Genomic DNA, 54015 nt, shown 5'->3' with positions numbered 1-54015 from the left:
TCCTCCAGACTTATAGTTGATGCTCGCAATGTAGCTGCCGCGCGTTACAGCTTCATCAATGGGCATCTACTAACAAGAACCTTTATTCTTCCGGGCAGGTTGCATTTTTTTTGTAGAATTTTTTCATATATCAGTTTTTTTTGAGGATTAATAATGAAGATGAAATAGAAAAATATTGAGTCATAGTTTAATCGAAAATAAATATTTTTGCAGTAAATGTATTTGAATTAAATTAATTGGGTTTTATTTATCGCTAGCTGCAATGAAAGTTGAGTTGATATACCGTACTAGTCCTATCCTTTTCCGGCAACAACTTTGCTGACCATTGCCATTCCCCATGAAAAAAGCGTCCGTTCAAGCAGCTTGAGCTGCCTGTACGGACGCTTTTTGGGATGAAAGCTTACTTGGCCGATGCCGTCAGCTCCTCGAGCTGGCTGATGACGCTCTCGAACACGCTCATCGCCTGCTCGATCGGCTCCGGCGAGCTCATGTCGACGCCGGCCTTCTTGAGGATGTTGATCGAGAAGTCGCTGCCGCCGCTCTTCAGGAAGCCGAGATAGCGGTCCACCGCCGGCTGTCCTTCCTCCAGAATCTGCTTGGCGAAGCTGGTGGCGGCGGAGAAGCCGGTCGCATATTTGTACACGTAGAAGCTGTTGTAGAAGTGGGGGATGCGCGCCCATTCCATCTCGATGTCCTGATCCACGACCATGCCTTTGCCGTAATAGAGGACGTTGAGGTCGTAGTAGATCTTGGACAGCTCCTGCGGCGTCAGCGATTCGCCCGCCTCGGCCTTCTCATGGATGATCTTCTCGAACTCCGCGAACATCGTCTGGCGGAATACCGTCGTACGGAACTGGTCCGCATAATAGGTCAGAAGGTACATCTTCTCCTTCGGATCCGTGGATTTGTTCAGCAGGTGGTCCATCAGCAGCGCTTCGTTCAGCGTGGACGCCACTTCGGCGAGGAAGATGGTGTACTGCGCGTCGCGGTACTTCTGGTTGCCGTCGGAATAGTACGAGTGGAGGGCGTGGCCCATCTCATGCGTCAGCGTGAACATGCTGTTGAGGTTGTCCTTGTGGTTCAGCAGCACGTACGGATGCGTGCCGTAGGCTCCCCAGCTGTAGGCGCCGCTGCGCTTGCCTTCGTTCTCGTAGACGTCGATCCAGCTGTTGGCGTAGCCTTCCTGAAGCGCCTTGCCATAGTCGGCGCCGAGCGGCTTCAGGCTTTCCGCCATCATTTTTTTGGCTTCGTCGAAGGAAATCTTCATATCGAACTCATCGACCAGCGGTGCGAATAGATCGTACATATGGAGCTCGTCGACGCCGAGCAGCTTCTTGCGAAGCTCCATGTAGCGGTACATGAGCGGAAGCGACTTGTGCACCGTGTCGATCAGGTTCGTATAGACCGACTTGGGGATGTTGTCTCCGTAGAGCGACATCTCCAGTACGGAAGGATATTTGCGCGCCTTGGCATAAAAGACGTTTTTGGTCACATTCGAGCTGAGCGTCGAGGCCAGCGTATTTTTGAGCTTGCCGTATGTAGCGTACATCGTCTTGAACGCGTCCTCGCGGACCTGGCGGTTGCGGCTCTCGAGAAACTCGATGTAGCGGCCGTGGGAGAGCTCGACTTCCTCGCCCTTCTCGTTCTTGACTTTGGGGAATTTCAGATCCGCGTTGTTCAGCATGCTGAAGATCGTCTGCGGCGAAGAGCTGATGTTGCCGACCTGGGCCAGCAGCGACTCTTCGTTTTTGGAGAGGACATGTGCCTTCTGGCGTTTCATCTCCTCCAGCGTATGGCGGTAAGGAGCGAGCTGCGGATCGGCGATGAAAGCATCGAGCTTGTCGTCCGGAAGGGCAAGCACCTCGGGCGTAATGAAGCTGAGAGCTTCGCCGGCTTCGACGCTCAGGCGCTGCGATTTTTCGGACAGGGCCTGGAATTCAGGCTCGGCCGTATCCTCGTGATGCTTCATGTTGGCGTACACGTACAGACGCTCCACATGGTAGCCCAGATCGTCCTCGAGCTCGAAGCAAGCTTTGAGCTTGGCGGCGTCGCTGAGGGTGCCTTGATAGGAAGCGACGGATTTCAGCTTGGTCTTGGCTTCCTGGTATTCCTTGTCCCAAGCTTTCTGGTCGGCGAAAATGTCTTCCAGCTTCCAGCGGGACTCTGGCGCGGTCTCGGAACGTTTCGGTACTTGGCTCATAGTCGGCCTCCTTGTCGGGGTCTTGGATAGGGCCTGAGCGGGGGGCGGGAACGCCCCGCCGGCTCCGGATCGGGACAGGACCGCTTCGCTCTGTTCGGCGGAAATCCGCTGGGGACTTCCGGGCAGCAGGCTGAGGGACAGGAGCAGCGGAATCCATTTCATGGCATGACCTCCAACCAGGCATAGTCTGCCTAGTATGGCATGTCTTTCCCTTCGTTATGACCCCAGGTTGAACAAGGTCATGACGACGACGAGGAAAGCGAATGCCACGAGCACGATGGCGGTCAAGGCGAGCGGTTTGCGCAGCCGCTCGGGAATCTGGTTCCGGCTCATGAGGATGACGGCCCCCAGGACGAAAGCGGAAATAATGAAAATGGCAGCGGAAGTCGTATCCATCGCTAAGGGTTGCCTCCAATGCGGATTGCTGACGGCTGCCTGCATGGGCGAGAAAGCCGGCGCGGCCTTGCATAGGGGCAGGACAACAGACAACGCGCAACCGCTCGGTTATCCCATTCGGTGCGGAGCGCCGTTTTCCTGCCGGAGGTTCGGAACGGTCAGACTTCGCGGAGCGCTTCCAGGATGGCGATGCGCTCTTCCTCGCGTCCGACGAAATCGTCTGCACGGAACCTGTTCTCCGCCCAGTGCATCATTTCGGGACGGGATACGAACGTGAAGCATTCTTCGCCCCACTGATCCGATATTTCCCTGGCGATGAGCGTTTTTCCGTGGACCTCCACATTGAGCATGTTGTATTTGTCGCGTTTATAGATCTGATGCTTCTTAATCACGTGGCTTATGTCCTCCCGTTATTTGTTATCCCTTCATCATAGCGTTAAAAAAGTCTAGAAATCAACCGCGGAATCGGTCAGAATCTACCCGTCTCCAGAATATGGAGATTCTTCCTGCGCCGAGAGAGCGCCGGAGAAGAAGAGCGGAGGAGACCAAGAGAATGGGAACGGGAATGAAGCCTTACGGGCAGCAGGGAGTCGCCGTCACATGCCGGAGCCTCGAAGAGTACATGGCTATGTTCGGGCTGTCCGAGGAGGATCTGGCTGTCGGGGAGATCGCGGATGTCGCGGGAGGAGCATCGTCGTTCGCGGCGGATGCAGCAGCGCCCGGCTACCGGGCCGCTGCATTCGATCCTACGATTGATGGAAGCGGTTGCGGGTGCAGGCGGAATCGCGGACCTGATGCCTTCCCGACTGCCGTTCATCCCAGGCTCCGACCGGTATTTGCAGATTGCGATTTCGGCACGGTAAAAAATGGATTTAACCGTTCCGGCTCGTTGCATTCGGCATGGCTGGTGTGTATAATGAGCTTATTCGTCGCTCTCCAAGGCGGCGTCATTTTAGGAGGTTGTTCATTTGAAAGGAACAGTTAAGTGGTTCAACGCAGAAAAAGGCTACGGTTTCATCCAAGTCGAGAACGGTGAAGACGTATTCGTTCACTTCTCTGCTATCCAAACCGACGGCTTCAAGTCCCTGGACGAAGGTCAAGCTGTAGAATTCGACATCACGGACGGCAACCGCGGTCCTCAAGCTGCTAACGTCGTTAAACTGTAGGTTTATAGGATCCGCTTAGGCGGGTTTGCTTCTAATAGAGCAGAACAAGGCCCCCTCAAGGGGGCCTTGTTTTTTTGCGCCTTTTTTTAGTACCGGGAAAAGCATGGATGGCGAGGATGCTTGCCGATGCCGCCAAGGCCAGGCCGGAGAAGTCCCTTAGGGTGCTCCGTGATGAGGCTTCCCGGGCTGCCGCTCCGGGCGCCGACAACGCTTTGGGGGCGGTCATGTCGGACATGTGCCGAGCTTCACTCCTGTGGATGCCAATATCCGGCCGCAAGGACTCTTGAAAGGATAGCGCGGACGGTCGCACGGTGACATTGTTTTCGGCTCCGGTACTGGATTTTAGGGTTTCGGGATGGTAAAGTTATTTTGGAGGTTTACCATGGGGAATCGTTATTTCCGTACGGACAGCCGGCTCGGAATCCAGCTTCCGTCGCTGGACAAGCGTTGGGAGGACTACGAGGCCGGCGAACAGCTGTTCATCATCGAGCAGTGGGAGCTGATCCGCGGCCGCATACCGGATCTGGTCATGGCTTTCGAGGACAGGATCCGGGACAAGCAGCGGCTGCTCGAGGAAGAGGATGACTTCAGCCATTCCTGCTTCCTGAACAGCGAGATCGCCGAGCTTGCAAGCCGGATCAACGATCTGCATATCTGGTACCGCGTCAATCAGGAGATTGAACTGCGGCGCCATTCCTAAGCATATTCGGGAGGCGCCATATATGAGCGAACGAACATTGACAGCCGGCAAAGCGCCGGCAGAGCCATTGCGTCTGATGTACCGGGTGTACAAATACGCGCTTCCGGACGTCTCCGCGGAGCTTGAGAGCCTCAGGCAGCGCGCCGAGCGCATACCCGATCCCGAGCTCCGGACGCAGGCTCTGAGCAGCATGAAGGAAAAAAGGTTCCATTGCCAGGGAGGCTCCGTGTACGCAATCGCGGATCCGGCTTCCCGCAAGGTCCTCATACCGCTGATCGTCGCGCTGCAGACGATCAGCGACTATCTGGACAACTTATGCGACCGCAGCACATCGCTGGATGCGGATGATTTCCGGCTGCTGCACCGCTCGATGCTGGATGCCGTCGATCCGAAGGCGGAGCTGACGGATTATTATGCGCTGCGGGCGGAGCGTGACGACGGCGGTTATCTGCATCATCTGGTGCGCACCTGCCAGCGCCAGGCGGCCATGCTGCCCGGCTATGCCGCCGCTCAGCCGGAAGTATCCCGGCTGGTCGGCCTCTACGGCGATCTGCAGGTGTACAAGCATATCGCCAAGGATCTGCGGGAGGAGAAGCTGCTGGCGTGGTGGGAGCTGCATCAACGGGAGTACCCCGAGCTTCGGTGGAACGAATTCGCCGCGGCGACGGGCTCGACCCTCGGCATGTTCACGCTGTTCGCCGCCGCTCTTGATCCGGCTCTGACGCCGGATAGAGCGGTAGAAGTCAGGAGGGCTTATTTCCCCCACGTATGCGGGCTTCATATTCTTCTGGATTACTTGATCGACCAGGAGGAGGATCGCGAGGGCGGAGATCTCAACTTCTGCAACTACTACAGCGGCACGGGCGAGGCTGCCCAGCGGATCGGAGAGATCGTCCAGCGGGCCCGCGAGGATATCCGCAGGCTGCCGGAGCCCGGCTTCCACCGGATGATCGTTGAAGGGCTTTTGGCTCTTTATTTGTCCGACCCCAAGGTCAGCGGCCAACAGGATGTCCGCAGCGTATCCCGGAAGCTGATGAGGCGCAGCCCGCTGACCCGCTTGTTCTTCTTCATGAACAGCGTAGTCATCCGCCGCATACGCGCCTAAAACGAAGCTGTAAGCCATTTTTTTAAATAAATGCGTCATTGGAGGATTTACACATGTCAGCTGTTAAATCGATTGCTGTTCTGACCAGCGGCGGGGATTCCCAGGGAATGAACGCTGCCGTGCGCGCCGTGGTGCGCAGCGCCCTGTATTACGGACTGGATGTATACGGCGTCCAGAGAGGCTACCAAGGCTTGATCAACGATGACATCCGTCCTATGGACCTGCGAAGCGTCGGCGATATCATCCAGCGCGGAGGCACGGTGCTGCAGACGGCCCGCTGCAAGGAATTCCTGACGCCGGAAGGCCAGCAAAAGGGGGCTGACGTCCTGCGCGAGCGCGGCATCGACGGCCTCATCGTCATCGGAGGGGACGGCTCTTACCAAGGTGCGAACAAGCTGAGCAAGCTCGGCATCAAAACGATGGCATTGCCGGGCACGATCGACAACGATATCGCGTATACGGATTTCACCATCGGGTTCGACACGGCAGTCAGCATCGTCGTGGACGCCATCAACAAGCTGCGCGACACGATGACCTCGCATGAGCGCTCGTCCATTGTCGAAGTCATGGGCCGCCATTGCGGCGATATCGCACTCTATGCCGGTCTGGCGAGCGGAGCGGAGACGATCATCGTTCCCGAGGTCGAGTACGATCTGGACGAAGTGTCCCGCCGGATGCAGGACAATTTCAAGCACGGCAAGCGCCACAGCATCATCGTGGTCGCCGAAGGCGCGGGCAAGGGCGAGAATGTCGCCCAGCACATCACGGACTGCTGCGGCATTGAGCCGCGCACGACCGTGCTGGGCCATATCCAGCGCGGCGGGGCGCCAACCCACAACGACCGCATCCTTGCGAGCCAGCTTGGCGATTTTGCCGTACGCCAGCTTATGGAAGGCCATTCGGCCAAGTCCTGCGGCATCATCAAAGGCGAGCTGACCGCAACCGATATCGATCTTGTCGTCAACACGAAGAAGCCGTTCAATATGGAGCTGTACAACCTGGCTCTTCGCTTGTCCCAATAAGAAGCGTACCGTTCCAGAGCCAGAGCCAAGCCCTGTCCAGCGGCCCCAAGCCGCAGCGGCAGGGCTTTCTGGCAGGCCGGGCGCTGAGCTCGCTCCTAACGATGACATCTCTCAAGGAGGTATCACCTATGTTCCTGTATAAGATCGAGATTCAGCTTGAGCAAGGGCAGGCGCATCTGATCGTGCTTGCCGCGACAGACGAAAAGGCGTTTTCCTATGTGGAGAGCCATGTGCAGCGGCATTTCCTGAAAGTTCCCGAGATGACCTCCATCGCGATCGTGGAGAAGAAAAGGACGGAGCCGGGCAACGGCTATGTGATCGAAGGATAGCAGCGCGGGAATGCGAAATGAAAAAGGTCAGCAGCCTCGTTGAGGCTGCTGACCTTTTTGCTGGTGGAGGCGAAGCGATTGCCGCTCCTTTGGATGGATGGGAATAAGTGCGGTTATTTGAAGTTGGCGCTTTCCGTATAGCTGTTGCCTGCATTCCAGAGCAGATATTCCTCGACGCCCGTATCGTGAAGCGCCTTGATCTGGGCTTCCACCTCGGTTTTGCCGTACTTGATGTAATGGCCTTTGCCGAGCCAGCTGGCGGTGAAGTCCTGAATCCATGGCCGGATGACGGGCTTGTAGCTGCCGATCGGATCCAGCTTCTTGTGCGTGTCGACCATGGAGCCCTTGATGACCTGGTAGGGACTCGTGTCAGGGTTGGAGGCGCCGAACCAGCCGGCGGAATAATGGCTTGGATAGACCATCGGGCTGATCACGTCGACATACTTGGAAATCTTAACGAAATCCTGGCCGATGCCTTCCGCTGCCGGGACAGAGGCGGCGTATCCGAAGATGTCGACCGATACCCTGACGTTGAGAGGGGCCAGCTGCTCTCTGGCGTACTTGACGAATCCGGCGACCGCATCGACGCGGCTGATGTCGGTCTTCTCATACTTGAGAGTATCGGCTTTCTTCTCGAAGCCTTCCGGGAAGCGGACGTAATCGAACTGGATCTCCTTGAAGCCGAGCTTGGCGGCTTCCTTGGCCACCGCGATATTGTAGTCCCATACTTCCTTGGAGTAGGGGTTGACGAAGGCATCGCCTTTGCCGTTCTTCCAAAGCGTGCCATCCGGACGGACGTAGCTCAGCTCATGATGTTTCTCGGCGAGCACGGTGTCCTTGAACACGACGATCCGGGCGATCGGATAGACGTCATGCTCCTTCAGCTGGGACATCAGGGAAGGTATGTCCTTGATGTATTTCTTGGCGGTGCCGAGCTTGAGCAGCTCGGCGTTGTCCGTCGGGTACGTCAAGTAGCCGTTGTCGTCCTTGATGTCGATGACCATGCTGTTGAGATCCGTTTTGTCCAGAAGGCTCAGCAGCTTCGGGAGCCTGGCACCGCCCGCGCTGTGAGCGGTCACGTAGATGCCTTTGACGGCAGGAGCGTCCGGCTGCGGATCCTTTTTGACGTATTCGGCTCCGCCGGCATCCGGCGCCTGGACTTCCTTGGCCGGAACAGCCATGACTTCCTTGCCTGCGGCGGCGTTGAGGTAGGTGGCCATCATCCCATGGGATGCGTCTGCCTGCTGGCCGGTTCCTCCGGAGAGGAGCTGCATGAGGAGCAGCAGCGTCGAGTAAACCATTTCCATTCTATTCTCTCCCTATGTACTCTTCTCTTGAGATTATAAAACAGAATGGGCATGGCTGACACAAGAAATTTCATGCAAGTTGTTGAATTTGGGCGAATGGTGTCTATGTGCAACCGGAATGTGCAATCGGGTTGCATTTGTAAATGCGCGCAACCAAAAAGCCCGCCTCGAGGAGAGGCGGGCAGCCAGACGCATTCGGAACGGTACGTTCCTATCCTCGGGGCTTTCGCCTTGGGAGACGAAGCCAGCAGGCAGGGCCGGGCATTTAATGCAAAAGCGTTTGTTTCTGGTATTCACAAATGCTTTGCTGAACAATTTCCATTGCATCGGCGGGTTCCAGAACCGAAAATCCGTCCCGCAGGACGATTTTGAGGCCCAGCTCATGCTCCGTAAGGAAGGAATGAAGCTCAGGCGCCAATTTTTCCACAATCCTCGAAAGTTTGACCGTTTCCATATCCACCTTGCATCACCCTTTCTCATCGATGTGTTCAGGGCAGAACGCTGGGCATGAAACATGAACTACGGGATAGGGTCAGTATACCATTTCAGGGCTGCCATTCAAAGGTAAGCGGATAGAAATCCGCTGCTGCCCAATTGAGCACCCGTTCAATTCACATTGCGCCTGAAATCGCCGAGAATGCCGACCGTCTCCACGATATTGACGAAAGCCTTGGGATCAAGCTTGCGAACCATCCGCTTCAGCTCGTCCAGCTCGTAGCGGGTCGTGACGGTCATCAGCATGTCGTTTTCTTCGGAGGTGAATGCTCCCCTCGTGCGGATGACGGTGACTCCCCGAGGCCGTGCAAGCATCTGCTGGAGCATGTCCTCCGTGCGCTTGGTAATGATGAACACGGTCACTTTGAGATGGCGGATATAAATGATATCCACGATTTTCCCGGCGGTAAAAATCGATATAAGCGAATATAAAGCAATATCAGCGTTGCGGGTGAATGCGACAAGAATGACGATTACAAGGCTGTTGAGAAGAAAGATCATCATGCCGACGGGAAGGTCGCGGGTGCGGCTCAAGATGGATGCGATGACGTCGAATCCTCCGGAAGAACCTCCAGCCCGCAGGCAAAGCCCGGTTCCGAAGCCGAGGACGATGCCGCCGAATACCGATCCGAGCAGAATATCCCGGGCCAGGGTTTCGACAGGAATCAGCTGCATGAAGAGGGAAGCCGCCGCGACCGAGTAGGCGCTCCAGCCGACGAATCGCCTCCCGAGCGTGAACCATCCCCAGAGCAGCACCGGAATGTTGAGCACCAGATACAGCCAGCCGATATTGCTGCTCGTCAGGTAGCCGATCATCATGGAGATCCCGGAAATGCCGCCGCTCAGCAGCTGATGGGGAATAAGAAGCAAGTTGAACGCTGCGGCGATCATCAGCGAACCGGCCGTGACGGAAAGCCAGGACAAAGCGGCGCGCATTGGTTTCATGAGGACCTCCGGTCAGATTGCATTGAATAGCCTGGGGCGAGAAGCGGAAGGCTATTTGTCATGTCCACCCTAGTATGGCTTTGCATGCGGCTGGTATTCATGTATGTATTTGTGCTATACTAAACAGGATATTTTTGAAGCGAGCTTTACAAAGAGAAGGAGTTTGAATAAGATTTGAAAACATTTGCTGAATTTGGCCTCGACCCTAAGGTGTTGCAGGCAATTACAGAGCTTGGGTTCGAGGAATCCACGCCTATTCAAGACAAGTCCATTCCGATCGCGATGGGCGGCAGTGATATGATTGGCCAAGCACAGACCGGTACAGGCAAGACAGCGGCGTTCGGCATTCCGCTGATCAACAAGATTCCATCCAGCGAAGAGCGCATCGTGGCCCTGATCATGACGCCGACCCGCGAGCTGGCCATCCAGGTAGCCGAAGAAATCGGCAAGCTTTCCCGCTTCAAGGGAACCCGTTCTCTTCCTATCTACGGCGGTCAGGAAATCGGACGCCAGATCCGCGCTCTGAAGAAGCGCCCGCAAATCATTATCGGTACTCCAGGACGTCTTCTTGACCATATCAACCGCAAGACGATCAAGCTGGACGATGTCCAGACCGTCGTCCTCGACGAAGCGGATGAAATGCTGGACATGGGCTTCATGGAAGACATCACGTCGATTTTGAGCCTCGTGCCGGAAGAACGCCAGACGATGCTCTTCTCCGCGACGATGCCTCCGAACATCCAGCGTCTTGCCCAGCAATTCCTCAAAAATCCGGAGCATGTATCCGTCATTCCGAAGCAAGTCAGCGCGCCGCTGATCGCCCAGGCCTACATCGAAGTTCATGAGCGCCAGAAATTCGACGCCTTGAGCCGCCTGCTCGATATGGAAAGCCCTGAGCTCGCCATCATCTTCGGACGCACGAAGCGCCGGGTCGACGAACTGAGCGAAGCTCTGCAGAAGCGCGGCTATTCCGCGGACGGACTGCATGGCGACCTGTCCCAGAACCAGCGCGACAACGTCATGCGCAAGTTCCGCGACGGCAGCATCGACGTCCTCGTGGCGACGGACGTTGCGGCACGGGGTCTCGACGTATCGGGCGTAACGCATGTCATCAACTTCGACCTCCCGCAGGATCCGGAGAGCTACGTCCACCGGATCGGCCGTACAGGCCGTGCAGGCAAGGAAGGAACGGCATGGAGCTTCGTGACGCCGCGCGAGACGGATCACCTTCACTTCATCGAGAAGGTTACCCGCCAGCGCATCTCGAAGAAGCCGGTGCCTAGCCTGGCAGAGGCAATCGAAGGCAAGCAGCGCATTACAGCCGAGCGTATCCTTGAAATCGCGCAAAGCGAGAGCTTCCAGGAATACAAAGGCATCGCGATCCAGCTTCTGGAGCAATACGATTCCGTCAACCTGCTCGCCTCGGCGATCAAGCTGATCACAGGCGAGAAGAAGGATGTCAACGTCGAGCTTACACCTGAAGATCCGATCCGCGCTAAAAAGCGTCGTCCGGACGTTCGCTCCAGCGGCCGCCGGTTCTCCGGCAGCGGTTATGGCGGCGGCGGCGGCAACCGCAGCGGCAGCGGAAGCACCGGCGGCAGCGGTCCTCGCGGACGCAGCTACGGCAGCGGCGGCGGCAGCAGCTACGGCGGCAACCGCAGCAGCAGCAGCCGTGACGGCTATAAGCCAAGAACGGAAGGCAACCGCGGTTATGAAGGCCGCAGCTACGAAAATCGCAGCAGCGGCAGCGAAACGCGCCGTCCGACTGAAGGTTGATTTTCAAACCAAAAGCCGGGAAATCCGAATGCGGATTTCCCGGCTTTTTTCAATTCGACATCCATAAGCGAACGCCCGCCGCCAACAATGGCTGCGGACGTTCGTTTTTATTTCATCTACTGAATTTCAATGCCCCATGTTTGCCCTGATTCCATTCCTTGATGGATGCCGGCAGCGGTCCTTGCTTGACGGCAAGGATTCCCGTAGTCCGCAGCGGCAGCCAGCCCGCGAATTAGTACCAGAATGCGCGAGCGATGATGACAAGCAGAATGAACAGGACCAGAATCGCGCCAATGCCGTAACCGCCGAAGCCGTAACCGCCGCAACCGCCGTAACCGCCTGCGACTCCTCCGTAAGCTGCGCCCATGTGAAGTACCTCCTGTAAAGTTTGATAGGGTGAAGATGATACACATTATTCCGGTACGGCTGCCGTGGGAAGGACGTTAGCCCTCCAGTCAAAAAGTTGGGCTTATGGGCTCGGCTGAGTTATAATGGAAAAGCAGATGTTCAAGCATGCTTCTAGGGGGTCCGCTTATGGAAATGAGAGGAATTATGGGAGGGTTCTACCGCATCTCGGAATGGATCATGAGACTTGCGGTGACGAATATTCTCTGGATCGTATGTTCGCTGCCTTTCGCGTTTTTTGTATTCACGGCATTCTTATCGACCGGCTTGGAAGAAAACGCGATGAGCATGTTTTACTGGTGGTTGGTCATGGGACTGGCCGCAGCACCTTTCACGCTTTTCCCGGCTACATCCGCCATGTTCGGAGTCGCCCGCAAATGGGTGATGGGGGATCTTGACGTCCCGCTCTTCAGGACCTACTTCCGCCATTACAAAGAAAATTATCTTCAAAGCATGATCGGCGGAATCGTGTATGCGCTTTTATTCGGCATCATGATCGTGGACTTCAAGTATTTCCAAGGCAATTCGAGCCTTCAGCTGGTGTCCTATGTATTTCTGGGGCTGATCCTGCTGCTCGGGATCTCGCTCTTCAACTTCTTCTCCATGGTCGTCCACTACCATATGAAAACGTTCCAGCTGCTCAAGAACGCGGTGCTCATCACGATCGGAAGGCCGCTCCGCTCGTTCTCGACGGCAATTGTAAGCGGATTTATCATCTATATCAGCTTTTCGACGAAGCTGACATGGCTGATTCCATTCTTCATGGGCAGCATCATCGCTTATTTCGCATTCTGGAACTTTTACCTGACGTACCAGAAAATCCAGGCTCAGACGGAAGCGAGGAACAAAGAAGCCGAAGAAGATGCCTTGGAAGCAGAGCTGAGCGAGGATACCAAGAAATAACGGTCTTTTTAAGCCTCGGCGATTTTACTTTTGTTTCGACAAAGCTTATAATAGCTATACATCCTGCGGTGCTCGTTATGGCTTAACGTGTTTTGAACCAATGGCTGTTTCACGGGAGTTCAACATCGGCGGGCGGCTGACATGCCTTCATTTTATGGAGGACCTCAAAACCCTGCCTGAGGACACCCACCTGCGAGAGCGGGTTCAGAAACAAGCAAGCCAGACGGCACTGCGGGACTATAATTTTAGAGTTCTTCCATGACTCTGACTGCTGTCAGGGCCTTTTTTTTGCAGGGGTATACATATAGATGCCGGAGGGGGAGACCATCACTTGCTGAAACGTACGTTTATCGGACTGCTCCGCAGCTTCGAACAAACAGGCGACAAGGCCAAGGATCCGCAGCTTAAATCCCATTATTACAAGCTATCGAAGGACAAAGCCTGGGAAGAAGTATTGTCCACGCTCAAGAAGATGCAAGGCTACAAAGTTCTTCATGACGTGCAATCGGTCGGGGAGATCGTGCTTGAAAAGAGAACGGTTACAGGCAGGACAATGGATATCACGGTGTCGGTCATCGGGGTCGGACCGGTAACATCGGCGGTGGATATTTATTCAGCTTCCCGCGGATCGCTTGGGGATCTGGGAGCCAATTATCGCATTATCCTGGACATTTACCGTACGCTCGACAAGAAGCTGTCTGCCTTCAAGACGACTCAGGCTTGAACATAAAAAAAGCGAGCGAAGGAGTTCCTCCTTGCTCGCTTTTCTCTATCGTGGAAGCGGCCTATTGCAAGGCGCGAACCGCTTCAACCGCTGCTTCATAGTTCGGATGCTCGGTCATTTCGCCAAGAACCTCAACGTATTGGATCGTGTTGTCGGCGTCCAGCACGAAGATCGAGCGCATGTCGAGAGCGAATTCCTTGATCAAGACGCCGTAAGCTTGACCGAACTCGTTGCCTTTGTAGTCGGACAGCAGGGTGACTTGATCGATGCCTGCCGCTCCGCACCAGCGGGCTTGGGCGAAGGGGAGATCGGCGCTGACGGTCAGCACGGCCACGTTGCTGCCGAGCTTGGCTGCTTCTTCGTTGAAGCGGCGGGTCTGGGCGTCGCATACGCCCGTATCGATAGAAGGAACGACGCTGATAAGCTTGATCTTGCCGGCATAATCAGCCAGGGATACGTTCTCGACGAGAGATTTGTTCAGGGAAAAGTCCGGCGCTTTATCGCCCTTTTTGAGCTCAGGACCAACGAGGGTGATCGGATTTCCTTTGAAAGCCGCTTGACGTTCTTGTGCCATGGGGAATTCCTCCTTCAACAATTCTTGGGATAGGAAATGCTAGACCATTATAATCGTTCGCTAACCGTGTTGTCCAATCGGCTAAGGAGGAGACGCCCTAATGATATTCCTGCGCTACGAAAGCTTCCGGGTCTACTTGAAGTCCTATCCGGTCACATCGTTGCTGATCGCGCTCAATATCCTCATGTACATCGCCCAGATGGCAAGCGGAGGGATGAACACCGGAACGCTGACCAGCCGTTTTTTATTCTATCAAAGCGCGCTGGACCCTTACGGTCTTGAAGAGCCTTGGCGCTACGTGACGTCGATGTTCGTTCACGGGGGATTGCAGCATCTGTTGTTCAACATGTTCGCCTTGCTCGTGTTCGCCCCTCCGCTGGAGAGGCTGCTCGGTTCCGCCAGGTACCTGGTCCTGTATCTGCTCAGCGGCGTTGCAGGCAACCTGATCGGCGCGGTCATCGTAACGGGCACTCAGTTGTCGCTGGGTGCTTCCGGGGCGATCTACGGCGTGTATGGGGCTTATCTGTTCATTGCCCTGCTGCGCAAGGGCATGATGGACAAAAGCTCCGAGCAGACGGTATACATCATTCTGCTGTTCGGGGTCGTCTATTCTGTCATCAATGTCGGCGTTGATCTGTGGGCGCATGTAGGCGGGGCAATCGGCGGCTTCCTCCTGTACGGACTGATGGACAAGAGGGAAAGATACCGCAAGGACCGCTATCGGCGGTAGCGGGGGGAGCATTCGATTCGATACGGAAGCTCATGAATGGGCATATGAAAAAAAGGCGTCCCATAAAATCTGGGAACGCCTTTTCTCATGTCCATGTTGCTACTCGCGGTTCGAGGAGGTGAAGATCATGATGTACTTCACGAGCTCCAGCAAGGAAATCAGCGCTGCAGCCACATACGTGAGGGCGGCGGCGTTGAGGACCTTGGCGACGCCGCGCTCTTCTTCGTTGCTGATGAATCCTTCGGATACCATCAGCTCGCGAGCGCGGTTGCTGGCATTGAACTCGACGGGCAGCGTGATCAGCTGGAACGCGACCGCTACCGAGAAGAATACGATGCCGGCGCCGATAAGGCCCGTGGCGGAGAACAGGAAGCCTGCGATCAACAGGAACGGCGCAATGCCGGAAGCGAAGTTCACGACCGGGAAGATCCGGTGGCGCAGAACCAGCATCGGGTAGCTAACCTTATGCTGGATGGCATGACCGACTTCGTGGCAGGCGACGGAGATGGCCGATATGGAGCTTTCGTAGTAAACCGGCTCCGACAGTCTGACGACGCGATGAATCGGGTCGTAGTGGTCGCTGAGGCGTCCTGGGACCGGTTCGATCGGCACATCGTGGAGGCCGTTGGCATCCAGCATGCGCCTGGCAGCCTCGTAGCCTGTCATGCCGCTCATGGCAGGAACTTCAGCCCAGCGGTTGAACGTGCCCTTGACCCGGAACTGAGCCCAGATCGAGAGGCCGAAGGCGATCAGAATCAAGAAGTCCATCGGATGAAAAAACATAGTATCCCTCCATGCTGCATGGTTTGCGTTGGCTTACATGAAATTGCCTTTGTTCAGAATCAGCATCAGCGCCTCGATGCAGGCGGCCGTCTGCGGAATCAGCCGGTTGAAAGCCTGATTGGCCTGCTTGGGCTTGAGATTCTGGATGACGGGCTCAAGCTCTTTCACTTCACGCTCAAGCTGGCTTAGATGAAGCTGCAGATCACTCAGCTTCTGCGTGACTTGAGACACGGACGAGACTTTGTTCCAGCTGTCCAGCGCCTGCTTGATTTCATCCAACGTATATTTGTCTTTCTTCATTTGTTCTATACGCTTCAGCCGTTCAAAGGTTTCAATGCTGTAGAGCCGGTAATTTCCCTCGGAACGCGTCTCGGGGCTGATCAGGCCCAGCTTCGTATAATAATCGATTGTTCGCGCGCTGACGTTGGCCTGGCGGGACAATTCTCCGATTTTTAGCAGGTTCTCGTTCATTCTCCTCCACCATCCTTATAAACCCTAACGCTCTCTATTAAAAACTATGATAATCGCTAACGAACGATGCCGTCAAACAAACGGACTCCAAACAGCCCATATTTTAATGGAAGCGATTGCAGGAAACCTGACATGACCGTCCGGCAATCCAATCGCGGGCCCTGGAGACGACGCGAGAGGACTCGGACATGCCTCTTGAAATACGAAGGAACCAAGACGGATGGCTTGGTGAGGAGGCCAAACCGGTTAAAAAACATAACATTCGTTACGATTAGATAGGGGAATGTCGGATATCCTTTGCGTTTTTATTCAATTGTATATTGTCAAACCAGGTACTTCTGACTATAATGACATTAAGTCTTTCAAAACGTGTCAGATAAATTAACATTGGGGAGTGGTCGTTGTGGTCAAAAAAAGCTTGATATCTCTCGTTGCCCTGCTTGTGCTGTTCCCGGCAATGGCATTCGCGGAAGATCCTTCCGCCGGAACGCTCAACATGGGACTTAACGCCCTCTGGGTCATGCTGGCCGCCATTCTAGTCCTGCTCATGCAAGGCGGATTCATCCTTCTGGAAACCGGATCGACCCGCATGAAGAATGCCGGGCATGTCGCCGGCAAGACGATCTTTACCGTAGGCCTTTGTTCCCTGATCTACTGGGCCGTAGGGTACGGCATCGCATTCGGCGGCGAAGGCAACTCGTTCATAGGATGGGGAGACTTCTTCTTGAACCCGGCCAAGGCCTCGGTTGACAACGGCCTTCCGACAACAATCTTCTTCTTGTTCCAGCTTGCATTCGCGGCTGTATCGCTGTCCATCGCATGGGGCGGCTTCGCGGAACGCGCCAAGCTCTCCGTATACTTGATCTTCACGGTACTGTTCACAGCCCTCATCTATCCCGTTATCTCCCACTGGATCTGGGGCGGCGGCTTCCTTGCCAAGGACGGAGCGCAGGACTTCGCCGGCTCGACCGTCGTCCATTTGACGGGCGCATTGGCCGCATTCGCAGGCACCGTGCTGCTGAAGCCTCGTATCGGCAAATTCAACAAAGACGGCTCGGCCAACGAAATTCTCGGCCATAACCAAGTGTTCACGGCTTTGTCCGTATTGATCCTCTGGGTCGGCTGGTTCGGCTTCAACGCCGGCAGCACGGTTGCTATCGGCGACGGATTCTTCGGATACGTTGCATTCAACACCCAGCTCGGAGCGGCTGGCGGCGCTGTCGCAGCCCTGCTCATCTCCTGGGCGGTAATGGGCAAGGCCGACATCGGGACGACGCTGAACGGAGCTCTCGCAGGCCTCGTCGCCATTACAGCATCCTGTGCCTTCGTCGATCCTTGGGCGGCTGTCGTGATCGGCCTCGTAGCCGGCGTGCTCGTCTTCTTCAGCGCCCGTTTCTTCGAGAAAATCAAAGTCGACGATCCGATCTTCGCGATGTCCGTTCACGGCGCAGCCGGCATCTGGGGCACGCTCGCCAACGGCATTTTCGCCACGCAGGAACTGGCAGACAAAGTCGCGGTAGGCCGCGGAGGCCTCATCGACACCGGTTCCTGGCATCAGCTGTGGGTTCAGCTTGAATCGGTCGTCATCTGCGGCGCTTACGTTCTCGTCGTCAGCTTCGTGCTCCTCGGCATCATGAAGTTCGTCATGGGACTTCGGGTTACGGAAGAGCAGGAGATCGCCGGACTTGACCTCAGCGAGCACGGCAACTATGGCTATCCGGAGCAGCTGAAGAAAGCAAGCCAGAATATCCAAGCTTGATCCCGATCGGCTTCATGATATGCTGATAGCAAGAGGGGAGAGAGCCGAATGACGGATTTGGGATGGCAGCAGCTGCTGCAAAGTATAAGCAATGCGGACAATGCCGCAGGCTTGCGCCGAATCCGCGAATCTGTCCATGATATCATGATCAGCCGGCTGCCTCAGCAACAAACGGAACCATTCTACGGCGAGCTCAATGATGTGCATGATGCCATGGTCAGGCGCTGCATCTGGCTCGCGCAAAAGGAACTGGCACGGCTCGGGAAAGGCAATCCCCCCGTGCCTTTTGCGTATCTATTGTTCGGCAGCGGGGGCAGGATGGAACAGACCCTGTTCAGCGATCAGGATAGCGGGATGATCTACGCGGATCCGCAAAACGAGGCGGATGCCGTTCATTGCAGGGAGTATTTCGAGCTTCTGGGAAAAGAGACGGTCCAATTGCTATTGGAGGCAGGATACCCTCTGTGCGAGGGCAATGTGCTGAGCAGCAATCCGGACTGGTGCAGCTCCTCCTCGGTATGGAAGGCGCGGCTGGGGGAATGGTTCAGGGAGCCGGCGTGGGAAGCGGTCCGGTACCTGCTGATCGTCGCGGACAGCCGCTGCGTGCACGGCAGCGCCGAGCTCCATGCCGACATGATGAACCACTTCTACGGCGATATCCTCGATTCGACGCTGATCGTGAGAAGGATGCTGGAGAATACGATGAAGCACAAGGTGCTGCTCAACGTATTCGGCCAGCTGCTCAAGGAGCAGTACGGAGCGGATGCGGGCAGTCTGGATATCAAGTACGGGGCTTACATTCCGATGGTGAACGCCGTAAGGATGCTGGCCATTGAAGCCAATCTTCGCGAGACTTCCACCCTCGGGCGGATTCGGCTTCTGGAGCAGGGAGGTGTCATCACCGCCGAAGACGCCAGGGAGTGGATGCAGACCTTCCGCTTGTTCCTGAGGCTTCGCATGATGACGACGGAAAAGCTCGAGGGAGGACAGTTCTCCACGAACGGGAAGCTGTCTGCCCGGAAGCTGAGCAAAGAAATGGCTGAGGAACTGAAAAGCGGCCTCAAGCTCGGGAAAAAGCTGCAGCGGCGTGTGTACAGGCACACGATGGGCAGGCTTTGACAAGAGCGGAGGGAGGTTGGAATGAAGGAAACCAAAGGCGTGAACCGGATGTGGCAGCTGTACAAGATGGGCGGCGTTACGCCGGCGATCGCCTCCATGCTCGGAGCGCAGAATGCGCAGCAGATGGCTTTCATGCGTTCGATGAACAAGGATCTGCGCAAGCAGGCAATGCTCGATACTCCGTTCGACGAGATGGAGACCATCGTTTTCGATCTGGAGACGACTGGCTTCTACCCTTATAACGGAGACGAAATCATCAGCTTCGGGGCGTTGCTGCTCAAGGGCGGGGCTGTGCAGGAGGATAAGTTCTTCTATAGCCTGGTCAATCCGAAAAGAAAGGTTCCTCTCCACATTACCGAGCTGACCGGCATCACGAGCGGAATGGTCGAGGAAGCTCCGGATCTCCTCGATGTCCTGCACAGCTTCATGGAATTCTGCGGCAGACGCCTGCTCATCGCCCATGGCAGCGGACATGACAAGCAGTTCCTCAATGCGGCTCTCTGGCGGACCTCGAAGGTGAACCTGTCGCATCGGGTGCTCGATACGATGATGGTCGCCAAGTGGCTGAACCCCGGCAGGGAAGCCTACGGGCTCGACGAGCTGCTGGAAGAGGAAGGCATCGCGGTCACCCAGCGGCATCACGCGCTCGAGGATTGCAGGATGCAGGCACAGCTATGGCTCAAATACTTGGACAGAATCCGCTCCCGCAATATCAAGACGCTCGGGGATCTATACGCGTACCTCAGCCAGCACTAGCTTGCGAAGTCCTGCATGGGACGGCCTGAACGCTGCGATGTCCGGCCGGTCTGCATCCATCAGCGAAACGATCCACATGACGAGCCCTCCGGCGATGCCGGAGGGCTCGTCCGCGTCGGAATAAGTCCAGATGGGGCTGGACCTGTCCAGATCGGACGGGAATGCGGGAGTGCTGGGATGGGAATGATAGAAGCCGGCAGCATCCAATCCTTCCCGGCGCATGCGATAGAAGAGCGCGACCCATTGCTCCGGTCCGAAGGCATAGCGGCTCCCGGAGTCGGCATGGCCGTTCGGAACGGGAAGGACGGCCGTTACGATCCGCAGGGGATCGTCCAAGCGGCAAGCGGCGATGCCGCAGCATTCTTCGAGGGGAGAAGCCATGCAGTTCCGAAGCATGGCTTCTAGGGCATCCGGCGTTATCCGCGCGATGGGGGACATGATGATCACCTCTCGGGTTCGTGTGTCGCTGACTTCATGCGCCAAGTTGAGCGCCAGGTCCATTCATGATAACATGACGGTACTAATGTCTAACAGAGAATGAAGGTAGGTCGCGCTATGAAACGGACAGGCATCATCGTCGTATTGGCTTGCGCCGCGGTTTTGCTCGGAGGCTGGATGTGGCAGAGCGGTTCTCTCGCCTCGCTGACGACCTCGGGCAATCCGGCTTCCAAGCCGAAGGCCGGTTATGAGGCTCCCGCATTCACTCTGCCGGGTTTGGACGAGCGCCCTTATTCTGTTGGCGGACCGCGGGAGAAGCCGGTTTTGATTAATTTCTGGGCTTCCTGGTGCGGCCCTTGCGACATCGAAGCGCCGGATCTTCAAGCCTTGTATGAAAAATACGGCGACAGAATCGATTTCTACGGCATCAATGCGACCAGCTACGACCGTGAACGCGATGCGCGCAAGTTCGTAGACGAGAAGAAGCTGACCTTCCCGATTCCGATGGACCGCGAAGGAGAGGTCGCCAAGCTGTACAAAGTGAACAATTTTCCGACTTCGCTGCTGATCGGTCCGGACGGCAAAGTGCTGGAGCGGATACCGGGAGTCATCCCTCGCGAGGAATGGGAGAAGAAGCTGTCCGACCTGGTTGCAGGCGGAGGAGGCTCCTGACGCTCTTCCGGCTGTTCTCGTGAACGCGCCGGCATGCCTGTCCAGCGGGCAAAAGAGCGTTTGGCGAGAAGACATGAGGCCAATGGAAATGCACAGCAAAAGCCCGGCCAGGATATGGCCGGGCTTTTGCTGTCTGCTGCAAGAGCTCGTAAGAGGCTGGGCTGCTTGCAGTCCGGCCGGGCTTCGCCCGCAAGGGCGGCTTGCCTTCAGGCAACGCTCAGTGGTTGATGACGCCTTGGCGGGGCGAATGGTCTTCGCCGACGGCGGGCTCGACCTTGGTCATGCCGAGAAGAGCGTATCGCAGGCTGTCCAGCAAGGCTTCCCAGCTTGCTTCAATGACGTTGCCGGATACGCCGACCGTATTCCAGCTGCTCGTGAAGTCGCTGGATTCGATCAAGACGCGGACCTTGGCTGCGGTCGTATCCTTCTCGTCGAGCACGCGGACCTTGTAGTCGGCGAGATGGATGTCGTTGATGCGCGGGAAGAACGGCAGCAGAGCCTTGCGGAGCGCATTGTCGAGCGCGTTGACTGGACCGTTGCCTTCGGCGGCGGTGTAGACGGACTCGTTGCCGACCCGCAGCTTCACGATGGCTTCGGTGACCATTCCGTGGGCTGTTTTTTCCAGCAGGATCTTGAAGGAATCCACCGTGAAAATCTCGTCCAGGCCGCCGAACGCATCGCGAAGCAGCAGCTCCATGCTCGCCTCGGCACCTTCGAACTGATAGCCCTGATGCTCCAGATCCTTGATCCGGTCGATGATGGATTTCGTTTTCTCGTTGTTCGCGCTGACATCCAAGCCCATTTCCTGGGCTTTGGAGATGACGTTGCTTTGGCCAGCGAGCTCCGAGACGAGAATGCGCTGCTTGTTGCCGACGAGCTCGGGAGAGATGTGCTCGTACGTCTTGGAGTCCTTCAGGATCGCAGAGACGTGGATGCCACCCTTGTGGGCGAATGCGGCATTGCCGACATAAGGCTGTCCGACAGGCATGCTGACGTTGGCGATTTCGCTGATATAACGCGCCGCAGGAGTAAGCAGCTTCAAATTCGCTTCTTCAATGCAGGAGTAGCCGAGCTTGAGCTGCAGGTTCGGGATGATGCTGCATAGATTGGCGTTGCCGCAGCGCTCGCCATATCCATTGATGGTGCCTTGAACCTGGAGCGCCCCTGCTTGCACGGCAGCCAGCGTGTTGGCCACGGCCAGCTCGCAGTCGTTATGGGTGTGGATGCCGAGCGGAGCTCTCAGCTCCGAGGCGATGCGGGAGACGATGCCGCCGACTTCACCTGGAAGCGTGCCGCCGTTGGTGTCGCACATGACGAGCCAGTCTGCTCCTGCTTCATGGGCCGTCCTCAGGACGGCAAGAGCGTACTCCGGATTGTTCTTGTAGCCGTCGAAGAAATGCTCCGCGTCGAAGATGGCTTCAAGCCCTCTCTGCTTCAGGAATGCGATGGAGTCCTGGATCATGGAGAGATTCTCCTCCAGCGTCGTTCCAAGAGCGGTGTGGACGTGGAAATCCCAGGATTTACCGACGAGAGTCGCGGCCTGAACGCCTGAATCAGCGATCCGGAGCAAGCCGGCATCCTGATCGGCGACAGCGTTTTTGCGGCGCGTGCTTCCGAACGCCGTGATTTTGGCGCGAAGTCCGAGCTTTTGCACCCGCTGGAAAAATTCAATGTCCTTGCTGTTGCTTCCAGGATTGCCGCCTTCGATATAATGAACCCCCAGCTGGTCCAGCTTGCGGGCGATTTTGAGCTTGTCGTCGGCGGACAGGCTGATGCCTTCCCCCTGGGTCCCGTCGCGCAGGGTGGTGTCAAAGATGGAGATGGCTTGGTTCATACCGGAAGTGCCTCCTTTAATGTCTTAACCCAGCAATGTGTGAAAGCGTTCGACTCTATAATGCTCTATTATATCACCTTGCCATGTCAGGATAGAAGTGAAGATGCATAAATTTTCGCTCATTTCGCTGGCGGAAGATGAAAAGGACCGAATTGGGCCTCGCTAAGAGGTTTTTGCCGCTCCGACAGGATCATATGGGCAGGATGAAGGTCCAGGGGGATTAAGGGTTGAAGTCTGCCGCAATGCCTCCGGTTTGTTGACCGTGATGGCAGGCAGGGGTATGCTGGTTAAACGAAGGGGAGGAGGAGGAAGGATGGGCGAGACGGAGACGGGCGGCGCGAGAAAAGGCCGGATCATTCTGCATTTGGACATGAACGCTTTTTACTGCTCGGTCCATGAAGCCGAAGAGCCTGAGCGATACGCGGGCAAGCCTACGGCCGTGGCCGGCAGCGTCGAGCTTCGCAAGGGAGTCATCGTCACCTGCTCCTACCCCGCGCGCGCTAAAGGCGTACGCACCGGTATGACGGTCAGGGAAGGCCTCAAGCGATGTCCGGAGCTCGTGCTCATCCAGCCGGATTTCAACCTCTACAGACGCTACTCGCGCGGATTCATGGAGATCGCTGCCGCTTATACGCCTCTGATGGAGACCGTATCCATCGACGAATGCTATCTGGACATCACGGGCTCAGGCATGTTCGGCAGTCCCGTGGAAATCGCGCAAGCCATCCAGGAAAGAGTGCGGCTGGAATGGTCGATACCCTGCTCGGTCGGCATCGGCCCGAACAAGCTTCTCGCCAAAATGGCATCCGATATGAAGAAGCCTTCCGGATTGACGATTTTGCGCATACGCGATGTTCCGAGGCTTCTCTGGCACAAGCCCTGCGATACGCTGTTCGGCGTCGGCCGCAAAACCGCCGACAAGCTGCGGAAGCTGAACATCGCGACGATCGGCGACCTTGCTGCAGCCGACGAATCGCTGCTGACTTCCCAGTTCGGCGTATACGGCGCCCATATGAAAGAAGCGGCCAACGGGATCGACCGCTCGCCGGTGCGGGAGACGAGGGAAGCGAGCAAGTCGGTCGGCCATACGACGACGCTCCCGGAAAATGCGACGCGGCGGGAAGACGTGCACCGGGTGCTGCTCAACCTGGCCGATCAGACCGCCCGCAGGATGAGGCGGAAGGGATTCCTCGCGGGAGGCGTGCAGATCACCGTCCGCTTCCCGGATATGACGACCCTCACCCGCTCCCGCGCGCTCGATAAGCCGATCGAGGATGCGGGCGTCATCCACCGCGAAGCCTGCAAGCTGTTCGATGAGCATTGGAAGGAAGTCGTGCCGGTCCGCCTGCTCGGCATCACCCTTCACAGCCTGCATCCCAAGGAAACGGCCGCGGTGCAGCTGGATTTGTTCGATTACGAAAGCGAGCCGCGCCGGGAGGCATTGACCAAGGCCATGGACGCCATGCGGGACAAATATGGAGAGGGTGCTGTGCTGACGGCCGGCATGCTCGGCGACGATCCTTCGACGCTCATCCGCAACCGCCGGATTAGGGGAACATCCTTGCAAATTGATGATGATTTTGTTATAAATTGATGTGTAAAGTCAGACTTATGACAGGGAATCATACACTTGCCTGGTCAAGGGAATGCTGATGATGCATGACACATAGAGGAGGGAATACCATGTCTAAATATACTTGGGTTGACAAAGATACTTGCATCGCATGCGGAGCTTGCGGCGCAACAGCCCCGGATATCTACGATTATGATGATGAGGGATTGGCCGAGACGATCTACGACAAGGACGGCAACACCGGCACGAAGGCGATTCCTGAGAGTCTGTACGAAGATCTGCAGGACGCTGCGGATGGCTGTCCGACGGATTCCATTCAAATCGCGGACGAACCGTTCAATATGTAATTCTTTCCATGAACTTATCATGCCTGCTCCCGCCTGCCGGGAGCAGGTTTTTTTGTTCGGACGCCGAACAATATGTTCTTCGGCAGCCGATATAGGATGGAAAGGAACGGGAAGGGGGCGGCGGATTGGATAGCGGAGAAAGCGTAGAACCTGATCAGGGAGGCGGTACCGGGATCGAGGAGCTGAAGGCATACGTCAAGTCGCATCCAGGCAACAGGCTTGCCTGGTTCTTTCTCGGCAAAGCCTACGCGAGGCAGGGAATGGACGCCAAGGCCAACTATTGCTACCTCGAATCCGGCAGCGTGTACGAAGCGTTCGAAAACGAAGCCCATCCGCTGACGCTCGGATCGGGACCGCTGCATGCCATGCTCGAAACCTGGGATCGGGACAGGAGGCGCAAAAAGGGAGCGGCAAGGATTCTGCTCGCAGTCCTCGCCGCGTTCATGCTCACTTCCGTGGCGGCCGCTCCAGGCGTGCCAGGCGTGCCGACGCAGCTGTCCCAGACCGTCAGCCTGCCTGAAGGAAGTAAGGCTGGGGAAGTCCCGCCAGCCGCATCAGCGGCATCCAAGGCCGGCATGAAGCGAACCATTGTCTGGGTGGACAGCGATAAGACGGGGAATGCAGCCGCAGCAGCAATCGGGGCTCTGGAAAGCGATGACGCTCTTCCATCCGCAGCCGCATTTACGCTGGCACGATCCGGAGGCTACTATTGGTGGCGGGCGGGCGCCAAGGGAGTGCTGGAAGCTTCCCGCTCCGACGGAAAAGGATCTTATGCCGTGCAAACGGCCGATAATAAGGACTGCGCATGCGAAAGCGGCTTGTCGGAGGCAGCGGACCGCCGGATCCGTGATGAGACTATTATTCAGGAGCAGGCTTGGTCGACGATCAGCGGCATCAGGCAATTCAAGCGGCTCAACGGGAAATGGCCGGATTCCGCCGAACAGCTTGCAGGAGATTACCCGCATAATATCCTTCCCGGGCTGCCTGACGAGGCGGAGGAGCATTTCCCGGAGTGGCTGCTCCAGGCTCGTCAAGGCGATGCGGGCGCTTCAGCAAGCGGAGGCGCTGGCGGAGCGGCGCAGCCAGCTGCGGGAAAGGCTGCCGGAAAGGAAGGCGTTCTGCAGGAGGCGATGACGGCGACGCTGAAGATCGTCGTCGACCCGCATTCCAGACAGCTTGCGCTCATGAGCGGCGCCGTCGTCGTCCGTGCTTACCCGGTAGGCGTCGGTGGCGGCAAGACTCCGCGCGGAAGCTTCGCCATATCCGAGAAAGTGCGCAACCCGAACGGAAGCTCCAAAGGTCCGTTCGGAAGCAGGGGCATGACGCTTTCGGATACTCGGTATGCCATTCATGGTACGGACGAGCCGGATTCGATCGGAACCGATCGCTCGCTCGGCTGCATCCGCATGGCGAAGGCTGATCTGGAGGAGCTGTACGATCTTGTGCCGCTCGGAACGGAAGTGGCGATCGGCGACGGAAAGCTGGCCTTCCTGCAGCGGCAAGGGGAAGCTGAAAGCGAGAAAGGCCGCTACAAGGTGCGGCCGGGTTCCCGGGAAGAAAATCCGGACAAGGTATACGACTGGCTGTAGGGCTTGGGCTGATCAGCTGAAGATCAGAAGCAGGATCATGACGATGGCGAATACGGCGAAGATGGAGGCGGCCACAATGATGGCCTTGCGGTTCGGCTGCTGACTCGCCGGAGCCTTTCTCGTCGGAGGCTTGCGTTTGGCTGTGCTCATGCTTATCGACCTCTCCTGAAGAATGATGGCAGTGCTTGTACGGTCATTGTAATCGCTTGCATAAGAATTGGGCAAGCCTTTCATCCATTCGCAAGGCAATTCCGCCGATGTCCCCATGCGGGGGATTTTCCTTGGAGAATAGAAATAAGCAACTCCAGGATGAAATGCAAGCGCTGCCCGAAGCACTGGCGGCCTTTTCTTTTGGTGCTGAACAAGATAAACTGAAAGGCAGAGCCTTTTTTTGCCGTATGGGTTGGATTCGTACGGCCAACATCTCTACATACCTATGCAAACGTCCGCCGCCACTAGGACGGCGAAGCCGTTTTGCTTGAACGGAAACGGAGTGGACTTCTTGCTGTACCAATACTTTGCCAAGCCGTTCTTTTTCCGGCTTGATCCGGAAAAAGCGCATCATCTGGTCATTGACGGCCTTCATCAAGCTGCCCGAATGCCGGGCATGACCGCCTTATTGCGCGGCATGTACGGCGTGCCGGAATATCCCGAGCTCAGCATGGATCTTCTGGGGCTCTCCTTCGCGCATCCCGTAGGTCTTGCCGCGGGACTGGACAAAAACGCAAAGTCAGTGGAAGGCTTCTCCAGCGTCGGCTTCGGGTTCATGGAAGTCGGCACCGTAACGCCGCTACCCCAGCCCGGCAACGAGCTGCCGAGACTGTTCCGGCTTCCGGCCGACGAAGCGCTGATCAACCGGATGGGCTTCAACAACGACGGAGCCGCCGCCATGGCCGGGAGGCTCGGCAGCCTGTCCGCCAGGCCGATTCCTGTATTCGTGAACATCGGCAAAAACAAGGCGACTCCGAACGAGCTCGCCCATGAGGATTACCGGCGCTGCGTCAAGGAACTGTTCGCATACGGCGATCTGTTCGTCGTCAACATCAGCTCTCCCAATACGCCGGACCTCAGGGCGCTTCAGCTTGGAGACGAGCTGAAGACGCTGCTCCAGGCCGTGAAGGAAGAGATGGCCGTACAGGCCGCCCGGCATGGATCAGAGCCGAAGCCGGTGCTGGTCAAGCTGGCGCCGGACATGACGCCGGAGCAGCTTGCCTTCTCGGTCGATACGATCGCTGCGAGCGGAGTGGAAGGCATCATCGCGACGAATACGACGCTGTCCCGCGACGGGCTCACACATGCCAACGCCTCGCAGGCCGGAGGCATGAGCGGCCGTCCGCTGCGCGAGAGATCGACGGAAGTCGTGGCTGCCATCTACAAGCAGACCGGCGGGAAGCTGCCGATCATCGGATCCGGCGGCATCTTCACGGCGGAGGATGCGTATGCCAAAATCAGAGCGGGCGCATCGCTCGTGGAGATTTACACCTCGATGATCTACAAGGGTCCGGGGATCGTGAAAGAAATCGCGTCAGGTCTCAGGGAGCTGCTGCTCCGCGATGGGCACTCCCATCTGCGCGAAGCTATCGGCGCCGATCATCATTGACAAGACAGGAGGCGGACGGATGGACGGCCGGGATTGGAACCAATTTCTGCAGCCTTATGAACAAGCGGTAGAGGAAATGAAAGTGAAATTCAAAACGCTGCGGACCGAGCTCAAAGCCCGGGAATCCTACGCGCCCATCGAATTCGTGACCGGCAGGGTCAAGAAAATATCCAGCATCATGGATAAAGCCCGCCGCTTGAACGTGCCGATGGATCAGCTGGAAACAGGCATCGAGGACATCGCAGGCATCCGCATCATGTGCCAGTTCGTCGACGACATCCTGCGGGTCGCTGCGATCATCCGTTCCAGGCAGGACTTGAAGCTGGTCTACGAGAAGGATTACGTCACCAACTTCAAGGACAGCGGCTACCGCAGCTATCACATGATCGTCGAGTATCCGGTGCAGACGGCGATCGGCTTCAAAAAAGTGCTTGCCGAGATTCAGATCCGGACGCTGGCGATGAATTTCTGGGCGACGATCGAGCATTCGCTCAATTACAAGTACAAGCAAAGCCTGCCGGAGGAAGTGAAGCTGAGGCTGCGCAAGGCATCCGAAGCGGCATTCAACCTCGACACGGAGATGTCGAGCATCCGGCATGAAATTCTGGAAGCGCAGATCGGCTTCGAGGAAGGCTCCAATATCGTCAACAAAGTGCTGAGCGATATCCAGGACCTGTATTTCTACAGGCGGGTGCGCGAGGCGGTGCAGTTCCAGCTCAAGTTCAACGAGCTGTGGGAGCAGGGAGACACGTTCGAGCTCAAGCAGCTCGCGCAGGAGATCCAGTACTCTCTCCACAAGGCGAGAAAAGGCGGAAGCCCATCCGATTAAAACGGTTCCGGCTTCTTCCCGATGAATAGATCATCTGCGCTTGCCGGATACGGGCAAGCCTCGACGCACGGCAAAGCGGGACGATGTTGTCCCGCTTTTGGCATTTTCACCCGAATCCAGAGGAATCCTCGAGGAATAGATGCAATCGAAAGGAATGATGGTTGATGGTCAAAAGAATTCGACTCGACAAGCTGCTCTCATCCATGGGATACGGCTCCAGAGCCGAAATACGAAGAGTCCTCAAGACAGGGATCGTGACCGTGGACGGCTCGGTCGAGAAGGACAGCGGCCGCATCGTGGATCCCGGCTCCGAGCAGGTCCGGTATGATGGAGAGCTTGTAGAGTACCGGGACAAGATCTATCTCGTGATGAACAAGCCTCCCGGAGTCATATCGGCGACAGAGGATGCCCGAGACCGGACGGTGATCGATCTGCTCGATCCGCGGGACCGTGTGCTGGAGCCGTTTCCGGTCGGAAGGCTGGACAAGGATACAGAAGGGCTGCTGCTGCTGACGAACGACGGCCAGCTTGCGCATGATCTGCTGTCTCCGCGCAAGCATGTGCCGAAGACGTACTTTGCGCTTGTGGAAGGCGACACGCCCGTAGGCGAGAAGGACAGGGAGCAGTTCGCCAAGGGAGTTACGCTTGAAGACGGGTACACGACTTTGCCGGCAGAGCTCGCCATCGAAGGCATAGCCGAGCCGGAGGCAGGAGAGAGCGCTGGCGTAACGACCCGGATCCGGCTGACGATCCACGAGGGCAAGTTCCATCAGGTGAAGCGGATGTTTCTCTCTACAGGGCGCAAGGTCACTTATCTGCAGCGCATATCCATGGGCTCCCTCGAACTTGACGGCACTCTCGGCCTGGGGGAATATCGCGAGCTTAGCGCGGCCGAGCTGGAAGGACTGAGAAGCGCTTCGTCCATAGAGGACGGTAAAGATTGATTATAGCTGTGTTGAAACTTGTATGCGGCTTCAGGATATGAGTAAATGAAGTTGTCGGACCGACGCATCCTCTACTGGAAGGAGGCTGATACAAATGGATCAGGCATACGAGGTGGTCTCCGCCTAAGGCGGAGGCCATGCCAAAAAGGGAGGCCCTAATCAGGCCTCCCTCGTTATTTTTCAGGCAAGGAAGGATTACGCAAGCAGACAGCGAATACCATTAATTAGAACTGTTGCAAAAGCAACAGTCAACATTTTGAAAGGAGGCGCAGCAAATATGAAAATCATGAACATGATTTCCGTTGCTGTAAGGCAAAAAGGCATTCTTGCCGCTAGTCGTCGTTTGGTCGTCAAGGGTTACGCAATTGAGGAGGTAGGGAACCTTGAATTACAAAAATGGAAAAGACGTGCTTCCCCCTAGTTTGCTGCAGGAGCTGCAGAAATACATCAACGGGGAATTGATTTATATTCCGAAGCAGCAGGAAAGGCGCGCTGCATGGGGAGAGCTTAGCGGCTCCCGCAAGATGATTCAGCGCCGCAACGAAGATATTTACCGGCACTACCTGCGCGGCCTGACCTTGGCGGATCTGGAGAAGAAATTCCATCTTTCCGTCGAGAGCCTGCGCAAGATCGTGGTCAGGATGAGAGCAGCCGGCGTCCGCCTGGAGACGGCTGCAGGTTCCTCGGCCTTGCGGCCGGAAGGAACCGGCGTCCATTCCTGATCATGGCAGCCGTGAAGCCGCTTGTCCGGCATCCAATCAAAAAGAACCGCCACTCCATTATAGGAGGGCGGTTCTTTTTGATTGGCAAATGATTGACTGCGCAGCAGCTTGATCTATACCAGGAAAACTTGGGATACGATGACGAGCAGGATGAACAAGACCAGAATGATCGCCGTGCTTGTGTAACCTGCGCCAATTCCCGGACCATAGCCTGCACCTGACATATGGTTCCCCTCCTCTGCGGTTCCGGCAGCAATGCTGCTCTGTACGATAACCTATGCCCGCCGGGCGGATGTGACTAGACATTCGCCCAGTTGAGGGGATAAATGGGCAGGAGCCCGCTTGGAGGAGGGGAATCAGCGTCCGCTGCGGCGGCCGGGGCCGGAACTGCCGGGCTTGCCGCCGCGGCGAGCGGAGCCCGCGCTGCCGGATGAGCCGCGTCCTGCTCCGGAGGCGCCGCGGCTGGAGCCTGAAGCTCCGCCGCGACTGCCTTTGCTGCCGCCTGAAGCTCCGCGTCCTGCTCCGGCAGCACCTCTGCGATTGCCGCGGCCAGTACCGGAATCGCCGCTGCCCTCCGGGTTGAAGCCATGGCCAGGGAAGGCGGGCTGTCCGGATGCTCCGGCAGACCTTCCTTGAGCCGGTCCGCGGCCGCGGACCGATGGGCGGGCGGACGGAGCGGACTCGTCGGACCAGCTGCGAGCCGTCTTGGCCCCTGCCGAGGAGGCGGCGCCAGCACCAGCCCTGCCTGCCGGCTTGGCTGCGAAGCGGCCTGCGCGCTCGGACGGAGAAGCTTCTGTGCGCGAACCGGAACGGCCGCCTCCTGCATTGGAACGGCCTCCCGAGCGTCCGCCACCGTTATCGCGGGAGCCTGGGCGGCTGGAGCCGCGGCCGCCGGCTGGAGCCTTGCGTGCGCCGGAGCTGCGTCCGCCCGTGCGAGGGGAGCGCGGCTCGGCATCAAAGCGCTCGGTGCCCGCTTCGAGTCCGATGCCGTACTCCGAGCCTTGGATGCGCTTGATGGAGGCGCGGATTTTTTGCTCCACAGCCTCGAGGCTCGCACGGTCGCGGGCAGTGGCGAGCGTGATCGCTTTGCCGGATTCTCCGGCACGGCCCGTCCGGCCGATCCGGTGGATATAGGTGTCGCCGTCGGCAGGGGCGTCATAGTTGAACACATGGGTGACGCCTTCAACGTCGAGACCGCGCGCCGCGACGTCCGTCGCGACGAGCACCTGCAGCCTTGCCGAGCGGAACCGCTTCATGACGGCTTCGCGCTTGGCTTGCGTCAGATCGCCGTGCAGCTCGTCGGCGGGGACGCCGGCTTCCTGCAGCGCTTCGGTGAGCTTCTTGGCGCGCAGCTTCGTGCGGCAGAAGACGACTGCAAGATACGGGTTCTCCGTCTCGAGCAAGCGGAGCAGGAGCGGCTGCTTGTTGCGGTCTGTCGTGATGACGACGCGCTGCTCGATGGCGTCGAGCGTCACGGCCGCGCTCTTGATGCGGATATCCTGAGGCACGTCCATATAACGGGCAGCCAGCTGCTTGACGGCATCCGGCATGGTGGCCGAGAACAGCATCGTCTGGCGCTTGACGGAGCATTGGTCGATAATGGCTTCCACTTCGGACAGGAAGCCCATGTGGAGCATCTGGTCGGCTTCGTCGAGCACGAGCATGCGGATGGAGCTCAGCGTGACCGTCTCCCGCCGCAAGTGGTCGAGCAGTCTGCCCGGAGTCGCCACGACGACATGCGGGGCGGCATTCTTGAGCTTGCGGATCTGGGATTCGACGTCTTGCCCGCCATAAGCGGCCAGCACGGTAATGCCGAGCACAGGGGCCAGCTTGGCCAGCTCGCCCGTAATCTGTATGGCAAGTTCTCGAGTCGGCGTGAGAATCAGAGCCTGCGTATATGTTTTGCCCGGATTGATCTGTTGAAGGGCAGGCAGAGCAAATGCAAGCGTTTTGCCTGTGCCGGTCTGAGCTTGTACGATAACGTCCTTTCCTTGGAGAAGGACGGGAATGGCTGTCTCCTGCACCGGAGTCGGCTCCGAGATGCCTTCCTGCGCCAGGCGTCCGGCAAGCTCGGTCCTGATGCCGAGGGCGGTGAATGATGATGACATGAATGGGGTTCCTCATTTCCTGATTGTGCGCCGGCGCCTGCCGGCTTCGCTGTATCCTTACCAGTATACCAGCAAGCGCGGGCGGATGCACACGGCATCGGCTGAATTTCCTTCGCATTCGACGGCGTTTTTTTGCCCGCCGACTCCGGGTATGGTAGTCTGTGACGGACAAAGGAATATTATGAGCCTGCAAAGGAAAGGATGATGGAGGATGAACGGAAGCAACCGTGCGTCTATCCGGCCGGGCATGACCGTAGATATCGTGCTCAAGCAAGACCAGAGAAGCGGCAAGCTCACCCGAGGCATCGTGAAGGATCTGCTGACCAAATCGCCTACGCATCCGCACGGGATCAAGGTGCGGCTGGCAGACGGCCAAGTCGGGCGGGTCAAGACGATTATTGACGGCCAGCCGGCTGCCGAAGGGAACTGAAGGTGGCCTTCGGGATCCGAAGAGAAGAGCTGCAGAGCTGGAAGGAGGCCGTTGACCGGGGAGAACTGACTTTCTTGACCCATTATTGGATCGACGAACGGTTTCCCGGCGTCAAAACCGTGACAAAGGCCGGCTGCAGCGACATCGTCAAGCTGGAGTCATGGTGCCGCAAGCATGGGCTTGATCCTCGGCATATCCACCGCAGGGAGCGCTATCCTCATATGGATTTGTTTGGTCCGGCTCAAATCCGGGTATTGCAAGCGGAAGGCTTGCAAAATCATTTGGCACGTTTTGGCATCGACACTTGAAAAAGCCCAAATCATGAGTTACACTAAAAAAGTGCGTTACTTAAGTAACTAAAATAAACCCACTTTATTGGAGGTAAAACCACATGTCTTCCGAACAATTTTTCGCAGCGGTAAAAGGTCGTCGTTCTCTTTATGCCATCAGCAAGGAAAAAGTGGTCTCCGAAGAAAAAGTGCAATCCATCATTGAAGAAGCCGTCAACTATACGCCATCGGCATTCAATTCCCAAAGCTCCCGCGTGCTGGTGCTGTTCAACGAGCAATCCGACAAGCTGTGGGATCTGACGCTGGAGACGCTTCGCGTCGTGACCGGCGGCGGCGAAGGCTTTGACCAGACCGAGCAGCGCATGGCGGGCTTCAAAGCCGGCTACGGCACGGTATTGTTCTTCGAGGACGAGAATGTGGTGCGGGGCCTTCAAGATCAGTTCCCGACCTACCAGGACAACTTCCCGAAATGGTCCAGCCATTCGTCCGGCATGCTGCAGTTCGTCGTATGGACGGCACTCGAGGCCGAAGGTCTCGGCGCTTCCCTGCAGCATTACAATCCGCTCATCGACGAGCAGGTCAAGCAGTCTTGGGAGCTGCCCGAGAGCTGGAAGCTGATCGCTCAAATGCCGTTCGGCAAGCCTACAGCTCCTGCAGGGGAAAAACAGTTCGCTCCAATCGAGACTCGCGTCAAAGTCGTCAAATAAACGGCTGAGCGATAGGCTGGTCCGGGTTACCCGGGCCAGCCTTTTTTGCTGTTTTGGAGATGAGCTCGTTCCGGCATTGTTAAGCTGCGGAAATCCGCCGGCAGGAATGCAGGAACTTCCCGGATGGGATATACTGTATACCATATGTGGTCATCGGAACCGCAGGAGCAAGAATTGCAGCATGATCTTCCAGCGGAAAGGAACACGGAAACGCAATGTCGATATGGCTATGGACGGCTGCGGCCGCGGCCGCTTTGCTGCTTCTGCTGGCGGCGGCCAGCATGTATTTCTACCGCGTCGCCATCGCGCGCACGCCCAAGACTTATCTGGAAGGCAACCCCGATCTCCCTCAGAAGGAGGCATCCGTCTCCCGGCTGGATCCATCCGATAGGGAGGAGCAGGTGTGGCTCCGAAGCCGGCATCCGGAGATGGTCCGTCTTTTCTCCGACGACGGCCTGGAGCTGCAAGCCTATTGGATTCCGAGCAAGGCTGAAAGCGCCCGAATCGCCATCCTCGCCCACGGCTATTCCGGAGAGGCGACGCAGATGGCTGTGTTTGCCCGGTACTACGCCGAGGTTCTAGGGTGGAACGTGCTCATGCCCGACGCGCGCGGCCACGGCCTGAGCGGGGGCGGATACATCGGCTTCGGCTGGCATGAACGCAAGGATTATCTCCGCTGGATCGATTGGGCAGCCGGTAGGATCGGCAGCGGCGCGGAAATCGTCCTGCATGGGGTTTCCATGGGCGGCGCCACGGTATGCATGACGAGCGGCGAGGAATTGCCGCCTCAGGTCAAGGCGATCGTGGCGGATTGCCCCTACACATCCGCGAAGGACGAGCTCGTCTATCAGCTGAAGCGGATGTACAAGCTGCCGGCGTTTCCGTTCCTGCCGATAACGAGTCTGGTGACCAGGCTGCGGGCAGGGTATTTCTTCGGCGAGGCTTCGGCTCTTGAGCAGGTCAAGAGGGCGAAGGCGCCGATGCTGTTCATCCACGGCGAGGCGGATACGTTCGTGCCGACGTGGATGGGGGTGAAGCTGTACGAGGCTTGCCCGCAGCCGAAGCAGCTGCTGCTTGTGCCGGATGCGGAGCATGGGGCGGCCCGCCAGAAATCCCCGGAGCATTACGATGCCGCCGTGACGGCTTTCCTGGATCAGTGGCTGCCCGGAACGGCCGCGGGGGAAAGGCTGGGGGAGGAGCAGGCTGCAACGACCTGATCAGCCGCTGGAGGCTGGAATCCGACAGGCATGTCAATGCGGGAGCGGCTTCAACGGAAGGTTGAGCTGGCCGGGCCACGAGCTTGCCAGACAGGTGCTGCATGCGAAAAAGAGTCCTGGGCCAAAAGCTGGCGGCAGGACTCTTTTTATTCCAATGTCTGAGGCGGATTTGCCTGAGGCAGCCATCTCTTATCGTGATGATGATGTCTAAGGCTCAGTATCCGGCGTATTTTCTGCTGACGTCAGCGATGCGTCAGGACGGAAAGAACTTGGGCAGGTACCTGCGGTTCGCTTCCAGCATTTCATCCAGCAGCTCCTTGGCGACGCTGACGGACGGAACGAGCGGATGATGGGCCATCGCCTGCAGCGCCAGGCTGCGGTCGCCGGTTACGGCCGCTTCGATCGCGAGCGCTTCGTACGTTTTGACGGCATGGATGAGGCCTTTGGCCTGCGCGGGAATGTTCGTCAGCTGGAGCGGAACGGGTCCTTGGGAGGTGACGAGGCAGTTGACCTCGATGCAGGCGTCGTCCGGGAGGAAATCAAGGATGCCGTTGTTCGCCACGTTCAGCGTCTGCACGTCGCCTGTGCTGTTGTAGAGCGAGCGCATGAGGTTGACGGCCGCTTCGGAATAATAGGCGCCGCCGCGCTGCTCCAGCTGCTTCGGCTTCTCGCTCAGGTCGGGATTTTTATACAGGTCGAACAGCTCGGCCTCTACGCGCTTGACCACCTCAGCGCGGTTGCCGTTTTTGCGCAGGGACTCCTGCTGCTCGGCGAGCATGGCATCCGTCATGTAGTAGTATTTGAGATAGTAGGAAGGCAGCGAATGAAGCCCTTGGATAAAGACGGGGTCCCATTCCCCGGCTGCGACGTTGGCGGCGGAGAAGGAATCGTCGCCGCGCAGCAGCTCCGGCAGGCGGTCGACGCCGTCGACCTCGGCGCGGCTGACCCAGTGAAGATGATTGAGGCCGACGAACTCGGCGTAGACCCGGTCCGTCGTCGTGCCGTATTTGCCGGAGAGCCACTTGAGCAGGCCGATCGGGGCGTTGCACAATCCGACGCTGCGGACCGAGGAATGCTTGTGGATGGCCTCGGTCACCATGCCGGCCGGGTTGGTGAAGTTGAGCAGCCACGCCTGCGGCGCCAGCTCTTCGATATCCCGGCAAATATCCAGCAGCACCGGAATCGTGCGCAGCGCCTTCATCATGCCTCCCGGGCCGGTCGTCTCTTGGCCGATGACGCCGTATTTGAGCGGAATCGCCTCATCCTGGCCGCGCGCCTCCAGCATGCCTACCCGCATCTGCGTGCTCACGAAGTCGGCACCGGCGATGGCGAGCCGGCGGTCCGTCGTCAGATGGACTTCGATCGGAAGGCCGGATTTCTCCACCATGCGCTTGGCCAGCTCGCCGACGATGTTCAGCTTCCACAAGCCGGCTTCGATATCGACGAGCCACAGCTCTCTTACCGGCAAGGAATCGTAATAACGGATAAATCCTTCGACCAGCTCTGGCGTATAGGACGAGCCTCCGCCGATGACGGCAACTTTCAATCCTTTGCTCATGCGCGATCACTCATTTCCGTTGGATTGGGCGGCTGTCATGCCGCTTGAAGATGGCAGGGAAGCGGCGAGGATCAGAGCTGCCCGCTTGAGGTCCGGATGTCCTCGAAATTCTGGAACCGGCCCATGGCTGCATACATCTCGCCGGTAATCTCCCGGCCGCCGGCGTCGAGCGCGCTCCACAGCGCACCGATGACGGGCTCGATCTCCAGCTTCACGAGCGAAGCCAGAGGAGCGGCATCCTTCAGCATCATCTGGATAGGGCCGCTGATCCAGCCGGCGTCGCCGCGTGTAAGCAGGCTGCCCGCCAGCACGACGTCGAACGGGATGCCGGCCAGGCCAAGCTTGGCGACGACCGCATGGACGGATAAGGCCAGCTCCTTGCCTTGCTCGCGCAGGATGTCCAGAGCGACGTCATCCCCGCTCTCGGCGGCCTGGAACAGCAAGCGCACGGCATCCAGCGGCACGCTGCGGTTATGGTCGAGATAATCATGGAACATCTCGTCGACCGTGGCATACCCAAGCAGTCCGAGCAGCATCGGCGTCAGCTGCGTGGCGGCGCCCCGGCCGTCCCAGGAACGGACGACCGCACGGAACACTTCGACGCATAAGCCGCCTCCGCCGCCCCAATCCCCGTACATGTAGCTGAAGCCGCCGCATTGGTACGTCCGGCCGTCAGGATCGACGCCGGCGCAGTTCACGCCGGTGCCGCAGATGACGGAAACACCGTAGGGGCGGCGGGTGCCTGCCCGCAGGCCGATGATCGTGTCGCAGACGATCGTGTAGCGTTCCGTGAAGCCGAGGCTGTGCACCAGCGGATGCAGAATGCGGAAGTCCGCCTCCCGATCGGCTCCCGCCAGCCCGAAGCAGGCATGCTCCACGTCTGCGGCCGTGATTCCCGCTTCTTCCAGAGCTTGCTGGAGGGAGATGGAGAGGTTGGAGCGGGCTTCCTCATAGCCGTTCTGATGATTGCCTCCGCCTGCGCTTCCTTTGCCTGCAATCCGGCCGGTATGGTCGCATACAAGCGCATAGGTCTTGCTGCCTCCGGCATCGATTCCTACATAGTAGCTCATCAAGAGTCTCCTTTTTCCTGATTGTCCGCAGCGCGACCGGGACTTCGTCCGGTCGATTCCCGGATGACGAGCTCCGGCTGGATGACGACGCCTTCCGGCGCCGCGCCGTCCGCCATCCGGGCCATAAGGGCTTGCACAGCCGCCTGGGCGATGGGGAGGACCGGCTGCCGGACCGTCGTCAGCAGGGGATGGAGCAGGGAAGCCAGGTTCTGATCGTCGAAGCCGATGACGGACAGGTCTCGCGGCACCGAAAGCCCCGCTTCCTGCAGGGCGTTGATGATTCCCGCAGCGATGTAATCGTCCCCTGCGAATACGGCCTCCGGAAGCCGGTTCTCTTCCAGCCAGCGTCTTGCGCTGCGGTAGCCGTTCTCGATGGAATAGCCGCCCGCCTCGATCAGGAACGGCTCCAGTCCGGCCTCCCGAAGAGCTCTCAGAAATCCGCTCTTGCGTTCCCGAGTGCTGTCGTAATGAGCAGGCCCGCTCAGGTGAGCGATCTTCTGCAGCCCCAGTTCCGTCAAATGCTTGCCTGCCATATATCCTCCGGCTTCATGGTCGACCTTGACGGTGGACGGGGCGGCCTCGGCATCCTGACTGTCGATGACGACGTAAGGAATGCCGCTCTGCTCCAATTCGCGGACGATTTCGTCTTCGTCGGAAGGCGACAGGACGATCACACCGTCCACCCGGTTCTCGCGGATGAGATAGCTGCTGCCGGGCTCCCCCGATTCCGATGATATCGACAGCGCGAGGAAATAGCCTTGAGCCGACAGCTCGTCATGCACGCTCTTCACGATGGCGTCGAAGACGGAATCCTGCAGCGTAGAGAGGGTGAGTCCGATGACGCCCGTGCTTCCGCGCGCCAGCGTCCGGGCTGCGGCGCTCGGGCGGTAGTCCAGCTCTTTCATCGCGCTGAGCACCTTCAGCCTGTTGTTCTCACGGACGTTGCCGCTCCCGTTGAGCACGCGGGACACAGTCACGACCGACAAGCCGGAGCGCTTGGCGACATCGAAGATGCTTGGTTTCATGAGTCTTTGCCCCCCGAGTGGAAAGTTTCCTTGATGCGGCAGAACCAAAAGTTATAACGCTTAAACTTTTAACGCAAAAAAAATTTTGCTGCTTGCAAAGCGGAAAAAAGAAAAATGGGTTGAATCAAAGTTAAAGCCCTTAAACTTTATTTGTTCTCATTGTATCGATTAAGAGGCTTAATGGCAATCTTTTTGTGGTAATATCGGAACAAAACGCAACGCAAGGAGGATGCGAATGGGTTTATTTCTGATGATCGGAGGCATTCTGATCGCTGTATTCGGGAGCGCGTACAGCTTCAGCATTGCCGGCGACTACGTCCATATCAGCTTTTTGGCTTGCATGATAGGGGGATTGATCCTCGCCGGAATCGGCAGGATCATCGATATCATGGAAACGTCGATCAACCGCGACAGGCCTCCCGGCCGACGGGAAGCCTGAACGGCTCCTTAAGTTGCAAGCGGATCGTTGATGGCGCCGAGGAACAGCCACAACCCAGTGGTCGTGTCTTCGATGGCATAAAAGAAGGGGCGGTCCGCTCTGAACGAGAATGGGTCGGACGGGGCGCTTGTGCCGGCCATCCCGAGCGCGGTGACGGCCGCCGCTTCGGTTCCTTTTTCATTGACCTCGAGGACAGCCTGATGCTTGATGAGGTTGATGAAAAGGCCGGAAGAAAGGGCGGAAGGCTCGAACATGCCGGTGAAATCTGCCGTTCCAGACACAAAGGCGTCCTGCATGCCGAAATGCTGCAGGGCCGGAATCAGATCCGCCTTGTAAGAAACCTTGAACCGAGGAAGCGCAACAGAGCCGAGGGAGGCGGCCAGCTGGTCCTTCCAATCCCCGTACCGCTCCAGATCGCCGACGATGTCCGGAACGCCGAGCCCGGCCTGGGGCACGACGACGAGCAGATCGAGCTTGTCCTGGAGATACGGAATCCGGACCGCTTCCAGGCGTTCCGTCTTCACGTGCGCGTAAGAGCCGGATCTCTGCATCATCGGGACTTTTTGGGCAGCCCCGTCCAACATGCGGAACGGCTCCGGCTTTGTCCGGGCAGGGTCGAATTCATCCTTCCAGGCCCCTTTGAAATAAACGGCGTTCATCATGATGGCGCGGTTTTCCGGATCCAGCGTTTGGGATGGATCAAAGACGGATTCGATCATCCCCTCGGTATGCTTGGAGGTCCATTCGTTCATTGCCTCGACCGTTTTGGGCGAAGGCAGGTCGACTGCCTGCAGGCCGGCCTCGTAGCTGTTCTTGAGCGTGGCTTCATAAGGTTCAAGGAGATGCAAGCCTTTCTGGTACCAGAAGGAATTTGAAGCCTTGAGCTTGATGCCCTCTGCCGGAAGGCGGAGATAGGAACGAAGCTCTCTCGAGCTTGCCGCGATCTCGTCCGGGTGCGAGCCGCTCCAGCCGACAGCTTTTGCCATTTCCTCCATGGTCTTCCCGCCGCTTCCGTTCCAGGCCATGCCGAGAGCCTCCGAGACGCTGTACGGAGAGAGGACGATGTTCTTGTCCTTGTCTTCCTTGGCCAGCTCGCGGAACAGCGACAGCCCGAAGGCGTTGGCTGCCTGCAGATACGGCTCATCCAGCGTGAGAGCCGCCTTTGAACGATCATGCTCCTGATCGCGGATGCGGCCGGACTGCTTGCGGAACTCTTTCTCCGCTTTCGCTTCCTTGTCTTGGGCAGACAATCCGCAGCCGGCCATGAGCATGGACATGCCGAGCAGAACAAGCGCGGATATTCGGGCCTTTCGTCTGATTGGCATTTTGCCGCCCCCCTCTGTTAGGTCTGAATTGACTCTTCAGACGGCAAGCGGCAGTTAGAAGTTGCAGACTTTTCCATCACTTGGCGGATGTGGTAAAGTGGGGAGCATACAGGTCTGGCAGCAAGAAGCCGATCAATAACCGTTATCTAGCCAAGTAGGAGGGTGTTCGCCCTGATCATTCGGGAAATGGAAGAAGAGTTCGTCCTGATCCGCCAGCATGACCATGCCGCGCTGTCGGCGGCGCTGGCAAGAGCGGCGTCGGACCGCTTTTTGCCGATCGGAAGGTTTTCCGCGGAGCTGCTTTATGCGATCGAGCAGCATGACCGCGGCTGGATCGAGCTGGACGAGACCCCGATCTGGAATGACGCCGCCGGCAGGCCGTTCGCATTCGAGGATTATCCGCTCCTGCCCAAGATGGCCTACTACCGGAGAGGCATCGAAGAAGCTGAGGCTGTAAGCCCTTATGCGGGGCTGCTGATCAGCTTGTTCTACACCGCATTTTTCGAAGGGTTCGAAGGAGCGCAGGTCGATGCGTTCCGCAAGCGCGAGGAGGAAAGGCAGAGGCGGATCCGCATGAATATGCGCGCGAATGCCGAAGAGGCTGCGCTGGATATGGCGCGGCTGCAGCTGTTCGACAGCCTGTCGCTGTACGCTTGCCTCAACGATCCCGGCACGCCCAAGAATCAGGAGCATCCATGGTACCGGGCAGGGTTCGGCGCTTCCCGCAAGCTGTTTCCGGACAGGGACATTCTGTCCGCCAGCTGGGAAGGCCCCGGCGCGGTGCGGTTCTCCGCTCCCGTGCTGGAGCGGGAGCTGACGACCTCGCTTCCGGTGAAGAGAATTCCGAGAAGATTCGCCGGGGAGATCGGAATCCACGCGGCTTACAGCCGAACTTCTTGGACCATTGAGGAAGTCACCTGGCTGCCGCCGGAGTGATTCGGTCTGAAGGATATTTCTTGAAGCAGTTGCGTCCGCAAGCCCAAAAGCCGCCTGAGCACAGGCGGCTGCTTGCAAATGACGATGGACGGAACAGGCGGACTCCGCTTGAGGAACGGCCTGGCTTCAATGCTTCTCGGAGCTGAGCGCGGCCGGCTCCAAAGCAAGGAAAGCCTTCCGGGCGAGCCCTCTTTTCGTAATCAAGGAAAGCCTTTCGGCCGAGCCCTCATTTCGTAATCAAGATGAGCCTTCCGGCTGCGCCCTCTTCTCGTAATGCTCCGCGATCTGCAGGATGATGATTTTGGCCATCATGTAGACGGGAATGGAGATCATGACGCCGACGATGCCGCTGACGGCTCCGGCGATCAGCACGACGACGATCGTGGTGAGCGGGTGGATGTCCATCGTCCTCCCGTAGACGAACGGGGAAATCAGGTTGCCTTCCAGCTGCTGGGCGATCAGGATGATGACGAGAACCCATACGGCGGACGAGAAGGAATCGGTGAAGGCGATCAGAATGCATGGCACCGCGCCGATAATGGAACCGATATAGGGAATCATGTTCATGGAGCCGACGAATATCGCCAGCAGCAGCGAATAAGGCAGGTCCACGATCAAGAAGCCGACATAGCAGAATGCGCCGAGCGCAAGGCAGCAGACGACCCGCCCGATCACGAACTCGCTGAGCATCTTGTCGATGGAGTTGAAGATTTCGATGGCATCGCTGCGATATTTGGCCGGAGAGAACCGGACGAACGATGTATAGCCTTTCCGGTCTTCCTTCAGCATATAGTAGAGCAGCACCGGTACCGTGCCGACAACGAGGAAGACAGTAGTCACGATGGACACGGCACCTTGCAGATAAGTGGAAGCGTAGTTGATGAACTGCTCCAGGTAGGTCGACACCTTGGTCGTCAGATCAAGCTCCTTCAGGCTGAAGCCCGCGATGCTCTGCTGCTGCAGATAGTCGATCTGGTCCTGTACGGCGGACGCCAAGGCAGGCAGGTTGTTCAGGAATTCCTGTGTCTGCGACTGCAGAGGCGGCCATACGAGCACGATCAGCAGAGCGAAGACGGAGAAGATCAGGATGAACAGCAGCAGCACGGCCAGCCACTTGGGCAGGTTCCACTTGTGGAGCTGGGTGACGAGCGGCCTGAACAGGTAATAGAAGAAGAAGGACACGACGAACGGCAGCAGGAGCATGTTGAATGCCAGCAGCACCGGACGATAGACGAAGTCCAGCTTGGACATCAGGTACAAGATGAGAAGCACGAGAATGATGCTGATGCAGATTTGATAGAAACGTCCGATTTTCACCCGGCAGACCCCCATTAACAGTCGAAGCTTTTACCACAGTTGTACCCTGACGGCGCTTGCTCTAATCCATGCAAAAAATGTGGTGAGAAAGAAACCTTCCTGCCGCTGCGCCGTATGTAGATTCAACGGCAGAAAAAATTCGGTTCAGAGCTTCTCACTAGCTAACTATGCTCATGCCGATTCCATTCAGAACCGACCTAAGGAGGAAGATAAACGATGTCCCTGTTCAAACGGCTTCGCGACCTGACGCTCTCCAATGTGTACTCCCTGATTGAGAAAGCCGAGGATCCGGTGAAAATGACCGATCAATACATCCGTGACATGGCCGACGATCTGGAAGATGCCGAGAAGGCGGTCGCCGCCCAGATCGCGCTTGAAAAAAGATTCAAGAAGCAATATGAAGAGCAGGAAGCGCTCGCGCAGAAGCGCAACGAGCAAGCCCATCTCGCCGTCCAGAACGGCAATGTAGATCTGGCCCGCCGCGCTCTGGAAGAGAAGAAATCCGCCGAGGCGAAGCGCGACGAGTTCAAGACCGCTTACGACAGCAACAAGGCTTCCGCCGACAACCTGCGCGAGAAGCTTGGCCAGATGCAGAAGCAGCTGGCAGACCTCAAGAACAAGCGCGAGACGCTCGTAGCCCGCGCCAATGCGGCCAAAGCCCAAGTGGACATCAACCGCACGATGAACGGCTTCGGCAACGATACGGCGATGGCCGGACTGAAGCGCATGGAGGAGAAGGTGCTCCAGATGGAATCGCAGGCCGAGGCGAGCAACGTGCTGAACGACAAAGGCAAGTCGCTCGACGAGGAATTCGAGGCTCTGGGCAAAGACAAGGCCGTCGAGGATGAGCTGGCCGCCCTGTTGAAGCAATACGAAAAATAAGGCTGTAAGGGGAGGCGCGTGCCGTATGGCGCGGCCGCCCCTTATCTAATGAACGGGGGAACTTCTGATGACGCTTGAATCCGCTGTCCGGCTCTTGACCGGAACTTTCGCCTGGACGGCTGCCGGAGCTCTGCTCCTGGCCTTGCTGATGGCCGTCGATTCGCTGACGACCCGCTATAAGGATCTTGCGGAGATGCGCAAGGGGAACGTAGCGGTGACGACTCGGTTTATCATGAAATTATTTGCCCAAGGATACATACTCGCCCAAGCGGTACGCACCTCTTACAGCTTGTCCGAGGCGTTGATCGTGTCGGTCGTCTCCTTCGTCATCCTGCTGATCATCGAGCTTGTCGTTCGCCGGCTGCTGGACCGCTTTGGAGGCTTCCATCTCGATGAAGGGACGAAGGACGGCAAGATCGCCCATGCGCTGCTGGCTGGATCGCTGCATCTCACCGGGGCGCTGATCGTCGCCTCCACGCTGTAACGCATAAGGACGGAACCTATAGACAGGAGGAACGGGAGATGAGCCTGTTCAAACGAATCTCGGGCATCCTCCGGAAGCCGGAGCCGCCCAAGCCTGAAAAGAGCCTGCTCACGCTGGGACCGGGCGATATATGCGAGGTTTCTCTGGTTACCTATGAGGTCATCGGCAAGACGCAGAACGTCAGGCGCAAGGAAACATTCCTTTCCCTCCAGGACGGGACGGATCTGCGCTATCTCCATATCGAAGACCGTCAGAGCACCGAGTATACGTTGTATGCTCCGGTGGACGGAAGGATGGATTCCATAGAAGAGATCCCTTCCACGATGGAATTGGACGGAAGAGACTATTACCTGGAAGAGAACTACTCGTCGCCGGTCCAGGTGACGGGCCGCTCGCCGCATCAGGCGGCGGGGGAGCTTCATGTATGGCAGTACCAATCCGACGACCGCAGGCTGCTCCGCATCGAATGGCAGGAAGGGAGAATCCTTCTCTATGAGGGGGAATCGATCCTTACGGCCGACGTGAAGGTGCTGCGGGGAAGCTAGGAGGGCTAGCAGATGGGCAAAAAGTGGTTGAACGCCCTTAAGTGGGTCCTGGCCGCGACGCTGATGGTATCGCTGCTCAGCGGCTGCGGAGCTCCCAGAGTAAGCGATCAGTACCCGCTCGTGTCGGTAAGCAAGGACGGCGGCCAGACCTCCTATGTGTACCGGGCTGCCGGCGAGACCGTTCCGGAAGTCGCGGCGAGGCTTGCGGAGCAGAAGAAGCCCCAGCAGATGTCGGATTCGGACGATGAACGGATGTTCCTCGTGTATTCCGACCAATGGTATCATTTGCAGAGGGATCCGGCCGAGCCTCAGGATACGCTGATCGAGATAGACAATAAGGAATTCATACAGCGAAATTACAGCCCTTCCTTCCTGGAAGGCTACTTGACGGCTGTGCTGGTCGGACAGCTGTTCGATACCATCGGGAGCTACGGCAAATACCGCGGATATACAGGCCGCGATGTCTACAAGCCGGCGACCGGCTCGTACCGGACGCCTACCGCGTCGGACAAAAAGATGGCGCCCCCTCTTACAGTGCCCGGAAAAGGCTTCATCACCAAGCGAGGCGGCAAGGTCACGGATCGTCCGAGCGACAGCGGAGGCCTCTTCGACCGCAATCCGACGACCTCGAGCGGAAGCAAAGGCACGATCAAGCGGGACGGCGGATCCTCCTCGGGCAGCAGCGGATCGTGGCTGTCTCCGCGCAAGAGCGTGCCGAAGACGAAGTTCGGCAGCTCCGGCAAAATAAGACGCCGACGATAACCGGCAAGATAGATATGCCCAATCCGCAATCGGCATAGACTTAGATCAGGCGCGCTTCATCAAGGAGGATGCCTATGGACAGAATCGCCATCATCTCGGATATCCACGGCAATATGCCGGCGCTCGAAGCTGTGCTGGGCGACATCTCCAGACGGGGAATCGGCCGGATCGTCTGCTTGGGCGATCTGATCGGCAAGGGACCGGGCTCGGCTGAAGCTGTCGACAGGATCCGCAGCAGCTGCGAAGCCGTCATCAAGGGGAACTGGGATGACTTCATCAGCAAGGAATCCGAGCTCGAATTCATCCGGTGGCATCAAACCCGTCTCGGGGAGGAACGGCTCCGCTATTTGGCCGGTCTTCCCTTTTTCGCGGAATATGTTTTGAGCGGCAGGCTGATCCGACTTCTCCATGCCTCTCCGGAAAGCGTGTATAAGCGCGTGCAGCCTTGGGATTCCAAAGAGACGAGGCTGGCGATGTTCGAGCCTCCGCTCGGGGAGGCAGAGAGGGCCGATGTGCTTGGATACGGCGATATCCACCAAGCCTATGTCCAGCATCTGAACGGCCGGATGCTGTTCAATTGCGGCAGCGTAGGCAACCCGCTGGATATGACGCAAGCTTCTTATGCGGTTCTGGAGGGATCGCGGCAGGCGGACAGCACGGCTCCGTTCTCCTTGCAGCTGATCCGGGTGCCGTATGATATCGAGGAGGCGGTACGGCTTGCGCTCGAGGCCGGCATGCCCGATACCGCCGCTTACACGCTGGAGCTGAGAACCGGCCGTTATCGCGCAAAACGATTAGACAGTGGAGGCGATGCCGATGATACGCGCGATCCTGTTTGACCTGGACAACACGCTGCTCGACCGCCAGGCCGCTTTCCTCCGCTTTGCCTCCAGGCTGGCGGATGACTACGCCGATGCCGCGGGCGAGGAACGCCAGAGCTGGATCGATTCTGTCGTCGAATGGGATGAAGACGGATACAAGGACAAACCGCAGTTGTTCCGGGAAATACTGCAGCGCCTTCCGTGCAGGCCGGCGGCGGGGTGGGAAGAGCTGTACCGATACTACCAGAAGCATTATGTGGCTTCCGCCGTTCCGATGGAAGGGATGAGAGAGCTGTTGTCCGCGCTTCGTCCCTATTACAAGCTGGGCATCGTCACGAACGGCAGGGACGACATCCAGAACGGCAAGATCGACAAGCTGGGCATTCGGGGCTGGTTCGGATCCATCGTCGTCTCGGAGTCGGCCGGAATCAAGAAGCCGTCTCCTCTCATATTCGCCCGGGCTCTGGCTGAGCTCGACGTCAGTCCCGAACAGGCGCTCTTCGTCGGGGATCATCCCGTCAACGACGTCGAAGGAGCTCTTCTCAGCGGGATGCGGGCCGTATGGCTCAAACGGAGCCAGCCCTGGAACGAGTCCATCGCGGTCATGCCCGATGCCGTCATCTCAAGCCTGGCCGAGCTTCCCCAAGCGATCCGGCATGCATGGGGCCAGACGGCATCATCCATCAAGCGGCTTTCCTGATTTCAGGGAGCCGCTTTTTTTGCCGCGTCCAGAGCGGACCGGCGCATTGACGACCGTCACTTTGTTCTTGCCCGTCGTCTTGGAGCGGTACATGGCTTCATCGGCTTCCCGGATGACTTCCTCCACGGTGCTGCCGCTGCGGGAATAGCTGACGCCGATGCTCATCGTGACGATGGATTCCTCTTCGATCCGGCGCCGGAGCAGCTCCGCGATATCGGCGGCCTTGTCCCCGGAGCCGACAGCGAGCAGCAGCTCCTCGCCCCCGTAACGGCCGGCAATGCCGCCGCTCTGGCTGATCTCCCGCATGATTTCGGCGACCTGCTTGAGCACCCCGTCCGCCCGATGGTGCCCGTGGGTGTCGTTCAGCTTCTTGAAGTTGTCGATGTCGCCGAAGATGACGGCGATTCCCTTGCCGCGCACCATCATCTGGCCGGCCTTATGATGGAAGTGCTTGCGGTTGTACAATCCCGTCAGCCCGTCGGTGATGGAGGAGCGGTAAGTCGTCAGCAGCCTGTCGACCACCCATTCGAACAGCAGCAGGAAAAGCAGGATGAAATAGATGACGGGCAGCATTCTCGAGAGCAGCAGCAGCATCGGCACGCTGCCTTGGAAGACGTAGCGGTCGGTGACGCGGGCCAGGTCTCCGGCGAAATAGATCATGAGGCCGACGGAATACTTCGTGCGCAGCTCGACCCCTCTCGTGTCCAGCAAAATCAGGAAATTGACGAGAATCCCATAGAAATCAAGGCCTACGAACGGAATCGGCGCGCCGGCGGAAGTCTCCAGGAGCCGCGGGTTGAATGCGACCTCGAGTCCCGCGATGAGAGCGGCGGCGAGCGCCATCAAGAAAAAGGGCGCACCCTTGAGGCGGACGGCGGGATGGCTGTATAATTTCATAAATACAAAGTTTATAATGATGAAAGCGAAGATGCCCAGCAGTCTGGTCCCGAGCTGAAGAAGCGGCGGGGAGGTCCCGCCGTCGGCCCCGGCAGCCTGAAGCAGCTGCAGCATCATCAGGAGCGGCAGCACGACGATCAGCAGCCGGTAGACGGGATGCCGCCGGTAGCTGCGGTACAGGCGCACGGACATGAACATCATCATGGCCAGCACGGTGAGGGAGCAGGCAGAAGCGAACAGTCCGATGGAAGGATTCGACATCCAATTGGTCATAGCGATTACACTCCGTCTTTGTCAACTTTTCTTCCTGCGACTTCGGATCTCGATCTTCATTATCTTGCTGCCTTGAATCTATCGATGGACCATTCATGCTACAATGGCGGTATCGGCTTGACGGGAGGAAGATATGAGAGGGAACGTCCGTTCTAGTATAACATGATCATGTCTGTTCGGAGGAGATGCGGACGATGGAAATTTTGCAGGCCTTGTTTTTTCCGCCGGAACAGCCCGGCGGCGTTTCTTCCATGGTTCCGTACATGCAGGAGAGGTTCAACAAAGTCGGCTGGCCGACAGAGCTGTTCTCCCTGCCCAAAAGAATCCGGGGCAAAGGAAAAGAGGACTTTCCGTTCCTCCATCTGGATGCGGGCGAATACGAGGACAATCCGATTACGGCCAAATATTTGCAGACTCTTCGGGATTACTTGTGGTGGACGAAGCTGCGCATCAAGCGCTCCTATGATCTGATCCACGCGCATCATCCCGTAGCGGCGCTTGTCATGAAGCAGGTCTTTCCGGATACGCCGCTGGTCGTCACGATCCATTCCAGCTACGAGAGGGAGCTGATCCTGAACGGCAAAATCCGGGAGGGCGGTCCCGAACACCGGTTCCTGACATCCATCTACAAGGAAATCGAGGATACCGCGGACCGGATCCTGACGGTATCTGATTCATTCCGCGCCTATCTGGCGCCCTATGTGGAACGCCCCGAAGAGATCGGAATCATCGCCAACGGCTTCGACGAGCGCAGATTCAAGCCGATCAGCCACGAAAATGCGGTTCCCCAGCTCATTACGGTATGCCGGCTCGTCCCGGCCAAGGGCATCGACATCCTGCTTCATGCCTGCGCGGAGCTGAAGGCCAAAGGGCATCCGTTCGTGCTGCACATCATCGGCGACGGCCCGATCCGCGAGGAGCTCGAGGCGCTGGCCCAGAGCCTGGACTTATATGACGACATCATCTTTTACGGCTACATGCTCCATCCGGAGGAGTTCATGCCCTTCTTCGACGTTTTTGTCCTTCCGTCCAGAGCGGAGGCGTTCGGCAGCGTGTTCGCCGAAGCGGCCTTATGCTGGCTTGCGCTTGTCGGGACGGATGTCGGCGGCATCGGCGAGCAGATCGACGACGGCGTGAACGGACTGCTCGTTCCCCCGGACGATCCGGCCGCGCTCGCGGCTGCGCTTGAGAGCCTCGTGACGGATTCGACGTTCCGCTATCAGCTGGCGCGAGCGGCATGGGACAAAGCGAAGAAAGCCTATTCTCTCACGAGAGTGATTTCCCAATTGAAGCAGGTCTATCTGGAGACGGCGCCTGAAGCGGGCGGGAACGGCTAGTTCCCCCCCCTCCCGGTTTTTTTGCGTATCATCAGCAGCAGCCATCCGAGGCTTACGAAGCCGAACAACGGGTAGAGCGTCGAGACGAGCGGGCCGAAGCCGATCTGGCTTAGCAGATAGCAGAAGATAAGGATGAGGATGATGATCAAATTCCGGGGAATGGGGAGACGGTCCTGCAGCTGGAGCGCAAGGCCGTATACGTCCGCGATCAGCGTCGTGAAAATCTCGGAGAAGATCAGGAAAATGTAGATGAGCTGCACGCCGCTGCCGAGCTGCCGCGCGATGCCGCCCATCGGAATCGCATATTGCTGGACGCCCGGCATATGAGAGCTGAGGGCGATATGGCCCGCCAGCAGCATGAAGCCGATGCCGAAGCCTCCGAACCAGGAGCCGAGCTTGATTGCCTTGCGGTCGGCGATCTCGGCTCCGAGAGGCACGAGCACGGCCTGGGCCATGGCGAGGTTGAAAGCCGTATACAGGAATGGGGAAGCCCATATCCGAAGCGGCGATGCGTCGGTCTGCAAAGTGATCCAGCGGCCTGAGCCGGGAGAATGGAAAGTGTCGAACAGGACGAACACGGTGAACAGCAGCATGACGGGCACGACGATGCTGTTGACGGTAAGGATCGCCTTCATTCCTCTGCTCAGCATCGCATAACAGGCGACGAGAGTGACAACGAGGCCGGTCTGATACGAGATGTTCCAGTTCTCATAAAAGATCGTTCCCGCTCCGGCGAGCATGATCGCATTGACGCCGAGCAGCACGACAAGCATGAAATGGCTGACCAGCTGCCCGATCGAGCGGCCGAACAGCGCCTTGTTCAGATCCTCGTAGGATTTGGCGCCGATTTCCCCGGCCAGAATCATCATTTTGGCTCCGAGCCAGATGAAAAAAACCGTCGCGACAGCAATGGTGAAGGAAGCCCAGTAGCCGTACCGGGTGAAAAACTGCAAGATTTCCTGTCCGGTCGCGAAGCCGGCTCCGACGATGGTGCCCATATACGTAAACCCGATCTGCAGCACTCGCCCTGTGCGTCCCGGCATCCGCGTCGCCTCCGCTTCTGAATCAATCCTTACCATCCTATGACAGGGACGGGACGGGCATGACAAGTCTTTGGCAGGCGGCGAGCCGGTCCTGGGTTGCGCGAACGCTCCAGCTATGATAATTTAACGGAAAGAATGACGCCGGAAGGGACTAATGCGCCATGGAACAATTGAAGCAACGCATCTTGCAGGAAGCCTCTGTCATGTCGAGCGACGTGGTCAAGCTCGATGCGATTCTGAATCATCAGGTCGATCCTGTCCTCACGATGGAGATGGGGCGGGAATTCGCGCGCATCTTCGCCGAGGAGCAGGTGACCAAAGTCATTACGGTGGAATCGTCCGGCATTCCTGTCGCATTTGCCACCGCCCTCGAGCTCGGGGTGCCGCTGCTGTTCGCCCGCCGCAAGAAGACGCTGATCGCCGATCCGGATCATTATTCGGAACGGGTGCCTTCGTTCACCAAGGGGATCGTCACGGATCTGATGGTTTCCAAGTCCATGCTCTCTGCGGACGACCGGCTGCTGTTCATCGACGACATCATCGCCAACGGAGATGCGGCGCGCGGCCTGGTCCGGATCATCGAGCGGTCCGGCGCTTCGCTGGCCGGTCTCGGCGTCGTCGTGGAGAAAGCATTCCAAGCCGGCGCAAGCACGATTCGGGAGAGCGGAATCCGCGTGGAATCGCTGGTCAAGATCGCCTCGCTCGAGAACGGGAACATCGTGTTCGCGGATTGAGCACAACAGCAGCGGGAAATCAACTCTTTTCCCCGATAGGCGTATCCCCTATAATAGGAACAAGATCTTCAAGGGAGGCATAAGGATATGGAAAACGCGAGTTCCGAGTTTTTTGAATCCAAGCTGTCCGATGCCAAAGTCCATTTCGAGCGCGCGCTCGATTGCAAGCATACGGAGTTTGACGATCTCTATCCTTACATGATCGAGCATCCGCAGTTTTTCTGGTATAAGCGCTACGTCGCCTGGTCGGAGCTGCTGACGGTCGTGAAGCTCAGCGAGGAGCTGGGGATGGAGTGGAAGGGCCAGTTCACCGAACGCCAGGCCGACTACATCGGCAAGCGCGTGATGTCTTCCAGGGTTCTGGACGAATGGTTCGAGACCAACGACACCAAGGAGCATGTCGGCAACGCCGAATGAAGCCTGACGGCAACGCCGAATGAAGCATAGAGAGGCCCGGGAGACATGCGGTCAGCCAGTCTTCCGGGGCTTTTTTGCGTCTTAAGGACACGATATGCAAGCTGGAATTGTTTCAACCTAGAGAATGGAGGGTAATTTTATGAACATCGCAAGCGAAGACCTGCTGAACCAATATCGGCTCTCAGGAGAGAAGGTCAGGGTGATCCGGGATGAGATGGAGCAGAACGATGTGCTCGGAATCGTGGTAGCCTGGGATGACGATTCGGTCATGATCCGAAGGCCCAACAAGCGTGTCGTCAAGCTAAGCCGGAGCTACCGGTACGAGCCTGCAGCGGCTCCGCGTTCCTGATCGTCCTCAACAAACGAAGGAGGCGGCGCAACATGTTATGCCCTAACGACCATATGGTCATGAATCATTCGGAGACGGACGGAATCTCGATTCACAAATGCCCGGTATGCGGAAGCGTGCGGCTGACCGGACATGAAGAGGACAAGCTGGCATTCGGAGGAGTGGAGCTGTATCCTTACACTCCCGGTCCTGCGGCTGAGCCTGCGCAGGAGGCCCCGTTCGGCTCGGCGGTCAAGGAAAGCTCCGATCGATCCGGCATTGAAGGAAACGATGCGATTGTTTACGGAGCCCCGGAGCAGTTCGGCAACGGGGCTTCCGATTCCGGCCGATACGGCTATGTGCCGGAGGAGGTTCGGGCAGCGAATACAGATCTGCATATCCAGGCTTATGGAACGCCTCCCGAAGATTTCGGGAGGGTACATGAGAATGCGGGTGGACAAGAGGCAGGAGGCAGCTACGCCTATCAGCCTAGCCCATCCAAAATCTGAATTGCGGAACTTCTTGAACTACATTGACTTGGCTATGACAGCCATGATAATATAATCAACGTTGCAGCGTTTCATCAGCTGTCGAAGCGTTTTACTTGCGGTCATGGCGGAATTGGCAGACGCGCTAGATTCAGGTTCTAGTGTCAGCAATGACGTGGAGGTTCAAGTCCTCTTGACCGCACCACTTTATCAGCAACAGGTTTCTGATCTGCCCGCCAAGGCAGATTGGAGACCTTTTTTCATTTCAAGCTATTGCTCCTCTCTTGGGCAGATGAATGCCGCTTTCATCTTTGTCATTCCGTACGATTTGTCCGCTCCCTGAAGAGACAGCAGGAGTTTACCGCGAATCTGAAGCTCACCGACAAAACAAGAAAGCTGCTTCCATTGTGGCAAAGGAAAAGATAGAATTGGTACGTAAGCCGCGAACCTTATTGGCGTTGGGCTTAGCAACCAAGTCCTTTCTGAAGCGCGCAGCAAGGTTTGTGAGCGGACCAACCGGCAGAACGTCAAGGGGGAAATACAGAAAGTGGAAAAGAATGATGACGCTGTTCAGAATGAGCCTAAAAACCATCCTCGGGCTCTCCTTGAAATATTAGCTGTATCAACAAAACTGGGGCTCACTTCATTCGGAGGGCCGGTTGCTCATCTTGGTTATTTTCATGACGAATACATACGCCGCCGCAAATGGATGGACGAACGGAGCTATGCGGATCTGGTCGCACTGTGTCAGTTTTTGCCCGGTCCTGCCAGTAGTCAGATTGGGATTGGAATCGGCGTTATCCGCGCCGGACTTCTCGGCGGACTGACTGCTTGGCTTGGCTTTACGCTGCCATCGGTCATTGTACTGGTACTGTTCGCCTTCCTTTTGAAGGGATTTGATATCGGCAGCTCTGGATGGATTCATGGTCTTAAAATCGTCGCTGTAGCCATTGTTGCACAAGCCATACTTGGAATGGGAAAAAAACTCGCTCCAGATCGAAACAGGGCGACTATCGCTATTATTGTTGCATCCGTCTCGCTCTTGTGGCAGGCTGCTTTTAGTCAGGTCCTGCTTATTGCTTTCGCAGGGATGATTGGAATGATGTTGTTACGAAAAACGGATGTTCCGGAAACAGCGGATCTTACCGTTTCCATCAGCCGCAGCTTTGCTGTCATGTGTTTGGCTGTTTTCTTTGGACTCCTGATTGCCCTGCCGGTTCTTAGACAAGCCTTTGCCGCGGACTGGCTGTCCTTGTTCGATAGCTTTTATAGAGCAGGCTCACTTGTATTTGGCGGAGGCCACGTCGTGCTTCCTTTACTGGAGAGGGAAGTTGTACCGCCGGGGTGGATCGGCGAGACGGATTTTTTAGCCGGATACGGAGCGGCACAAGCGGTGCCAGGACCGTTGTTCACCTTTGCTGGATATTTGGGTGCAATGATTAGCGGGGTCAAGGGGGCCCTGATTGCAACAGCCGCCATTTTTCTGCCTGCTTTTCTTTTGATCGTAGGCGCATTACCCTTTTGGAACTCGTTGCGTAAAAGTCCAAACGTACAAGGGGTGCTCATGGGGATGAACGCAGCGGTCGTCGGCATCTTGTTAGCAGCGCTTTACAACCCGTTGTGGACGACGGCTATTCTGGCTCCCTCTGACTTTGCTCTCGCAACGATT

The 54015-nt window shown here is 57.5% G+C and carries 62 protein-coding genes, 1 tRNA gene, 1 other RNA gene and 2 pseudogenes (2 of these 66 cut by a window edge); 42 read left to right on the top strand and 24 right to left on the bottom strand.

The features are described from left to right. The 4 genes from ACLBWT_RS05265 to ACLBWT_RS05250 all read right to left on the bottom strand — a co-directional run. Nucleotides 1–66, bottom strand: partial view of a C39 family peptidase gene (locus ACLBWT_RS05265; protein WP_447661999.1) — the start only. Its footprint begins 762 nt before the window's first position; only the first 66 of its 828 coding nucleotides appear in the window; the start codon lies at nt 64–66; its stop codon lies beyond the left edge, outside the window. Between the two features lie 334 nt (nt 67–400). Continuing rightward, the gene (gene pepF, locus ACLBWT_RS05260) at nt 401–2200 is read right to left on the bottom strand and encodes an oligoendopeptidase F (protein ID WP_447662251.1); all 1800 of its coding nucleotides are present in this window, start codon (nt 2198–2200) and stop codon (nt 401–403) included. A 216-nt stretch (nt 2201–2416) separates the two neighbouring features. Beyond that, entirely contained in the window at nt 2417–2596 is a 180-nt protein-coding gene (locus ACLBWT_RS05255) for a hypothetical protein (RefSeq protein ID WP_447661998.1), read from the bottom strand. A 158-nt stretch (nt 2597–2754) separates the two neighbouring features. Further along, nucleotides 2755–2988: a hypothetical protein gene (locus ACLBWT_RS05250; RefSeq protein ID WP_447661997.1), complete on the bottom strand. Its 234-nt coding sequence runs from the start codon at nt 2986–2988 to the stop codon at nt 2755–2757. Nucleotides 2989–3149: 161 nt separating this feature from the next. Here ACLBWT_RS05250 and ACLBWT_RS05245 point away from each other — a divergent pair, with 161 nt between their 5' ends. The 6 genes from ACLBWT_RS05245 to ACLBWT_RS05220 all read left to right on the top strand — a co-directional run bounded on the left by ACLBWT_RS05245 (nt 3150) and on the right by ACLBWT_RS05220 (nt 6918). Beyond that, nucleotides 3150–3581, top strand: a complete 432-nt coding sequence (locus tag ACLBWT_RS05245) for a hypothetical protein (RefSeq protein WP_447661996.1) — start codon at nt 3150–3152, stop codon at nt 3579–3581. Continuing rightward, nucleotides 3565–3762, top strand: a complete 198-nt coding sequence (locus tag ACLBWT_RS05240) for a cold shock domain-containing protein (protein ID WP_021882190.1) — start codon at nt 3565–3567, stop codon at nt 3760–3762. The genes ACLBWT_RS05245 and ACLBWT_RS05240 overlap by 17 nt, the downstream gene beginning before the upstream one ends. Nucleotides 3763–4144: 382 nt before the next feature. Beyond that, nucleotides 4145–4462, top strand: coding sequence for a hypothetical protein (locus ACLBWT_RS05235; RefSeq protein ID WP_447661995.1), 318 nt, complete (start codon nt 4145–4147; stop codon nt 4460–4462). A 22-nt stretch (nt 4463–4484) separates the two neighbouring features. Next, on the top strand, nt 4485–5567 hold the full coding sequence (locus tag ACLBWT_RS05230; protein WP_447661994.1) for a tetraprenyl-beta-curcumene synthase family protein: 1083 nt from the start codon (nt 4485–4487) through the stop codon (nt 5565–5567). Between the two features lie 53 nt (nt 5568–5620). Further along, on the top strand, nt 5621–6589 hold the full coding sequence (pfkA, locus tag ACLBWT_RS05225; protein ID WP_048748577.1) for a 6-phosphofructokinase: 969 nt from the start codon (nt 5621–5623) through the stop codon (nt 6587–6589). A 128-nt stretch (nt 6590–6717) separates the two neighbouring features. After that, nucleotides 6718–6918: a DUF3906 family protein gene (locus ACLBWT_RS05220; RefSeq protein WP_021881691.1), complete on the top strand. Its 201-nt coding sequence runs from the start codon at nt 6718–6720 to the stop codon at nt 6916–6918. Between the two features lie 113 nt (nt 6919–7031). Here ACLBWT_RS05220 and ACLBWT_RS05215 read toward each other — a convergent pair whose 3' ends face one another. The 3 genes from ACLBWT_RS05215 to ACLBWT_RS05205 form a co-directional block, all read right to left on the bottom strand. Then, nucleotides 7032–8225, bottom strand: a complete 1194-nt coding sequence (locus ACLBWT_RS05215; protein WP_447661993.1) for a putative glycoside hydrolase — start codon at nt 8223–8225, stop codon at nt 7032–7034. 265 nt (nt 8226–8490) lie between these two features. Beyond that, nucleotides 8491–8679 (bottom strand): hypothetical protein, encoded by a 189-nt coding sequence (locus tag ACLBWT_RS05210; protein ID WP_174806358.1) that lies wholly within the window; start codon nt 8677–8679, stop codon nt 8491–8493. A 152-nt stretch (nt 8680–8831) separates the two neighbouring features. Continuing rightward, complete coding sequence (locus ACLBWT_RS05205; RefSeq protein WP_447661992.1) at nt 8832–9665, bottom strand: YitT family protein; 834 nt, start codon at nt 9663–9665, stop codon at nt 8832–8834. 174 nt (nt 9666–9839) lie between these two features. On the opposite strand from ACLBWT_RS05205, the gene ACLBWT_RS05200 reads away from it, so the two are divergent. Beyond that, nucleotides 9840–11441, top strand: a complete 1602-nt coding sequence (locus ACLBWT_RS05200) for a DEAD/DEAH box helicase (RefSeq protein WP_447661991.1) — start codon at nt 9840–9842, stop codon at nt 11439–11441. A gap of 232 nt (nt 11442–11673) precedes the next feature. On the opposite strand, the gene ACLBWT_RS05195 is transcribed toward ACLBWT_RS05200, so the two are convergent. Further along, nucleotides 11674–11808, bottom strand: coding sequence for a YjcZ family sporulation protein (locus ACLBWT_RS05195; protein ID WP_447661990.1), 135 nt, complete (start codon nt 11806–11808; stop codon nt 11674–11676). 167 nt (nt 11809–11975) lie between these two features. Between ACLBWT_RS05195 and ACLBWT_RS05190 the strand changes: the two genes are divergently transcribed. From ACLBWT_RS05190 to ACLBWT_RS05180, 3 genes and pseudogenes are all read left to right on the top strand, one after another. Further along, nucleotides 11976–12749, top strand: coding sequence for a YesL family protein (locus ACLBWT_RS05190; protein ID WP_447661989.1), 774 nt, complete (start codon nt 11976–11978; stop codon nt 12747–12749). Between the two features lie 57 nt (nt 12750–12806). Beyond that, nucleotides 12807–12991, top strand: a non-coding RNA gene (gene ssrS / locus ACLBWT_RS05185) — 6S RNA. A gap of 89 nt (nt 12992–13080) precedes the next feature. Beyond that, nucleotides 13081–13371 (top strand): annotated as a pseudogene (locus tag ACLBWT_RS05180) (DUF1499 domain-containing protein); the annotation flags it as partial. Between the two features lie 29 nt (nt 13372–13400). Here ACLBWT_RS05180 and ACLBWT_RS05175 read toward each other — a convergent pair. Together ACLBWT_RS05175 and tpx are read right to left on the bottom strand one after the other, a co-directional pair. Further along, nucleotides 13401–13439 (bottom strand): annotated as a pseudogene (locus ACLBWT_RS05175) (hypothetical protein). 95 nt (nt 13440–13534) lie between these two features. Further along, a complete protein-coding gene (gene tpx, locus ACLBWT_RS05170; RefSeq protein WP_048744925.1) occupies nt 13535–14047 on the bottom strand; it encodes a thiol peroxidase in 513 nt (170 codons plus the stop codon). A 100-nt stretch (nt 14048–14147) separates the two neighbouring features. Between tpx and ACLBWT_RS05165 the strand changes: the two genes are divergently transcribed. Beyond that, the gene (locus ACLBWT_RS05165; RefSeq protein ID WP_447661988.1) at nt 14148–14777 is read left to right on the top strand and encodes a rhomboid family intramembrane serine protease; all 630 of its coding nucleotides are present in this window, start codon (nt 14148–14150) and stop codon (nt 14775–14777) included. 99 nt (nt 14778–14876) lie between these two features. Here the strand turns inward: ACLBWT_RS05165 and ACLBWT_RS05160 are convergent, their stop codons facing one another. Together ACLBWT_RS05160 and ACLBWT_RS05155 are read right to left on the bottom strand one after the other, a co-directional pair. Further along, entirely contained in the window at nt 14877–15560 is a 684-nt protein-coding gene (locus ACLBWT_RS05160) for a zinc metallopeptidase (RefSeq protein WP_447661987.1), read from the bottom strand. A 33-nt stretch (nt 15561–15593) separates the two neighbouring features. After that, nucleotides 15594–16031, bottom strand: coding sequence for a helix-turn-helix domain-containing protein (locus ACLBWT_RS05155; RefSeq protein ID WP_447661986.1), 438 nt, complete (start codon nt 16029–16031; stop codon nt 15594–15596). Between the two features lie 403 nt (nt 16032–16434). On the opposite strand from ACLBWT_RS05155, the gene ACLBWT_RS05150 reads away from it, so the two are divergent. The 3 genes from ACLBWT_RS05150 to ACLBWT_RS05140 are packed head-to-tail and all read left to right on the top strand — an operon-like array spanning nt 16435 to nt 19665. After that, nucleotides 16435–17790 (top strand): ammonium transporter, encoded by a 1356-nt coding sequence (locus ACLBWT_RS05150; RefSeq protein WP_447661985.1) that lies wholly within the window; start codon nt 16435–16437, stop codon nt 17788–17790. A 48-nt stretch (nt 17791–17838) separates the two neighbouring features. After that, nucleotides 17839–18909, top strand: coding sequence for a DUF294 nucleotidyltransferase-like domain-containing protein (locus tag ACLBWT_RS05145; protein WP_447661984.1), 1071 nt, complete (start codon nt 17839–17841; stop codon nt 18907–18909). A gap of 21 nt (nt 18910–18930) precedes the next feature. Beyond that, nucleotides 18931–19665 (top strand): exonuclease domain-containing protein, encoded by a 735-nt coding sequence (locus ACLBWT_RS05140; protein WP_447661983.1) that lies wholly within the window; start codon nt 18931–18933, stop codon nt 19663–19665. On the opposite strand, the gene ACLBWT_RS05135 is transcribed toward ACLBWT_RS05140, so the two are convergent. Continuing rightward, nucleotides 19639–20103, bottom strand: a complete 465-nt coding sequence (locus tag ACLBWT_RS05135) for a Mov34/MPN/PAD-1 family protein (protein ID WP_447661982.1) — start codon at nt 20101–20103, stop codon at nt 19639–19641. The genes ACLBWT_RS05140 and ACLBWT_RS05135 overlap by 27 nt on opposite strands. Nucleotides 20104–20220: 117 nt before the next feature. Here ACLBWT_RS05135 and ACLBWT_RS05130 point away from each other — a divergent pair, with 117 nt between their 5' ends. Continuing rightward, nucleotides 20221–20775, top strand: coding sequence for a TlpA family protein disulfide reductase (locus ACLBWT_RS05130; RefSeq protein ID WP_447661981.1), 555 nt, complete (start codon nt 20221–20223; stop codon nt 20773–20775). A gap of 217 nt (nt 20776–20992) precedes the next feature. On the opposite strand, the gene cimA is transcribed toward ACLBWT_RS05130, so the two are convergent. After that, nucleotides 20993–22609 (bottom strand): citramalate synthase, encoded by a 1617-nt coding sequence (gene cimA / locus ACLBWT_RS05125; RefSeq protein WP_447661980.1) that lies wholly within the window; start codon nt 22607–22609, stop codon nt 20993–20995. A 313-nt stretch (nt 22610–22922) separates the two neighbouring features. Between cimA and ACLBWT_RS05120 the strand changes: the two genes are divergently transcribed. From ACLBWT_RS05120 to ACLBWT_RS05110, 3 genes are all read left to right on the top strand, one after another. After that, nucleotides 22923–24203, top strand: coding sequence for a DNA polymerase IV (locus ACLBWT_RS05120; protein ID WP_447661979.1), 1281 nt, complete (start codon nt 22923–22925; stop codon nt 24201–24203). An 89-nt stretch (nt 24204–24292) separates the two neighbouring features. After that, a complete protein-coding gene (locus tag ACLBWT_RS05115) occupies nt 24293–24529 on the top strand; it encodes a ferredoxin (protein WP_447661977.1) in 237 nt (78 codons plus the stop codon). 125 nt (nt 24530–24654) lie between these two features. Next, the gene (locus ACLBWT_RS05110; protein ID WP_447661976.1) at nt 24655–26118 is read left to right on the top strand and encodes a L,D-transpeptidase; all 1464 of its coding nucleotides are present in this window, start codon (nt 24655–24657) and stop codon (nt 26116–26118) included. A 12-nt stretch (nt 26119–26130) separates the two neighbouring features. On the opposite strand, the gene ACLBWT_RS05105 is transcribed toward ACLBWT_RS05110, so the two are convergent. Further along, nucleotides 26131–26268: a hypothetical protein gene (locus ACLBWT_RS05105; protein WP_447661974.1), complete on the bottom strand. Its 138-nt coding sequence runs from the start codon at nt 26266–26268 to the stop codon at nt 26131–26133. Nucleotides 26269–26620: 352 nt separating this feature from the next. On the opposite strand from ACLBWT_RS05105, the gene ACLBWT_RS05100 reads away from it, so the two are divergent. The 5 genes from ACLBWT_RS05100 (at nt 26621) to ACLBWT_RS05080 (ending at nt 30213) form a co-directional block, all read left to right on the top strand. Further along, nucleotides 26621–27718 (top strand): quinone-dependent dihydroorotate dehydrogenase, encoded by a 1098-nt coding sequence (locus ACLBWT_RS05100; protein ID WP_447662250.1) that lies wholly within the window; start codon nt 26621–26623, stop codon nt 27716–27718. Nucleotides 27719–27737: 19 nt separating this feature from the next. Then, nucleotides 27738–28547 (top strand): GTP pyrophosphokinase, encoded by an 810-nt coding sequence (locus tag ACLBWT_RS05095; protein ID WP_447661973.1) that lies wholly within the window; start codon nt 27738–27740, stop codon nt 28545–28547. Between the two features lie 164 nt (nt 28548–28711). Continuing rightward, complete coding sequence (locus ACLBWT_RS05090; protein ID WP_447661971.1) at nt 28712–29491, top strand: pseudouridine synthase; 780 nt, start codon at nt 28712–28714, stop codon at nt 29489–29491. Nucleotides 29492–29768: 277 nt separating this feature from the next. Then, nucleotides 29769–29912 (top strand): hypothetical protein, encoded by a 144-nt coding sequence (locus ACLBWT_RS05085; protein WP_021881895.1) that lies wholly within the window; start codon nt 29769–29771, stop codon nt 29910–29912. Further along, nucleotides 29875–30213 (top strand): CD3324 family protein, encoded by a 339-nt coding sequence (locus ACLBWT_RS05080; RefSeq protein WP_447661970.1) that lies wholly within the window; start codon nt 29875–29877, stop codon nt 30211–30213. Before ACLBWT_RS05085 ends, ACLBWT_RS05080 begins: the two co-directional genes overlap by 38 nt. A gap of 113 nt (nt 30214–30326) precedes the next feature. On the opposite strand, the gene ACLBWT_RS05075 is transcribed toward ACLBWT_RS05080, so the two are convergent. Together ACLBWT_RS05075 and ACLBWT_RS05070 are read right to left on the bottom strand one after the other, a co-directional pair. Beyond that, nucleotides 30327–30437: a YjcZ family sporulation protein gene (locus ACLBWT_RS05075; protein ID WP_447661969.1), complete on the bottom strand. Its 111-nt coding sequence runs from the start codon at nt 30435–30437 to the stop codon at nt 30327–30329. A gap of 132 nt (nt 30438–30569) precedes the next feature. Then, nucleotides 30570–32321 carry a DEAD/DEAH box helicase gene (locus tag ACLBWT_RS05070; RefSeq protein ID WP_447661967.1) on the bottom strand — a complete coding sequence of 584 codons (1752 nt, stop codon included), beginning with the start codon at nt 32319–32321 and terminating at the stop codon, nt 30570–30572. A gap of 211 nt (nt 32322–32532) precedes the next feature. On the opposite strand from ACLBWT_RS05070, the gene ACLBWT_RS05065 reads away from it, so the two are divergent. The 4 genes from ACLBWT_RS05065 to ACLBWT_RS05050 all read left to right on the top strand — a co-directional run bounded on the left by ACLBWT_RS05065 (nt 32533) and on the right by ACLBWT_RS05050 (nt 34965). After that, nucleotides 32533–32751: a YwbE family protein gene (locus ACLBWT_RS05065; protein WP_447661966.1), complete on the top strand. Its 219-nt coding sequence runs from the start codon at nt 32533–32535 to the stop codon at nt 32749–32751. 2 nt (nt 32752–32753) lie between these two features. Next, nucleotides 32754–33059, top strand: a complete 306-nt coding sequence (locus ACLBWT_RS05060) for a hypothetical protein (protein WP_447661965.1) — start codon at nt 32754–32756, stop codon at nt 33057–33059. An 83-nt stretch (nt 33060–33142) separates the two neighbouring features. Beyond that, on the top strand, nt 33143–33748 hold the full coding sequence (locus ACLBWT_RS05055; protein ID WP_447661964.1) for a nitroreductase family protein: 606 nt from the start codon (nt 33143–33145) through the stop codon (nt 33746–33748). A gap of 215 nt (nt 33749–33963) precedes the next feature. Further along, nucleotides 33964–34965, top strand: a complete 1002-nt coding sequence (locus ACLBWT_RS05050; RefSeq protein WP_447661963.1) for an alpha/beta hydrolase — start codon at nt 33964–33966, stop codon at nt 34963–34965. A 253-nt stretch (nt 34966–35218) separates the two neighbouring features. On the opposite strand, the gene ACLBWT_RS05045 is transcribed toward ACLBWT_RS05050, so the two are convergent. The 3 genes from ACLBWT_RS05045 to ACLBWT_RS05035 all read right to left on the bottom strand — a co-directional run bounded on the left by ACLBWT_RS05045 (nt 35219) and on the right by ACLBWT_RS05035 (nt 38618). Beyond that, nucleotides 35219–36523, bottom strand: coding sequence for a 6-phospho-beta-glucosidase (locus tag ACLBWT_RS05045; RefSeq protein WP_447661961.1), 1305 nt, complete (start codon nt 36521–36523; stop codon nt 35219–35221). 71 nt (nt 36524–36594) lie between these two features. Next, on the bottom strand, nt 36595–37593 hold the full coding sequence (locus tag ACLBWT_RS05040) for an N-acetylglucosamine kinase (protein ID WP_447661959.1): 999 nt from the start codon (nt 37591–37593) through the stop codon (nt 36595–36597). Then, a complete protein-coding gene (locus ACLBWT_RS05035) occupies nt 37593–38618 on the bottom strand; it encodes a LacI family DNA-binding transcriptional regulator (protein ID WP_447661958.1) in 1026 nt (341 codons plus the stop codon). Before ACLBWT_RS05035 ends, ACLBWT_RS05040 begins: the two co-directional genes overlap by 1 nt. A gap of 235 nt (nt 38619–38853) precedes the next feature. Between ACLBWT_RS05035 and ACLBWT_RS05030 the strand changes: the two genes are divergently transcribed. Continuing rightward, a complete protein-coding gene (locus ACLBWT_RS05030) occupies nt 38854–39057 on the top strand; it encodes a hypothetical protein (RefSeq protein ID WP_447661956.1) in 204 nt (67 codons plus the stop codon). A gap of 8 nt (nt 39058–39065) precedes the next feature. Here the strand turns inward: ACLBWT_RS05030 and ACLBWT_RS05025 are convergent, their stop codons facing one another. Next, nucleotides 39066–40382, bottom strand: coding sequence for a serpin family protein (locus ACLBWT_RS05025; RefSeq protein ID WP_447661955.1), 1317 nt, complete (start codon nt 40380–40382; stop codon nt 39066–39068). Between the two features lie 162 nt (nt 40383–40544). On the opposite strand from ACLBWT_RS05025, the gene ACLBWT_RS05020 reads away from it, so the two are divergent. Then, complete coding sequence (locus tag ACLBWT_RS05020; RefSeq protein ID WP_447661953.1) at nt 40545–41318, top strand: DUF3891 family protein; 774 nt, start codon at nt 40545–40547, stop codon at nt 41316–41318. A 237-nt stretch (nt 41319–41555) separates the two neighbouring features. On the opposite strand, the gene ACLBWT_RS05015 is transcribed toward ACLBWT_RS05020, so the two are convergent. After that, a complete protein-coding gene (locus ACLBWT_RS05015; RefSeq protein ID WP_447661951.1) occupies nt 41556–42635 on the bottom strand; it encodes an AI-2E family transporter in 1080 nt (359 codons plus the stop codon). A 216-nt stretch (nt 42636–42851) separates the two neighbouring features. Here ACLBWT_RS05015 and ACLBWT_RS05010 point away from each other — a divergent pair, with 216 nt between their 5' ends. From ACLBWT_RS05010 to ACLBWT_RS04985, 6 genes are all read left to right on the top strand, one after another. Then, the gene (locus ACLBWT_RS05010) at nt 42852–43517 is read left to right on the top strand and encodes a PspA/IM30 family protein (RefSeq protein ID WP_447661950.1); all 666 of its coding nucleotides are present in this window, start codon (nt 42852–42854) and stop codon (nt 43515–43517) included. Nucleotides 43518–43584: 67 nt separating this feature from the next. Beyond that, nucleotides 43585–44001 carry a DUF350 domain-containing protein gene (locus ACLBWT_RS05005; RefSeq protein WP_048744563.1) on the top strand — a complete coding sequence of 139 codons (417 nt, stop codon included), beginning with the start codon at nt 43585–43587 and terminating at the stop codon, nt 43999–44001. Between the two features lie 38 nt (nt 44002–44039). Next, complete coding sequence (locus ACLBWT_RS05000; protein ID WP_447661949.1) at nt 44040–44546, top strand: DUF4178 domain-containing protein; 507 nt, start codon at nt 44040–44042, stop codon at nt 44544–44546. A gap of 12 nt (nt 44547–44558) precedes the next feature. Then, the gene (locus ACLBWT_RS04995) at nt 44559–45308 is read left to right on the top strand and encodes a DUF4247 domain-containing protein (protein ID WP_447661948.1); all 750 of its coding nucleotides are present in this window, start codon (nt 44559–44561) and stop codon (nt 45306–45308) included. A 74-nt stretch (nt 45309–45382) separates the two neighbouring features. Beyond that, nucleotides 45383–46147, top strand: coding sequence for a metallophosphoesterase family protein (locus ACLBWT_RS04990; RefSeq protein ID WP_447661947.1), 765 nt, complete (start codon nt 45383–45385; stop codon nt 46145–46147). Then, nucleotides 46125–46829 carry an HAD family hydrolase gene (locus ACLBWT_RS04985; RefSeq protein ID WP_447661946.1) on the top strand — a complete coding sequence of 235 codons (705 nt, stop codon included), beginning with the start codon at nt 46125–46127 and terminating at the stop codon, nt 46827–46829. The genes ACLBWT_RS04990 and ACLBWT_RS04985 overlap by 23 nt, the downstream gene beginning before the upstream one ends. On the opposite strand, the gene ACLBWT_RS04980 is transcribed toward ACLBWT_RS04985, so the two are convergent. Further along, nucleotides 46806–47999: a diguanylate cyclase gene (locus ACLBWT_RS04980; protein ID WP_447661945.1), complete on the bottom strand. Its 1194-nt coding sequence runs from the start codon at nt 47997–47999 to the stop codon at nt 46806–46808. The two genes, ACLBWT_RS04985 and ACLBWT_RS04980, sit on opposite strands and share 24 nt — an antisense overlap. A 194-nt stretch (nt 48000–48193) precedes the next feature. Here ACLBWT_RS04980 and ACLBWT_RS04975 point away from each other — a divergent pair, with 194 nt between their 5' ends. After that, nucleotides 48194–49336: a glycosyltransferase family 4 protein gene (locus ACLBWT_RS04975; RefSeq protein WP_447661944.1), complete on the top strand. Its 1143-nt coding sequence runs from the start codon at nt 48194–48196 to the stop codon at nt 49334–49336. On the opposite strand, the gene ACLBWT_RS04970 is transcribed toward ACLBWT_RS04975, so the two are convergent. Then, nucleotides 49333–50379: a YkvI family membrane protein gene (locus ACLBWT_RS04970; RefSeq protein ID WP_447661942.1), complete on the bottom strand. Its 1047-nt coding sequence runs from the start codon at nt 50377–50379 to the stop codon at nt 49333–49335. The genes ACLBWT_RS04975 and ACLBWT_RS04970 overlap by 4 nt on opposite strands. A gap of 161 nt (nt 50380–50540) precedes the next feature. Between ACLBWT_RS04970 and ACLBWT_RS04965 the strand changes: the two genes are divergently transcribed. From ACLBWT_RS04965 to ACLBWT_RS04940, 6 genes are all read left to right on the top strand, one after another. After that, nucleotides 50541–51113, top strand: a complete 573-nt coding sequence (locus ACLBWT_RS04965; RefSeq protein ID WP_447661941.1) for a xanthine phosphoribosyltransferase — start codon at nt 50541–50543, stop codon at nt 51111–51113. Between the two features lie 87 nt (nt 51114–51200). Beyond that, nucleotides 51201–51530 carry a hypothetical protein gene (locus tag ACLBWT_RS04960; RefSeq protein WP_447661940.1) on the top strand — a complete coding sequence of 110 codons (330 nt, stop codon included), beginning with the start codon at nt 51201–51203 and terminating at the stop codon, nt 51528–51530. A 145-nt stretch (nt 51531–51675) separates the two neighbouring features. Then, the gene (locus ACLBWT_RS04955) at nt 51676–51879 is read left to right on the top strand and encodes a hypothetical protein (protein ID WP_094248380.1); all 204 of its coding nucleotides are present in this window, start codon (nt 51676–51678) and stop codon (nt 51877–51879) included. Nucleotides 51880–51911: 32 nt separating this feature from the next. Continuing rightward, nucleotides 51912–52367, top strand: a complete 456-nt coding sequence (locus ACLBWT_RS04950) for a hypothetical protein (RefSeq protein WP_447661939.1) — start codon at nt 51912–51914, stop codon at nt 52365–52367. A gap of 97 nt (nt 52368–52464) precedes the next feature. Next, nucleotides 52465–52551, top strand: a tRNA-Leu gene (locus ACLBWT_RS04945). Nucleotides 52552–52893: 342 nt separating this feature from the next. Further along, a protein-coding gene (locus ACLBWT_RS04940; protein ID WP_447661938.1) for a chromate transporter crosses the window boundary here: on the top strand, nt 52894–54015 show its 5' portion. The gene runs 90 nt beyond the window's last position; the window shows 1122 of its 1212 coding nt (coding positions 1–1122); its start codon is at nt 52894–52896; its stop codon lies beyond the right edge, outside the window.

Source organism: Paenibacillus sp. D51F (assembly GCF_053345695.1).
This window is presented reverse-complemented; position numbering and strand designations above follow the sequence as displayed.

Bases quoted from the DNA above. Each gene is read 5' to 3' on its own strand.
- pepF (WP_447662251.1), bottom strand. From the start codon at position 2,200: ATGAGCCAAGTACCGAAACGTTCCGAGACCGCGCCAGAGTCCCGCTGG.
- ACLBWT_RS05255 (WP_447661998.1), bottom strand. From the start codon at position 2,596: ATGGATACGACTTCCGCTGCCATTTTCATTATTTCCGCTTTCGTCCTG.
- ACLBWT_RS05245 (WP_447661996.1), top strand. From the start codon at position 3,150: ATGGGAACGGGAATGAAGCCTTACGGGCAGCAGGGAGTCGCCGTCACA.
- ACLBWT_RS05235 (WP_447661995.1), top strand. From the start codon at position 4,145: ATGGGGAATCGTTATTTCCGTACGGACAGCCGGCTCGGAATCCAGCTT.
- ACLBWT_RS05230 (WP_447661994.1), top strand. From the start codon at position 4,485: ATGAGCGAACGAACATTGACAGCCGGCAAAGCGCCGGCAGAGCCATTG.
- pfkA (WP_048748577.1), top strand. From the start codon at position 5,621: ATGTCAGCTGTTAAATCGATTGCTGTTCTGACCAGCGGCGGGGATTCC.
- ACLBWT_RS05220 (WP_021881691.1), top strand. From the start codon at position 6,718: ATGTTCCTGTATAAGATCGAGATTCAGCTTGAGCAAGGGCAGGCGCAT.
- ACLBWT_RS05215 (WP_447661993.1), bottom strand. From the start codon at position 8,225: ATGGAAATGGTTTACTCGACGCTGCTGCTCCTCATGCAGCTCCTCTCC.
- ACLBWT_RS05210 (WP_174806358.1), bottom strand. From the start codon at position 8,679: ATGGAAACGGTCAAACTTTCGAGGATTGTGGAAAAATTGGCGCCTGAG.
- ACLBWT_RS05205 (WP_447661992.1), bottom strand. From the start codon at position 9,665: ATGAAACCAATGCGCGCCGCTTTGTCCTGGCTTTCCGTCACGGCCGGT.
- ACLBWT_RS05195 (WP_447661990.1), bottom strand. From the start codon at position 11,808: ATGGGCGCAGCTTACGGAGGAGTCGCAGGCGGTTACGGCGGTTGCGGC.
- ACLBWT_RS05190 (WP_447661989.1), top strand. From the start codon at position 11,976: ATGGAAATGAGAGGAATTATGGGAGGGTTCTACCGCATCTCGGAATGG.
- tpx (WP_048744925.1), bottom strand. From the start codon at position 14,047: ATGGCACAAGAACGTCAAGCGGCTTTCAAAGGAAATCCGATCACCCTC.
- ACLBWT_RS05165 (WP_447661988.1), top strand. From the start codon at position 14,148: ATGATATTCCTGCGCTACGAAAGCTTCCGGGTCTACTTGAAGTCCTAT.
- ACLBWT_RS05160 (WP_447661987.1), bottom strand. From the start codon at position 15,560: ATGTTTTTTCATCCGATGGACTTCTTGATTCTGATCGCCTTCGGCCTC.
- ACLBWT_RS05155 (WP_447661986.1), bottom strand. From the start codon at position 16,031: ATGAACGAGAACCTGCTAAAAATCGGAGAATTGTCCCGCCAGGCCAAC.
- ACLBWT_RS05145 (WP_447661984.1), top strand. From the start codon at position 17,839: ATGACGGATTTGGGATGGCAGCAGCTGCTGCAAAGTATAAGCAATGCG.
- ACLBWT_RS05140 (WP_447661983.1), top strand. From the start codon at position 18,931: ATGAAGGAAACCAAAGGCGTGAACCGGATGTGGCAGCTGTACAAGATG.
- ACLBWT_RS05135 (WP_447661982.1), bottom strand. From the start codon at position 20,103: ATGTCCCCCATCGCGCGGATAACGCCGGATGCCCTAGAAGCCATGCTT.
- ACLBWT_RS05130 (WP_447661981.1), top strand. From the start codon at position 20,221: ATGAAACGGACAGGCATCATCGTCGTATTGGCTTGCGCCGCGGTTTTG.
- cimA (WP_447661980.1), bottom strand. From the start codon at position 22,609: ATGAACCAAGCCATCTCCATCTTTGACACCACCCTGCGCGACGGGACC.
- ACLBWT_RS05120 (WP_447661979.1), top strand. From the start codon at position 22,923: ATGGGCGAGACGGAGACGGGCGGCGCGAGAAAAGGCCGGATCATTCTG.
- ACLBWT_RS05115 (WP_447661977.1), top strand. From the start codon at position 24,293: ATGTCTAAATATACTTGGGTTGACAAAGATACTTGCATCGCATGCGGA.
- ACLBWT_RS05105 (WP_447661974.1), bottom strand. From the start codon at position 26,268: ATGAGCACAGCCAAACGCAAGCCTCCGACGAGAAAGGCTCCGGCGAGT.
- ACLBWT_RS05095 (WP_447661973.1), top strand. From the start codon at position 27,738: ATGGACGGCCGGGATTGGAACCAATTTCTGCAGCCTTATGAACAAGCG.
- ACLBWT_RS05090 (WP_447661971.1), top strand. From the start codon at position 28,712: ATGGTCAAAAGAATTCGACTCGACAAGCTGCTCTCATCCATGGGATAC.
- ACLBWT_RS05085 (WP_021881895.1), top strand. From the start codon at position 29,769: ATGAAAATCATGAACATGATTTCCGTTGCTGTAAGGCAAAAAGGCATT.
- ACLBWT_RS05075 (WP_447661969.1), bottom strand. From the start codon at position 30,437: ATGTCAGGTGCAGGCTATGGTCCGGGAATTGGCGCAGGTTACACAAGC.
- ACLBWT_RS05070 (WP_447661967.1), bottom strand. From the start codon at position 32,321: ATGTCATCATCATTCACCGCCCTCGGCATCAGGACCGAGCTTGCCGGA.
- ACLBWT_RS05065 (WP_447661966.1), top strand. From the start codon at position 32,533: ATGAACGGAAGCAACCGTGCGTCTATCCGGCCGGGCATGACCGTAGAT.
- ACLBWT_RS05055 (WP_447661964.1), top strand. From the start codon at position 33,143: ATGTCTTCCGAACAATTTTTCGCAGCGGTAAAAGGTCGTCGTTCTCTT.
- ACLBWT_RS05050 (WP_447661963.1), top strand. From the start codon at position 33,964: ATGTCGATATGGCTATGGACGGCTGCGGCCGCGGCCGCTTTGCTGCTT.
- ACLBWT_RS05045 (WP_447661961.1), bottom strand. From the start codon at position 36,523: ATGAGCAAAGGATTGAAAGTTGCCGTCATCGGCGGAGGCTCGTCCTAT.
- ACLBWT_RS05040 (WP_447661959.1), bottom strand. From the start codon at position 37,593: ATGAGCTACTATGTAGGAATCGATGCCGGAGGCAGCAAGACCTATGCG.
- ACLBWT_RS05035 (WP_447661958.1), bottom strand. From the start codon at position 38,618: ATGAAACCAAGCATCTTCGATGTCGCCAAGCGCTCCGGCTTGTCGGTC.
- ACLBWT_RS05030 (WP_447661956.1), top strand. From the start codon at position 38,854: ATGGGTTTATTTCTGATGATCGGAGGCATTCTGATCGCTGTATTCGGG.
- ACLBWT_RS05025 (WP_447661955.1), bottom strand. From the start codon at position 40,382: ATGCCAATCAGACGAAAGGCCCGAATATCCGCGCTTGTTCTGCTCGGC.
- ACLBWT_RS05010 (WP_447661950.1), top strand. From the start codon at position 42,852: ATGTCCCTGTTCAAACGGCTTCGCGACCTGACGCTCTCCAATGTGTAC.
- ACLBWT_RS05005 (WP_048744563.1), top strand. From the start codon at position 43,585: ATGACGCTTGAATCCGCTGTCCGGCTCTTGACCGGAACTTTCGCCTGG.
- ACLBWT_RS05000 (WP_447661949.1), top strand. From the start codon at position 44,040: ATGAGCCTGTTCAAACGAATCTCGGGCATCCTCCGGAAGCCGGAGCCG.
- ACLBWT_RS04995 (WP_447661948.1), top strand. From the start codon at position 44,559: ATGGGCAAAAAGTGGTTGAACGCCCTTAAGTGGGTCCTGGCCGCGACG.
- ACLBWT_RS04990 (WP_447661947.1), top strand. From the start codon at position 45,383: ATGGACAGAATCGCCATCATCTCGGATATCCACGGCAATATGCCGGCG.
- ACLBWT_RS04985 (WP_447661946.1), top strand. From the start codon at position 46,125: ATGATACGCGCGATCCTGTTTGACCTGGACAACACGCTGCTCGACCGC.
- ACLBWT_RS04980 (WP_447661945.1), bottom strand. From the start codon at position 47,999: ATGACCAATTGGATGTCGAATCCTTCCATCGGACTGTTCGCTTCTGCC.
- ACLBWT_RS04975 (WP_447661944.1), top strand. From the start codon at position 48,194: ATGGAAATTTTGCAGGCCTTGTTTTTTCCGCCGGAACAGCCCGGCGGC.
- ACLBWT_RS04970 (WP_447661942.1), bottom strand. From the start codon at position 50,379: ATGCCGGGACGCACAGGGCGAGTGCTGCAGATCGGGTTTACGTATATG.
- ACLBWT_RS04965 (WP_447661941.1), top strand. From the start codon at position 50,541: ATGGAACAATTGAAGCAACGCATCTTGCAGGAAGCCTCTGTCATGTCG.
- ACLBWT_RS04960 (WP_447661940.1), top strand. From the start codon at position 51,201: ATGGAAAACGCGAGTTCCGAGTTTTTTGAATCCAAGCTGTCCGATGCC.
- ACLBWT_RS04950 (WP_447661939.1), top strand. From the start codon at position 51,912: ATGTTATGCCCTAACGACCATATGGTCATGAATCATTCGGAGACGGAC.